Annotated in this window: 47 protein-coding genes; 31 read left to right on the forward strand and 16 right to left on the reverse strand. The window is 68.4% G+C overall.

The annotated features are described in order from the left end of the window. The coding region (locus tag Amac_RS56900) for a carbohydrate-binding protein (RefSeq protein ID WP_373869945.1) at positions 1–209 on the forward strand (209 nt) is incomplete at its 5' end. A 57-nt stretch (positions 210–266) separates the two neighbouring features. Continuing rightward, positions 267–803 (forward strand): DUF305 domain-containing protein, encoded by a 537-nt coding sequence (locus tag Amac_RS46635; protein WP_155360881.1) that lies wholly within the window; start codon positions 267–269, stop codon positions 801–803. 8 nt (positions 804–811) lie between these two features. Here Amac_RS46635 and Amac_RS46640 read toward each other — a convergent pair whose 3' ends face one another. Then, positions 812–1,315 carry a VOC family protein gene (locus Amac_RS46640; RefSeq protein ID WP_155360882.1) on the reverse strand — a complete coding sequence of 168 codons (504 nt, stop codon included), beginning with the start codon at positions 1,313–1,315 and terminating at the stop codon, positions 812–814. Positions 1,316–1,450: 135 nt separating this feature from the next. On the opposite strand from Amac_RS46640, the gene Amac_RS46645 reads away from it, so the two are divergent. Further along, on the forward strand, positions 1,451–1,675 hold the full coding sequence (locus Amac_RS46645; RefSeq protein ID WP_155360883.1) for a hypothetical protein: 225 nt from the start codon (positions 1,451–1,453) through the stop codon (positions 1,673–1,675). On the opposite strand, the gene Amac_RS46650 is transcribed toward Amac_RS46645, so the two are convergent. Further along, positions 1,662–2,840, reverse strand: a complete 1,179-nt coding sequence (locus tag Amac_RS46650; RefSeq protein ID WP_155360884.1) for an ROK family transcriptional regulator — start codon at positions 2,838–2,840, stop codon at positions 1,662–1,664. The genes Amac_RS46645 and Amac_RS46650 overlap by 14 nt on opposite strands. Before the next feature lie 119 nt (positions 2,841–2,959). On the opposite strand from Amac_RS46650, the gene xylA reads away from it, so the two are divergent. The 5 genes from xylA (at position 2,960) to Amac_RS46675 (ending at position 8,564) form a co-directional block, all read left to right on the forward strand. Beyond that, positions 2,960–4,102 carry a xylose isomerase gene (xylA, locus tag Amac_RS46655; RefSeq protein ID WP_155360885.1) on the forward strand — a complete coding sequence of 381 codons (1,143 nt, stop codon included), beginning with the start codon at positions 2,960–2,962 and terminating at the stop codon, positions 4,100–4,102. Beyond that, a complete protein-coding gene (xylB, locus tag Amac_RS46660) occupies positions 4,099–5,463 on the forward strand; it encodes a xylulokinase (protein ID WP_155360886.1) in 1,365 nt (454 codons plus the stop codon). The genes xylA and xylB overlap by 4 nt, the downstream gene beginning before the upstream one ends. A 141-nt stretch (positions 5,464–5,604) precedes the next feature. Continuing rightward, the gene (locus tag Amac_RS46665) at positions 5,605–6,207 is read left to right on the forward strand and encodes a DUF998 domain-containing protein (RefSeq protein ID WP_246269144.1); all 603 of its coding nucleotides are present in this window, start codon (positions 5,605–5,607) and stop codon (positions 6,205–6,207) included. Between the two features lie 186 nt (positions 6,208–6,393). Beyond that, the gene (locus Amac_RS46670) at positions 6,394–8,172 is read left to right on the forward strand and encodes a sensor histidine kinase (RefSeq protein WP_170323003.1); all 1,779 of its coding nucleotides are present in this window, start codon (positions 6,394–6,396) and stop codon (positions 8,170–8,172) included. Continuing rightward, positions 8,169–8,564 carry a DUF742 domain-containing protein gene (locus Amac_RS46675; protein ID WP_155360889.1) on the forward strand — a complete coding sequence of 132 codons (396 nt, stop codon included), beginning with the start codon at positions 8,169–8,171 and terminating at the stop codon, positions 8,562–8,564. Before Amac_RS46670 ends, Amac_RS46675 begins: the two co-directional genes overlap by 4 nt. Here Amac_RS46675 and Amac_RS46680 read toward each other — a convergent pair. Continuing rightward, the gene (locus tag Amac_RS46680) at positions 8,561–9,829 is read right to left on the reverse strand and encodes a sulfotransferase family protein (RefSeq protein ID WP_155360890.1); all 1,269 of its coding nucleotides are present in this window, start codon (positions 9,827–9,829) and stop codon (positions 8,561–8,563) included. The genes Amac_RS46675 and Amac_RS46680 overlap by 4 nt on opposite strands. Before the next feature lie 98 nt (positions 9,830–9,927). Then, on the reverse strand, positions 9,928–11,334 hold the full coding sequence (locus Amac_RS46685; RefSeq protein ID WP_155360891.1) for a multicopper oxidase family protein: 1,407 nt from the start codon (positions 11,332–11,334) through the stop codon (positions 9,928–9,930). A 319-nt stretch (positions 11,335–11,653) separates the two neighbouring features. On the opposite strand from Amac_RS46685, the gene Amac_RS46690 reads away from it, so the two are divergent. Further along, on the forward strand, positions 11,654–12,106 hold the full coding sequence (locus Amac_RS46690; RefSeq protein ID WP_155360892.1) for a hypothetical protein: 453 nt from the start codon (positions 11,654–11,656) through the stop codon (positions 12,104–12,106). Between the two features lie 93 nt (positions 12,107–12,199). On the opposite strand, the gene Amac_RS46695 is transcribed toward Amac_RS46690, so the two are convergent. Beyond that, on the reverse strand, positions 12,200–12,991 hold the full coding sequence (locus tag Amac_RS46695; protein WP_155360893.1) for an SDR family NAD(P)-dependent oxidoreductase: 792 nt from the start codon (positions 12,989–12,991) through the stop codon (positions 12,200–12,202). 153 nt (positions 12,992–13,144) lie between these two features. Between Amac_RS46695 and Amac_RS46700 the strand changes: the two genes are divergently transcribed. The 4 genes from Amac_RS46700 to Amac_RS46715 are packed head-to-tail and all read left to right on the forward strand — an operon-like array spanning position 13,145 to position 16,881. Next, positions 13,145–15,553 carry a sensor histidine kinase gene (locus Amac_RS46700; protein WP_170323004.1) on the forward strand — a complete coding sequence of 803 codons (2,409 nt, stop codon included), beginning with the start codon at positions 13,145–13,147 and terminating at the stop codon, positions 15,551–15,553. Further along, positions 15,550–15,957, forward strand: a complete 408-nt coding sequence (locus Amac_RS46705) for a roadblock/LC7 domain-containing protein (RefSeq protein ID WP_155348089.1) — start codon at positions 15,550–15,552, stop codon at positions 15,955–15,957. Before Amac_RS46700 ends, Amac_RS46705 begins: the two co-directional genes overlap by 4 nt. Beyond that, positions 15,954–16,325: a DUF742 domain-containing protein gene (locus Amac_RS46710; RefSeq protein ID WP_155360895.1), complete on the forward strand. Its 372-nt coding sequence runs from the start codon at positions 15,954–15,956 to the stop codon at positions 16,323–16,325. The genes Amac_RS46705 and Amac_RS46710 overlap by 4 nt, the downstream gene beginning before the upstream one ends. After that, positions 16,306–16,881: a GTP-binding protein gene (locus Amac_RS46715; RefSeq protein ID WP_155348087.1), complete on the forward strand. Its 576-nt coding sequence runs from the start codon at positions 16,306–16,308 to the stop codon at positions 16,879–16,881. Before Amac_RS46710 ends, Amac_RS46715 begins: the two co-directional genes overlap by 20 nt. 37 nt (positions 16,882–16,918) lie before the next feature. On the opposite strand, the gene Amac_RS46720 is transcribed toward Amac_RS46715, so the two are convergent. Continuing rightward, positions 16,919–17,422: a GNAT family N-acetyltransferase gene (locus Amac_RS46720; protein ID WP_307729849.1), complete on the reverse strand. Its 504-nt coding sequence runs from the start codon at positions 17,420–17,422 to the stop codon at positions 16,919–16,921. A 160-nt stretch (positions 17,423–17,582) separates the two neighbouring features. Between Amac_RS46720 and Amac_RS46725 the strand changes: the two genes are divergently transcribed. The 5 genes from Amac_RS46725 (at position 17,583) to Amac_RS46745 (ending at position 21,580) form a co-directional block, all read left to right on the forward strand. Next, positions 17,583–18,647: an acyltransferase family protein gene (locus Amac_RS46725; protein WP_155360896.1), complete on the forward strand. Its 1,065-nt coding sequence runs from the start codon at positions 17,583–17,585 to the stop codon at positions 18,645–18,647. A gap of 385 nt (positions 18,648–19,032) precedes the next feature. Continuing rightward, positions 19,033–19,302 carry a hypothetical protein gene (locus Amac_RS56905; RefSeq protein WP_170323005.1) on the forward strand — a complete coding sequence of 90 codons (270 nt, stop codon included), beginning with the start codon at positions 19,033–19,035 and terminating at the stop codon, positions 19,300–19,302. Next, complete coding sequence (locus Amac_RS46730) at positions 19,295–19,915, forward strand: DUF6879 family protein (RefSeq protein ID WP_155360897.1); 621 nt, start codon at positions 19,295–19,297, stop codon at positions 19,913–19,915. The genes Amac_RS56905 and Amac_RS46730 overlap by 8 nt, the downstream gene beginning before the upstream one ends. Position 19,916: 1 nt before the next feature. After that, positions 19,917–20,726: a DUF6082 family protein gene (locus Amac_RS46735; RefSeq protein WP_155360898.1), complete on the forward strand. Its 810-nt coding sequence runs from the start codon at positions 19,917–19,919 to the stop codon at positions 20,724–20,726. A 416-nt stretch (positions 20,727–21,142) separates the two neighbouring features. Further along, a complete protein-coding gene (locus tag Amac_RS46745; protein ID WP_218041698.1) occupies positions 21,143–21,580 on the forward strand; it encodes a hypothetical protein in 438 nt (145 codons plus the stop codon). A 28-nt stretch (positions 21,581–21,608) separates the two neighbouring features. On the opposite strand, the gene Amac_RS46750 is transcribed toward Amac_RS46745, so the two are convergent. After that, on the reverse strand, positions 21,609–22,406 hold the full coding sequence (locus Amac_RS46750) for an IclR family transcriptional regulator (protein ID WP_155360901.1): 798 nt from the start codon (positions 22,404–22,406) through the stop codon (positions 21,609–21,611). Between the two features lie 95 nt (positions 22,407–22,501). On the opposite strand from Amac_RS46750, the gene Amac_RS46755 reads away from it, so the two are divergent. Both Amac_RS46755 and Amac_RS46760 read left to right on the forward strand, forming a co-directional pair. Next, positions 22,502–23,773: a glucarate dehydratase family protein gene (locus tag Amac_RS46755; RefSeq protein WP_155360902.1), complete on the forward strand. Its 1,272-nt coding sequence runs from the start codon at positions 22,502–22,504 to the stop codon at positions 23,771–23,773. Further along, on the forward strand, positions 23,767–24,744 hold the full coding sequence (locus Amac_RS46760) for a 2-hydroxyacid dehydrogenase (protein WP_155360903.1): 978 nt from the start codon (positions 23,767–23,769) through the stop codon (positions 24,742–24,744). The genes Amac_RS46755 and Amac_RS46760 overlap by 7 nt, the downstream gene beginning before the upstream one ends. Here the strand turns inward: Amac_RS46760 and Amac_RS46765 are convergent. The 6 genes from Amac_RS46765 to Amac_RS46790 form a co-directional block, all read right to left on the reverse strand. Then, complete coding sequence (locus tag Amac_RS46765) at positions 24,738–25,745, reverse strand: ABC transporter ATP-binding protein (protein ID WP_155360904.1); 1,008 nt, start codon at positions 25,743–25,745, stop codon at positions 24,738–24,740. The two genes, Amac_RS46760 and Amac_RS46765, sit on opposite strands and share 7 nt — an antisense overlap. Continuing rightward, positions 25,742–26,716 (reverse strand): ABC transporter ATP-binding protein, encoded by a 975-nt coding sequence (locus Amac_RS46770; RefSeq protein WP_155360905.1) that lies wholly within the window; start codon positions 26,714–26,716, stop codon positions 25,742–25,744. The genes Amac_RS46765 and Amac_RS46770 overlap by 4 nt, the downstream gene beginning before the upstream one ends. Continuing rightward, complete coding sequence (locus Amac_RS46775; RefSeq protein WP_155360906.1) at positions 26,713–27,669, reverse strand: ABC transporter permease; 957 nt, start codon at positions 27,667–27,669, stop codon at positions 26,713–26,715. Before Amac_RS46775 ends, Amac_RS46770 begins: the two co-directional genes overlap by 4 nt. Then, positions 27,666–28,601, reverse strand: a complete 936-nt coding sequence (locus Amac_RS46780; RefSeq protein WP_155360907.1) for an ABC transporter permease — start codon at positions 28,599–28,601, stop codon at positions 27,666–27,668. Before Amac_RS46780 ends, Amac_RS46775 begins: the two co-directional genes overlap by 4 nt. Positions 28,602–28,622: 21 nt before the next feature. After that, positions 28,623–30,197: an ABC transporter substrate-binding protein gene (locus Amac_RS46785; RefSeq protein ID WP_155360908.1), complete on the reverse strand. Its 1,575-nt coding sequence runs from the start codon at positions 30,195–30,197 to the stop codon at positions 28,623–28,625. An 86-nt stretch (positions 30,198–30,283) separates the two neighbouring features. After that, positions 30,284–31,201 (reverse strand): LysR family transcriptional regulator, encoded by a 918-nt coding sequence (locus tag Amac_RS46790; RefSeq protein ID WP_155360909.1) that lies wholly within the window; start codon positions 31,199–31,201, stop codon positions 30,284–30,286. Positions 31,202–31,315: 114 nt separating this feature from the next. On the opposite strand from Amac_RS46790, the gene kdgD reads away from it, so the two are divergent. The 4 genes from kdgD to Amac_RS46810 are packed head-to-tail and all read left to right on the forward strand — an operon-like array spanning position 31,316 to position 36,095. Continuing rightward, a complete protein-coding gene (gene kdgD, locus Amac_RS46795) occupies positions 31,316–32,248 on the forward strand; it encodes a 5-dehydro-4-deoxyglucarate dehydratase (RefSeq protein WP_155360910.1) in 933 nt (310 codons plus the stop codon). Between the two features lie 2 nt (positions 32,249–32,250). Continuing rightward, a complete protein-coding gene (locus Amac_RS46800; RefSeq protein WP_155360911.1) occupies positions 32,251–33,837 on the forward strand; it encodes an aldehyde dehydrogenase (NADP(+)) in 1,587 nt (528 codons plus the stop codon). Next, positions 33,830–35,155 (forward strand): enolase C-terminal domain-like protein, encoded by a 1,326-nt coding sequence (locus Amac_RS46805; protein WP_155360912.1) that lies wholly within the window; start codon positions 33,830–33,832, stop codon positions 35,153–35,155. Before Amac_RS46800 ends, Amac_RS46805 begins: the two co-directional genes overlap by 8 nt. Before the next feature lie 13 nt (positions 35,156–35,168). After that, positions 35,169–36,095: a 2-hydroxyacid dehydrogenase gene (locus Amac_RS46810; protein WP_155360913.1), complete on the forward strand. Its 927-nt coding sequence runs from the start codon at positions 35,169–35,171 to the stop codon at positions 36,093–36,095. Here Amac_RS46810 and Amac_RS46815 read toward each other — a convergent pair. Together Amac_RS46815 and wecB are read right to left on the reverse strand one after the other, a co-directional pair. Then, positions 36,092–38,158, reverse strand: coding sequence for a glycosyltransferase family protein (locus Amac_RS46815; RefSeq protein ID WP_155360914.1), 2,067 nt, complete (start codon positions 38,156–38,158; stop codon positions 36,092–36,094). The genes Amac_RS46810 and Amac_RS46815 overlap by 4 nt on opposite strands. Before the next feature lie 77 nt (positions 38,159–38,235). After that, entirely contained in the window at positions 38,236–39,375 is a 1,140-nt protein-coding gene (gene wecB, locus Amac_RS46820; protein ID WP_170323006.1) for a non-hydrolyzing UDP-N-acetylglucosamine 2-epimerase, read from the reverse strand. 56 nt (positions 39,376–39,431) lie between these two features. On the opposite strand from wecB, the gene Amac_RS46825 reads away from it, so the two are divergent. From Amac_RS46825 to Amac_RS46850, 6 genes are all read left to right on the forward strand, one after another. Further along, the gene (locus Amac_RS46825) at positions 39,432–41,096 is read left to right on the forward strand and encodes a glycosyltransferase family 4 protein (protein ID WP_246269145.1); all 1,665 of its coding nucleotides are present in this window, start codon (positions 39,432–39,434) and stop codon (positions 41,094–41,096) included. Positions 41,097–41,198: 102 nt separating this feature from the next. Beyond that, entirely contained in the window at positions 41,199–42,461 is a 1,263-nt protein-coding gene (locus Amac_RS46830; RefSeq protein WP_155360916.1) for a nucleotide sugar dehydrogenase, read from the forward strand. Between the two features lie 13 nt (positions 42,462–42,474). Next, on the forward strand, positions 42,475–43,563 hold the full coding sequence (locus Amac_RS46835) for a glycosyltransferase (protein WP_174900310.1): 1,089 nt from the start codon (positions 42,475–42,477) through the stop codon (positions 43,561–43,563). Between the two features lie 34 nt (positions 43,564–43,597). After that, complete coding sequence (locus tag Amac_RS46840; RefSeq protein WP_155360917.1) at positions 43,598–45,415, forward strand: DUF4434 domain-containing protein; 1,818 nt, start codon at positions 43,598–43,600, stop codon at positions 45,413–45,415. Positions 45,416–45,441: 26 nt separating this feature from the next. Beyond that, positions 45,442–46,098: an NUDIX hydrolase gene (locus Amac_RS46845; protein WP_155348067.1), complete on the forward strand. Its 657-nt coding sequence runs from the start codon at positions 45,442–45,444 to the stop codon at positions 46,096–46,098. A gap of 445 nt (positions 46,099–46,543) precedes the next feature. After that, entirely contained in the window at positions 46,544–47,560 is a 1,017-nt protein-coding gene (locus Amac_RS46850; protein WP_281356411.1) for an acyltransferase family protein, read from the forward strand. Positions 47,561–47,768: 208 nt separating this feature from the next. Here the strand turns inward: Amac_RS46850 and Amac_RS46855 are convergent, their stop codons facing one another. After that, positions 47,769–48,413 (reverse strand): polysaccharide deacetylase family protein, encoded by a 645-nt coding sequence (locus Amac_RS46855; RefSeq protein ID WP_218041699.1) that lies wholly within the window; start codon positions 48,411–48,413, stop codon positions 47,769–47,771. Positions 48,414–48,883: 470 nt separating this feature from the next. On the opposite strand from Amac_RS46855, the gene Amac_RS46860 reads away from it, so the two are divergent. Further along, positions 48,884–49,917: AfsR/SARP family transcriptional regulator (locus tag Amac_RS46860; protein ID WP_218041700.1), on the forward strand; the 1,034-nt coding region annotated here is incomplete at its 3' end.

The following is a 49,917-nucleotide window of genomic DNA, read 5'->3' on the forward strand; positions in this document are numbered from 1 at the left end:
CCCCCAGCCCGACCCCCACCCCGCCGCCGTCCTCGCCGAGCCCGACGCCCTCCCAGCCCCCCGCGGGCGGAACCTGGGCAACCGGCGTGTTCTACGCCGTCGGCGCGCAGGTCACCTACGCCGGCGTCCGCTACCAGTGCCTCCAGCAGCACACCTCGCTGGCCGGCTGGGAGCCGCCGAACGTGCCCGCCCTCTGGCGCAGGCTCTGACATAAGCGACCCGCGCCCGGGCTCCCCCCGGGCGCGGCCCTCGCTCCAGGAGAAATCATGAGGCGGTACGTCCTACTCGCGGCCCTGCTCCTCACGGGCTGCGGCACCCTCGAACCCGCATCGCCCGTCAACGCGTCCGACGTGATGTTCCTGCAGATGATGGTCGCCCACAACCAGCAGGGCGTCGGCCTCACCAAACTCGCCGAAGGCCGTCAGGTACGCCCCGAGGTCCGAACCCTGGCAGCCGCGATCGGCTCCACCCAGAGCACCGAAGTCCAGACGATGTCCCGCTGGCTCCTCGAATGGGACCAGCCCCTGACCGCGGAACCCGACGAGCACTCCCACCACGGCGGCATGCCGCAAACCACCAAGGCCGAACTCACCCGCCTCCGCAAGACCCCCGACTCGGACTTCGAACGCCGCCTCCTCAACACGATGATCGCCCACCAGGACGACGCCATCCAGCTGGCCCGCTACGAAACCGGCGGCGGCGCCAACCCGGCCGCACTGGACCTGGCCCGCCAGATCGACGTCTCCCGGACAGCCCAGATCAAGTACATGCTCGACCTCCTGGACGCGCCGTCCAGCACCTAGCCCGATCGTCAGACGGAGACGCCGACGCCGCCGCGGGTTTCCGCGCCGAAGCGTTCCTTTTCGCGGGCGATGTTCAGGGGTTTGATGGCGGCTTTGGCGTTGATGATGTCCTCGCTGAGCAGGCTGAGGGGGACCAGCCAGGAGACCTCGAATTCGAGGCCGTCGGGGTCCTTGGCGTAGAGGGCCTTGGTGGTCGAGTGGTCGGAGGCGCCGACCAGGGCGTTCAGTTCGGTGAGTTTGGTGGAGATGCGTTCCAGTTCGGCGAGGGTGTCGACTTCCCAGGCCAGGTGATAGAGGCCGACGGAGGTGCGGCCGGCGCCGGAGGCCGCGGCTTGGGGGCCGATCTGGAAGAGGCCGAGGTCGTGGTCGTTGCTGGAGCCTTCGGCTTGGAGGAAGGCGGCGCCGGGAAACTCCATGACCACGCGGAAGCCGAGGGCCTCCCGGTAGAAGGCGACGCTGCGGGCGACATCGCGGACGTAGAGCACGGCGTGATTGAGGCGCTGGACTGGCATGTTCCCTCCCAGGAATCTTCTCGCTCTCTTCAGCGATATCCCCGGGCGAGGTTGTTCCCGCCCCGGCGGGGGCGGCGATCCCCGAAACTGTCGGTGGCTCGTCGTACGGTGTCCAGCGGACCAGAGGGGGACTTGATGATCATCGACCGGGTGTCACGAGAGCGCGAGGCCAACCGGCTGCTCTTCCGGATCGTCCATCACGTGGCCATCCACCACGCGGGGCGGCCCTTCGACGAGATCGTCGGCGTGCTGCGCCGGGAGCTTCCTGGCTCGCCGCCGTTGGCGGAGGAGGAGATCCGCCGCATCGCCGAGCAGATCAGCGTGGGGCGCGACCCGTCCGGCCTTCCTAGTCCGGAATAGGAGGTTGGAGTAGGGCGGCGGGGTCGGCGATGACGCGTTCGATCACCTGGCCCGCGGCGCCCAGGGCGGCGGCTTCGAAGCCGAGGTGGGAGACCATGATCGGGGGGACGGAGACGCGCATCTGGCCGAGGCGGGATTGCAGGGTCTGGGTGACGATGTCGCCGATCCAGGGGAACAGGGGGACGAAGACGCCGCCGAGGACGATCGTGTCGGGATCGACCAGGTTCACCGTCGAGGAGAGGGCGACGCCCAGCGCCCAGCCCGCTTGATGGCAGGCTGCCGTCGCGGCGGGGTCCTGGGCCTTCAACCGGCCCACCATGGTCATCACGCCCCCGGCGGGGGCTCCGTTCTGGGCGCCGAGCAGGGCGTCCTGTCCCGCGTACTGTTCGAGGCAGCCTCGGCCGCCGCAGCGGCAGGGCGGGCCGTCGGGGGAGACGACGACATGGCCGAGCTCGCCCGCGAAGCCCCGCGCGCCGCGGAACAGCGAACCCGCGACCACCAAACCCGCCCCGATGCCGATTTCTCCCGACACATAGAGAAAGTCGGTCGGACCAGAGCCGAACCAGAGCTCGCCCAGCGCCGCCAGGTTCGCCTCGTTCTCGACGTGCAGCGGGATGCCCAGATCCAGCAGCGACAGCACCGGCACATCCCGCCAGCCCAGGTTCGGCGCGTTGTGGACGACGCCGCTGCCGAGATCCACAGGCCCGGGCACGGCCAGCGCGCCGCCCACGATCCGCAGCCCGTTACCCACAGCTTCATCCACAGCCGAAAGGGCCAAATCCCTGAGCCTGGCGATGACATCCACAGGCTGTGCGGAACGGTTATCCACAGCCTGTGTACGACGGAGTCGTACCGACCGGGAAAGATCGACCACCCGGACCGCCAGATAGTCGACGTTGATCTCCAGCCCGAGCGCGGCCACCCGATCCCCCCGGATGCGCACCTCGACCCCGGGCCGCCCCCGCTCGCCCCCGCGCACGGCCCCGGTCTCCACCACCAGGCCGGTCTCGATCAGGTCCGCCACCAGCTTGGACACCGTGGTCTTGGTCAGCCCGGTCACCTCGGCCAGCGCCGCCCTGGTGAGCGAGCCGCGCGCGCTGACGGACCCGAGCACCAGCGCCAGGTTGCGGGCCCGCATCGCATCGTGCCGTACGGCCTGGGTCATCCACGCCTCCGCGCACCTGAGAGAAAAGAGATCAGTGAAATCCTAGTAATGACTACTTGACCCACGCCGACCTACCACCGATATTTAGTCCACAACGTAGACTAATTGGAGGCGGCCCCATGTACACCCCCACTCCCGAGGATCGTTTCACGTTTGGGCTGTGGACGGTCGGATGGCAGGCACGGGATCCGTTCGGCGACGCGACCCGCGCCCCGCTCGACCCGGTGGAGAGCGTGCACCGGCTCGCTGAGCTGGGCGCTTACGGCGTGACCTTCCACGACGACGACCTGCTCGCGGTGGAGTCCGACCGGGCCACCGCGATCGAGAGCTTCAAGAAGGCGCTCGCCGAGACCGGTCTGAAGGTGCCGATGGCCACCACCAACCTGTTCACTCACCCGGTGTTCAAGGACGGCGGCTTCACCAGCAACGACCGCGAAGTCCGCCGCTACGCGATCCGGAAGGTCATCCGCAACATCGACCTGGCGGCCGAGCTTGGCGCCAAGACCTACGTGTGCTGGGGCGGCCGGGAGGGCGCGGAGTCCGAGGCCGCCAAGGACATCAAGGCCGCGCTGTCCCGCTACAAGGAGGCCATGGACATCCTCGGCCAATACGTGATCGACAAGGGCTACGACATCAGGTTCGCCGTGGAGCCCAAGCCGAACGAGCCGCGCGGCGACATCCTGCTGCCCACCGTCGGCCACGCGCTGGCGTTCATCAACGAGCTGGAGCACCCCGAGCTGGTCGGCCTCAACCCGGAGGTCGGGCACGAGCAGATGGCCGGGATGAACTTCGCGCACGGCATCGCCCAGGCGCTCTGGCACGGCAAGCTCTTCCACATCGATCTCAACGGCCAGAACGGCATCAAGTACGACCAGGATCTGATCTTCGGCCACGGCGACGTGAAGAACGCCTTCTTCCTGGTGGACCTGCTGGAGAACGGCGGCTACGACGGCCCGCGCCACTTCGACTACAAGCCGCTGCGCACCGAGGACGCCGAGGACGTCTGGGCGTCGGCCGCGGCCAACATGCGGACCTACCTGATCCTCAAGGACAAGGTGGCCAAGTTCAACGCCGACCCCGAGGTCCAGGAGGCGCGGGCCGCCAGCCTGGTCCCGGACCTGTCGCTGCCCACCCTCGGCGAGGGCGAGACCCTCGACGAGCTGCTCGCCGACGAGCGGGACCCGGAGGAGCTGGCCACCCGCGGCTTCCACTTCACCCGCCTCAACCAGCTCGCGCTCGAACACATTCTGGGCGTTCGATGACGCTGGTCGCGGGGGTCGACTCCTCGACCCAGAGCTGCAAGGTAGTGATCAGGGAGGCGGCCACCGGCGCACTCGTGCGCGAGGGCCGCGCGTCCCATCCGGACGGCACCGAGGTGCACCCCGATCACTGGTGGCACGCTCTCCAGCAGGCGATCGACCAGGCGGGCGGCCTGGCCGACGTGGCCGCCGTGGCGGTCGCCGGCCAGCAGCACGGCATGGTCTGCCTGGATTCTTCCGGCGAAGTCGTCCGGCCCGCCCTGTTATGGAACGACACCCGTTCCGCGCAGGCGGCGCGAGATCTGATCGACGAGCTGGGCGGCCCGGAGAAGTGGTCGGAGGCGGTGGGCAGCGTGCCGGTCGCCTCGTTCACGGTCACCAAGCTCCGCTGGCTGGCCGAACACGAGCCGGAGCACGCGAAACGGGTGGCCAAGGTCTGCCTCCCGCATGACTGGCTGACCTGGAAGCTGGCCGGCCGCCCGGAGACGATCACCACCGATCGTGGGGACGCTTCGGGCACCGGATACTGGTCGCCGTCCACGGGGACGTACCGGACTGATCTGCTCGCGCTCGCGCTGGGCGCGAGCCCGGGACTGCCGCGCGTGCTGGGCCCGGCGGAGCGGGCCGGGCAGATCCCCGGCGGCGCGCTGCTCGCGCCCGGCACCGGCGACAACATGGCCGCCGCGCTCGGCGTGGGCGCGCGGCCTGGCGACGTGGTGGTCTCGATCGGCACGTCCGGTACGGCTTTCGCCGTCACGGACCGCGCCGCGAACGACCCGTCCGGAGCGGTCGCCGGATTCGCGGACGCCACCGGGCGGTTCCTGCCGCTGGTGGCCACGCTCAACGCGGCCCGGGTCCTGGACGCCGCCGGCAGGATCCTCGGCGTCGGCCCGGAGGAGCTGAGCGCGCTGGCCCTGTCGGCTCCGCCGGGTGCGGACGGTCTGGTGCTGGTGCCGTACCTCGAAGGGGAGCGCACGCCGAACCGGCCGGACGCGACCGGGTCTGTGCACGGGCTGCGGCTGGCCAACTCGACGCCCGCGCATCTGGCGCGGGCGGCTGTGGAGGGCATGCTGTGCGGGCTCGCCGACGCGCTGGACGCGCTCGGGCTGGCCCCGAATCGGGTGCTGCTGATCGGCGGCGGCGCCCGGTCCGAGGCGGTGCGGCGGATCGCGCCGGGCGTGTTCGGGTGCTCGGTGCAGGTGCCGCCGCCCGGGGAGTACGTGGCCGATGGCGCGGCCCGGCAGGCGGCCTGGCTGGTGGCGGGCACGCCGGAACCGCCGGAGTGGGCGACCGGGGAAACGGTCGCGTACGAGGCGGAACCGACCCCGGGATTGCGGGATCGCTATCATGAGGCAACCGGCTGACCTGGGACGACCGCGGTGGGGTGGGGTTTGCCCCACCGCGGACCCTGACGGAACCCTGATGCCGCCTCGGGGGTGGGCATCAGGGGTATATCGGTACTTAGCCGGATGGTGGGGCAAAGCCGCAAACACCAGACTTTAAACATGGTCAAGAGGCTTGCTCCCCTGGTCGCCTGCGCGGGCGTGGTCGTCGCGCTGGCCGCGCTCGTCCCGGATCAGATCGATCCGGTGAACATGACGATCAGCACCGCGCTTGATCACAGCTGGAGCACCCGGCTGGCGCTGGCCGCGCTCGGGGTGGCCGCGTTGGCGTTATGGGCGGGAATGCGGGCACAGCGGGCCCCGGTGGGCGGCTGGCCGGAGCGGTTGATCGTGGTCTGGGGCGTAGGGATGATCGCGTCTCCGGTGCTGCCGGAGATGGTCTGGCAGGTGCTGGCCTGCACCACGCTGCCCGTCGCGACCGCCCAATTGGTCGGCAGGTTCACCGACGACAAGCGGTGGCGGGTGGTGGCCCGCCCGGTCGAGTGGCTGGCGCTGGCGGCGGGGCTCGGGGTGGCCGCGCTCACCTATGTCGCGCTGCCGGGCGACGGCGTCATGATCGGCTTGGTGGAACGCGTCCTGCTGGGCGTCGAGGTGGCCACGCTGGCCTTGCTCGCGGCTCGCCTGGTCCACCTCACCTGGGCCCACTCACTCCCAAATCTGACGGGTCCGGCATTTCGTAACATGTCCTTAACTAGATCCAAATAGCACGCAGCAAACTGCTACTCTCATCGGCTACGTACGGCCTTTGAGGGTGCCATGACAGCGAGCAGATCCGTCCGTTTCAAGATTTCTACGTTGCTGGTCATCCCGCTGGTATCGCTTGTGGCGCTCTGGGGATTCGCCACGACGATCACAACGAGCGAGTCCCTGAACTTGTTGACCATTTCCACCTTGTACGAATCGATCGGGGTTCCCGGCGACAAGCTGGCCCGATCGCTCCAGCGCGAGCACCTGCTCTCCGCCGAGTATCTGGCCACCGGTTCCACCGAGGCCAGAAGCCTGCTGGACGATCAGCGCCGGCTCACCGACGACGATCGGCAGGAGTTCCGGCGCAGCTCCAGCACCAGCCAGGCGCAGAACGCCATGAGCCCGCCGATGAAGGCCAGATACAACGACGCGGTGGCCGCAGCGGATGAACTGGACGATCTCCGGCAGGACGTGAACGGGCGCCGCATCGACCTGGTCACGCTGGGGCAGCGGTATGCCTGGCTGCCCACCGCCATGATCGCGCTGATCAACAGCATGACGCTCAGCAACAACGTCGAGCTCTACCAGCAGTCCCGCAGCCTCACTTCGATCGGCCTGGCCGAGGACCACATGACCAGGGAGTTCGCGCTCGCCTCCGGGCTGCTGCTGGTGCACAGCCGGTGGGAGGAGCCGGAACGGCGGGCGTTCACGCAGCTCGCCGCCAAGCGGGAGTTCCTGTTCGAGCAGGGCATGACGGAGCTGGAGCCGGACCTGCGCGCGCCGTTCGAGAAGTTGATCGTCTCGGACGCGTACCGGCAGTTCCAGCGGATGGAGGCCCGCATCGTCAGCGGCACCATCGGCCCCGACCTCACCCACGCCGCCTGGCGGCAGGTGTCCCTGGATGTGGACAAAGTCTTCCGGGCGGCCATCGACAACGGCGGGGTGGCCCTCGCATCCCGGGGCGAACCCGTCGCGATCGCCACGTTCGTGCGCGCCGGAGTGGCCGGGATCCTGGGCCTCGCCGCAGTGGTGCTGTCGCTGTTCGTCTCGTTGCGCGCCGCCGGAGCGCTCTCCCGCGAGCTCGGCGGCCTGCGTTCGGCCGCCCAGCAGCTGGCCGAGGTACGGCTGCCGCGCGTCGTCGAGCGGCTCCGCCGCGGCGAGAAGGTCGACGTGGCCCTCGAGGCCCCCGAGCTGGAACCCCCCGGCACCACCGCCGAGGTGCGCGACGTGGCGCACGCGTTCAGCGCGGTCCAGCACACGGCCGTGGACGCCGCCGTCGACCAGGCCAGGCTGCGGGAGAGCGTCGGCCAGGCGCTGCGCAACCTGGCCCGTCGCAGCCAGGGCCTGCTGCAGCGGCAGCTCAAACTGCTGGACGCGATGCAGCGGCAGACCGAGGATTCCACCGCGCTGGAGGATCTGTTCCGGTTGGACCATCTCACCACCCGAATGCGGCGCCACGCCGAAGGCTTGATCGTGCTGTCGGGCGGCTCGCCGGGCCGTACGCACCGGAATCCGGTTGCGGTGGCCGAGACGTTGCAGGGCGCGGTCGCCGAGGTCGAGGATTACCCCCGGGTGCGGGTGTATCCGATGCCGGAGGTCTCGGTGAAGGGCTCCACCGTCACCGACCTGATCCACCTGTTCGCCGAGTTGATCGAGAACGCGACCGCGTACTCGCCGCCGCACACCGAGGTCTCGGTTCGCGGTGAGGCCGTGGCCAAGGGCTTCGCCGTCGAGATCGAGGACCGCGGCCTGGGCATGTCCGCCGAGGACATCGACGCGATCAACCGGCGGCTCGCCAGCCCGCCCGAGTTCAGCCTGGCCGACACCGAGCGGCTCGGCCTGATCGTGGTCGGCCGCCTGGCCACTCGCCACGGCGTCCGCGTGCAACTGCGCCCCTCGCCCTTCGGAGGAACCACCGCCATCGTGCTCATCCCCGCAGCCGTGCTGGCGCCGGAGGCCGTCCTGGAAGGGGCAGGCGCATGACCGGCCACTACGAGGAGTGGGTGGACGACGGCCCGGTAGTCCGCTCCTACGCGCTGACCCGCGGCCGCGCCAGGACCAAAGCCCCGCTGGACCTGATGTCCGTGGTGGCCGCGACCGGCGCCCTGGTCCCGAACAACGCCGACCTGGGCCGCGAACACCGCCGCCTGCTCGAACTGATCCCGCGCTCCCGCCAGGTCGCCGACGTCGCCTCCGAAGCCGACCTCCCGCTCGGCGTGGTCCGCGTCCTGCTCGGCGACCTGCTCGACCACGGCCTCATCCTGGTACGGCCTCCGGCCGGCGGCGGCTACGTCCCCGGCGCCACCCAGTCCGCGCCCCCACCCCCGTCGGAGAGCATCCTCAAGGAAGTGATCACCGGCCTGCGCGCGCTTTAGTGGCCTTCGCGGGGCACCCCGAAGTGGTCGTAGTAGAAGGCGAAACGTTCGCGCAGGGCGGGGACGCTGAGGCCGAAGTCGGCGGCGTCGTAGGAGTGCACGCCGTGGCGGCCGCGCCTGTGGCGCGGGTACCAGACGGTCATCAGGCGTTCGGTCTCCTCGGTGAGCTCGGTGCCGGTGGCGGCGTAGATCCGGCGGACCGTGGCCATGGGGTCGGCGTTGAGCTGGGCGAAGTGCACGTCGACGAAACGGCGGTCGGCGCGGGCCCGGTCCCGTACGGAGGCGCGGAGCAGGCGTTCGGTCAGGTCGGTGACGTGCCTGCCGATCAGGTGCGGGTCGGGGTGGTGGTAGTTCTGGCGGGAGGCGTACGACATCGTCGCCGACAGGGACAGAACGCTGCGGATGGGGTCGCGGTGGGTCTGCACGAACGTGCCGTCGGGGAAGGCCGCGGTGAGCGGGCCGAACTGTTCCAGGTGCTGGGGGGACTTGAGCAGCCAGCGTTCGCCCGCCGGGCGGATCCACTGCATCGCCTGCAGGGCGCGGCGGAGGTAGACGTATCCGGCGGTGTGGTCAGTCGTGACGTACCAGGGCAGGTAGCCGGGAAGGGGAGAGATCGTCTCGAAGAACATCGAGGAGAAACCCATCGCGAGGGGCATCACCTCCTCCTCGGGGGCTTCGTTCTGCCTGTCCTGCGCCTCGGGCGCATTCCAGCGGATGAACTTGAGCACCCGCGCGCCCGCTTTGATCCGCGGATCCGGAGCCTGGATCGGCTCCGCGAACGGCATCGGGTTCAGCGCCTCCCAGAACGGAATCGACCGTAGCCCCGGATCCCGCGCGAGCAGGCGGTGCAGGAAGGTCGTCCCGCTCCGCGGCAAGCCCGCGATCACGATCGGCCCGGTCACCGGCCGCTCGAATACCTGCGGCCGCCGCCGGGCCAGATCCTCCAGCCGCAGCCGGTTGCTCAACGCCACCAGCAGCGCGTAATGCGTGCTCAACCGGCCCAGCGCGTGCAGTTCGGCGTCCTCGTCGAGGGTCCGGCACAACAGCTCCAGCGGCACGTCCAGCGGCGCCAGCTCGCCGAAATCCGTCAGCCGGGTCCGCCGGCGCGCCTTCGCTTTCAGCGCGGACGCGTCCAGCGGCCACCACATCCGGGCGAACGGCAGCCGCGCCGCCACCCGCAACGGAATCGGCAGGCGTGGATTCTGAAATGCCAGCGCACGCTCGGTCAGGTCAGCGCGCCGGGGCCGAGGGATGCCCTTCAGCATGCGAACTCCGAATCCGGAAACCACCGCCCCCCGGGGTCTCCAGCGAACCTCGGGAACCGTGAATCTCACTCATGCCGAGTGTCGCAGCGCCGGGCCTGCTACGGAACCACTTCGATGTTCGCCATCATGCCCTTGTCCTCGTGGCTGAGGATGTGGCAGTGGAACGGATACTTCCCGAGGAAATCCCGGAACCGCATCCTGATGACCACTTCGCCGCGCACCGGCAGTTGCACGGTGTCCTGCCGGCTTCTCGCGTCGTACGGCGTGCCGTTGACGCTCATGACCTGGAAATCATTGACGTGGATGTGAAAGGTGTGCTCCTCGTCGGAGGTGTTGCGGACCGTCCACTCCTCGGTGGTGTTCAGCCGGGCGCGTACGTCGATCCGGTTGAGGTCGAACAGCTTGTTGTCGATGAAGAACTGGGTGGCGTTCTCGGAGAACGTGATGACACGACGCCGATCGACCCTGCGCTTACGCAGATCGTCGAACGGTGCGAATGTCGTGGGCAGCGTCGCCGGTTTCAGGGGTGAGCCCGCGGACACCAGGGTGGCCAGGGCCGCCTCCGGATAGGTGTCCCCCGCGGGTCCGGTGCTGTACGCCAAGGTCCGCAACACGCTCTGACCCGCCGGGGGCCCCTGCACCAGCACGTCGAAGCGGCTGCCCGGGGGCAGCACGAGCGTGTCGGCGCTCCACACCGCGCTGACGGGGTTGGCGTCCTGCGCGATGACGTGGAAGCGCGACCCCGGCAACTGGACCTTGTAGGCGATGTTGGCCCCGATGTTGGCTAGTCGCCAGTGCTGGGTCTCGCCGGGGCGGATGCCGATGATCGGGTCGACCAGCCCGTTGACGGTCCTCGTGGTCGGCGCGTTGCTGTCGATGCCGGCGGTGGGAATGGCGCCGTCGCGGATCTGGAAATCCTTCAACGCGATAAGGCGCCGGGTGATGTGCTTCAGGTTTTCCGGCAGGTATTTCTCCAGACCGTCGATCACGATGGCCCCCGACAGGCCGGCGAACACCTGCGGTTCGCTGAGCGGGTGCGCATGCGAGTGGTACCAGTACGTTCCCGGGGGCAGGTCTTTCGGCAACCGGTAGCTGTAGTGGAAGATCTCGCCCGGGTGAATGTGGACGTAGGCGTTGTCGGAATGCCCCTGCGGTGAGATATGCCAGCCGTGCGTGTGCAGGTTGGTGTGTTCCGGCAGCTTGTTCACCAGGGTCAGATCGAGGCGGTCGCCGGGGCGTAGCCGAATCGTCGGGGGCATGTACTCGCCGTTGTAGGTCAGCGCTCGCAGTCGCTGGCCCGCCAGATCGACGGTGCGTATCTCGGCAACCAGTCGTACTTTCAGGGTCTTGTTCCTGCTGACCAGCTCGTATGGCTGGCGGAAAGCTTTCCGCGCCTTGCTTGCCGTCGGTTGCGGGTCTGATTGGACGGGGGGAACGGCGCCGCAACCGCTGATCACGACGATGCCGGCGATCAAGCTGACCAGCGTGGCCCGGCTTGCGGACATGGAGCCCCTCACGTGCGACGAGTGGGGGCGAGGAAATCGTATGACCGATTGGCGGGAGCTCCGAGCCGACACTCAGCCCCGGCTCACCCGGGAATCCGGTGAATCGCTTCACCAGGAGCACGCAGAGAAACGTGTCTAGTAAAGCCTAAAACGCAACTTGACCGTAAATTGCAGATGTTCCCCGACAATTCCCAAGAGCTTAAGCCGGAAATCTTGCCTTTCTTGGCATGCTGTTCATCCAAAGCAGGCGACGTCATACCGCACGATAAGGAAAGGGAGTTTTCTTGCTCCAGCGCAATCCCGCGTGAGGGGGAGAACGATGTCTTGGCAGGATCGCGCGGCCCGCGCGCTACGGGTGCTCGACGGCGACCCCAGCGGCAACGGGGACCACAGCCGGCAGATCTTCAACCACGTCCTGAACGAGTCGAACCGCGACGACTACATCAGCCGCGACTTCTTCAACGTCCAGCAGACCGCGGGCGGCCTGCCCGAGGGTGTCTCCTTCGACCAGTTCGTCGGGCTCGTGGCCGGGCATGTGCGCAACGAGTTGGAGGGGAGCGGCTTCGGCGACGAGCTGAGCGACGACGACTTCCGCACGGCCGCGCTCAGCTTCGACGAAACCATCCGCCAGCACATCCGCTTCCTCAACGGCGTCGTGCACCAGGCGGCGCCCGGCGAGGTGCATCTCAACCTGTGGGACCTGATCCTGCGCTCCCGCGACGACAGCACGAGCATCTACTCCTGCTACCGGGACTTCCTCGTGAATGCCTAGCCCGGAACCTTCCCGAAGGGACGCAAATCCTTGCGGGGGCGTGCAAGTCCTTACGAGGCGCCGCAAACCCGCGAGCCATCGCCTAGGACGCGGTCACAGACCGGTCACCTCGGCGCTGGCCGCCCACAGGGCCTCGGCTCGCGCCAGATCGCCCATGGTGGCGGGAACGTTCCGCGGCCGGTCCTTCTTGAAGTAGCGGCCGGAGTTCGTGACACCGTCCGCCGCGGTCGCCAGATGGACCAACCGGGCGGCCCCGGACTCGGGTGGCTCGGCGAGCCCGGGAAGGGTGAGCGCGCGCATGATGAAAGTTCCAGCGGCGAATCCCGTTCTGATCACGCCGGGATGAAAGCAGGTCGCCGCGGTCCCCCGCGCCGCGAGGGCGACCGTAAACAGAACATTGGCCTGTTTGGAGTCCCCGTACTGCTGCCACCCATTCCACCGCCGCCCATTTCGGGACAAATCCGAAATATCGAGCTTTGCCCAATAGGCGGCGCGGGAGGTCGTCGTGACCACCCGCCCCACCCGGTCCAGGAGCAGGTTGGTCAGCAGGAACGGCGACAGGTGGTTGACCTGGATCATCAACTCGTGACCGTCTGAGGTGAGCTCCCTGCGCGGGGTCATCACTCCGGCGTTGTTGGCCAGAACGTCTACGCGCGCGCAGTGTTCCTTGATCTCGTCGGCTGCCTGCCGTACCGAATCGAAGGACGCGTAGTCGGCCACGACGATCTTCGGATCACTGTCCGAAACCGATCTCGCACGCTCGGCCACCGCCGTGAGGCGCGCCCGGCTGCGCCCGACGAGGACAAGTTGGTGCCCCTTTTTGGCGAGATCAAGGGCGGAAGCTGCGCCGATTCCCGCGCTCGCCCCCGTAATCACAGTAATCATCAGTTCCTCCACTGCGCACGAACTGTATCGGTGCTAGTCTCCTGTGCGATCTTCCGGAGGTGCATTTCCCCCCAAATGCGGCGCGAGCCTCCACGCACTGCAGGAGTGGCCATGGGTTCAAGAAACCGGTCGATTCGGTTCAAGATCTTTCTCTTGCTGCTCTTACCTCTGCTGACCTTGAGTGCTTTGTGGGGATTCGTCCTCAATCTGACCGTCGGCGACGGCCTCGCGCTCCTGCGGGCCGCCACGCTGTACGAGACGATCGGAGTGACCTCCACCGACCTCGGCCTGCGGATCCAGGAAGAGCGATCACTCTCCGCCGACGTGCTCAGCAGCGGCCAGACCAGCTCGGCCGAGCTCAGCACCATGCAGGCCAAGACGACCGCGGCCGTGGACGCGTTCACCAAGGCCGCCAAGGATCCAGAAGCGCGCGGCTCGATGAGCGAGGAGCTGCTCGCGCCGCTCGACAGCCTCATCGTCGGCCTCGGGAACCTGCCGCGAATCCGGGACTCGGTCGCGCTGGGCAACGCCACCCGGCTGGAGGCGATCAAGTCCTATAACGCGATCATGGACGATCTGTTCCGGGTCTACGATCGGCTCGTCTCCGTGCCGGATCTGAGCATCTTCCAGCAGGCCAACGCCATGCAGGCGATGGGCAACGCGCACGAGATGATCGCCCGCGAGGACGCGCTCATCCGCGGCGCGCTGTCCAGGGGCAAGCTGACCGCCGAGGAGCACAACGCCTTCAGCGAGTGGGTGGCCACCCGCCAGTTCCTCTACGCGAAGAACCTCCCGGTGCTCGAAGGCGGCATGCGCACGCCGTACGAGACGGTGCTCAACTCGGATCTGTTCACCCAGTTCCAGCTGCTGGAGAACCAGATCGTCAACCAGGTGCGCTCCGGCGGGCCGCTGCCGGCCGAGGCCGGCAAGTGGAAGTCCACGGTGGACAGCCTGATCGTCCGGCTGGACGACGCCCGGATCCGCTCCTCGGACGCGCTCAACAGCAACGCCACCTCGGTGGCCACCGGGATCATGGCCAGGATCGCCATCGCCGGCGGCCTCGGCCTGGTGGCCGTGGTGGCCACGATCATCTTCTCGGTCCGCTTCGGCCGCCGCCTCGTCCGCGACCTCGCCGGGCTGCGCCTCGCCGCCATCGAGCTCGCGGACGTACGCCTCCCGCGGGTCGTCGAACGCCTCAAGAAGGGCGAGGAGATCGACGTCGAGACGGAGGCCCCGCCGATCGTCGCGGGCGGCTCCACCGAGGTCGAGGACGTGGCCCACGCGTTCAGCTCGGTCCAGCGCACCGCCGTCGAGGCCGCCGTCGGCCAGGCCAACCTGCGCCGCGGCGTCAACCACGTCTTCCTCAACCTGGCCCGCCGCAAGCAGAGCCTGCTGCACCGCCAGCTCACCCTGCTCGACTCCATGCAGCGCCGGGCCAACGACCCGGAGACCCTGGAGGACCTGTTCCGGCTCGACCACCTCACCACCCGGATGCGCCGCCACGCCGAAGGCCTGATCATCCTGTCCGGCGCCACGCCCGGCCGGTCCTGGCGCAAGCCGGTCCCGATCATCGACGTGGTCCGCGCCGCCGTCGCCGAGGTGGAGGACTTCACCCGGGTGACCGTGCTGCCGATGCCGGAGTCCGCGGTGGCCGGCGCGTCGGTGGCCGACCTCATCCACCTGGTCGCCGAGCTGATCGAGAACGCCACCGTCTTCTCCCCGCCGCAGACCAAGGTCCAGGTGCGCGCCGAGATGGTCGCCAACGGCCTGGTGCTGGAGGTGGAGGACCGCGGTCTCGGCCTCGCCCCCGAGGAGTACGAGGCGATCAACGCGAAGCTGGCGACGCCGCCCGAGTTCGACCTGGCCGACAGCGACCGCCTCGGCCTGTTCGTGGTCGGCCAGCTCGCCGCCCGGTACGGCATCGGCGTGGTGCTGCGCTCCTCCCCGTACGGCGGCACGACGGCCATCGTGCTCGTGCCCAGGGCCCTGGTGGCCGAGGAGGGATCACCCGCCTCCATCCCCCCCGCCAAGATCCAGGCGGAGGTCGTGCCCGCCCAGCCCGCGCTCACGGCCGCCGAGCCCCCGATCGACGTCGACGACCCCGAACGGGCCGGCCCGGAAACCTCGCCGTTCTTCACCCCCGCCGCGCTGCGGACCGAGCCCGTCCCGTCGGCGCCCCGCAACGACACCGGTCTCGCGGTGGTGCCCCAGGCCGCCCCGTCGAACGGCGGGCTGCCCGTGCTGCCGTCCCGGCGGCGGGCCGGCCGGACGGAGGAACCGGCTGCGCCGGTCTCGCCCCCGCCGCCGAAGCCCAGCTCCTCGGTGGCCAGCGGAACCCACGCGGGCCTGCCCCGCCGCGTTCGCCAGTCGCACATCGCCCCCCAGCTCAAGGAATCCGAGCCGGAGCGGGCACTGCCACTGTCCGCGCCCACGCCCACGCCCACCGAACGTACGCCTGAGGAGGCTCGGGCCATGTTCTCCGCCTTCCAGCAGGGGGCGCGGCGGGGCCGTGAGGATGCAGACTACGCAGATACCACTAACGGCGAGAAGGGTGAGGAATGACCGGGAAAGTGACTGCGTCTGGCGAGCTGAACTGGTTGCTGGACGACCTGATCAGCAGGGTCGGGGCCGTCCGCCAAGCGGTGATCCTGTCCACCGACGGCCTGGTCGTCGGGGCCTCCCAGGGACTCACCCGCGAGGACGCCGAGCACCTGTCCGCCGTGGCCGCCGGATTCCAGAGCCTCGCCCGAGGCGCGGGACGACATTTCGCCGGCGGCGAGGTGCGCCAGACCATTGTGGAAATGGAAGCTGCGTTCCTATTTGTCACCGCCGCCGGGCAAGGCACCTGCCTGGCCGTCTTGGCCGCTTCTGACGCTGACGTGGGCCACATCGCGTACGAGATGGCGATGCTCGTCAAACGCGTCGGGCAGCACATATCCACCAATCCCCGGCGGAACTCCCCATGACGCCGCCGCCGGAGTGGCTCGACGAGGAGGCGGGGCCGATCGTCCGGCCCTACGCCCTCACCCGTGGGCGCGCCCATTCCTCGGCCGACGACATGGACCTGATCGCCATGGTGACGGCCGTCGGAAAGATCCCGCGCGACCCCGCGGACATCGGTCCTGAACAATGGCGAATCCTGGACATCACCGCCAGAGCCACCTCCGTGGTAGACATTGCTTCCGAACTGGATCTCGCCCTCGGAGTCGTCCGCGTCCTCCTCGGAGATCTGCAGGACCAAGGTCTGATCCGGGTACGGCCACCGGCCCAGGTCGCGCCGCTCCCCAGCGAGCGCATTCTCAAGGAAGTGATCAATGGCCTTCGCGCCCTCTGACGAGCCGGTCGCCCTCAAGATCCTCGTCGCCGGCGGCTTCGGCGTCGGCAAGACCACGCTGGTCGGAGCGATCAGTGAGATCCGCCCGCTGCGCACCGAAGAAGTCCTCTCCGACCGGGGAGTCGGCGTCGACGACGTCGGCGGCGTCGAAACCAAGACGACGACCACCGTCGCGATGGACTTCGGCCGCATCACGATCCGCGAAGGCCTGGTCGTCTACCTGTTCGGCACCCCCGGACAGGAACGTTTCTGGTTCATGTGGGACGAACTCTCGTACGGCGCCCTGGGCGCGGTCGTCATCGCCGACACCCGCCGACTAACCGACTGCTTCCCGTCGATCGACTACTTCGAACAGCGGGGCACCCCGTTCATCGTGGCCGTCAACTGCTTCGACGGCGCGGAACGCTACGAGCCAGACGACGTCCGCATAGCCCTGGACCTGGACCCCGAAGTCCCGGTCCTGCTCTGCGACGTCCGCCGCCGCGCCTCCGCGAAAGTCGTCCTGGTCACCCTGGTCGAACACGCCCTGAAAACCCTCACCGCCGCCCAGAGGTAAGTGACGACCGCGCTTCCCGGCGCGGTCGGATACCCGCTCAATCGGGCTGCTGGCGAGTCCTGGGATCGCAGATCATCCGGTTGCAATAGAGCTTCGGGTTGCTCTCCAGCACCTCCCGCTCACCATTGGCGCTGAATCCGATCCTTTCGAACAGGCGCCTGGCCGGCTCGTTGCCCTCGGTGACGAACAACCCGACAGTCGGACGGCCAAGCTCGCGAGCCCACCGGAGAACGTCGTCGACCAAGAGTTCGGCGATTCTGCGGCCTCGGGCCGACGGCATGACCCACATGCTGATCAGCTCGACCAGATCGGCATCGTCCTCGGGAAGGTAACCACCGACGATGCCGACCGGCTGATCATTGAACGCGACCACCTGTACGCCCTTGCCGGGCTGCATCCTGCTCCGCCAGGTCGCCTCGTCATAGCCTCGCTCAACGTCCAGGGACGCCCCAAACGAGTCAGGCGAATCCCCAAGCGCCACCAACCGCATATCCCGCCACAGCGCCCAATCCTCGGCCCCGATCCGCCGTATCTCCACCATCCGCGACCTCCGTCCCTCCGGCGATCGCGCCACTGTACGGACTCCGCTCTGGCGGCGGCCACCCGATTACGGCCGGGTCTGCGAGGGTGTCGTGGTGAGTTCGGCTGATGTTCGGGCGATGTTGGCCGGGGGCTAGAAAGGGCTCGTTACACTCCGGCGCGTGACAGCGCCGTCTCCTGCCCACCCCGAAGCGTCGCCCCGTTCGACCGCTGCGACCACCGCGGCCAGCCCGGCTGGACCGGAGGCTGACAAGCGTCGTGACCCGTTCCTGGACAACGCGAAGTTCCTGGCGATCGTCCTCGTGGTGGCGGGGCACCTGATCGAGGACTTACGCGATGTCCAGGCGGCCCACGCCCTCTACTTCTTCGTGTACCTGTTCCACATGCCGCTCTTCATCGTCATCAGCGGCTACTTATCACGAAATTTCACCGCTCTCCGGGCCCGAAAGCTGATCACCAGCCTGGCCGTCCCGTACATCATCTTCGAAGTGGCCTACTCACTCCCGCGCTACTTCTTGTACGGCAAGCTGGAGATCACCCTCCTCGATCCCTACTTCCTGACCTGGTTCCTCATGTCACTGTTCCTCTGGCGACTGTCGACCCCGCTCTGGTTCCAGGTGAAATGGCCCCTGGCGGTCGCGGTGGGGATATCGGTGCTGTCAGGAATGAATCCCCTTCCCGACGAACTGTCGATGAACCGGACGATGGGCCTACTGCCCTTCTACGTTCTCGGCCTGATGCTCAAGCCAGAACATTTCCAGTTGCTCAAGCGCAAATGGATCAGAATCACCGGGGCCGTGGTCCTCGTCGCCGGACTCGGGATCGCGTTCGCCGTACACACCGCTGTCAAGACCGAGTGGATCCGCTGGCGCCACGCCAACGGCCAGATCGGCGTCGACGACCTGACCGGAAGCGCGATCCGGCTGGCCCTGCTCCTCGTCGGAGCACTCCTCGTGGCCTCATTCCTGGCCGTGACCACCTCCCGCCGAACCTGGTTCACAGCCCTCGGAGCAGCCACGATCTACGCGTACCTGCTGCACGGATTCGTGGTGAAGGTCATTGAACGGTTCCACGATTATCTGGTCAATCCGGCGGGCGTTGCCGCCATGTTCGTTGTCGCCGTGGCACTCACCGCTGTGCTGTGCACGCCAATCGTGCGAAAGTTCACCCGCTGGGCGGTGGAGCCGAACATGTCGTGGGCGTTCAGCCGCAGAACACGACGCTGACGCTCACCAGCCCTGACATCGGCTTGGCGGAATCAGGCCCAGACCGTCTGCTGCTGCACTTCCAGGGCGGGCGTCCATGGCCCGGAGCCCGGCCGACGTTGATCGCATGCCCGTCATGATGAATCTCCCGAACGTTATGTCACGGCGGGGCGCGCTGGGCCGGACCTTCGTCCTGGCGGTCGTGTTGCTCGCCGCGGCGGGCCTGGCGCAGTTGACGGACACCTGAATCCGCGGCAGGGCTCCTATTTCCCGATCAACTGCTGAACGCCGACAGCGTGCCGAGCACCGCACCCAGAGCCGCCGCGCGAATCCCGAAGGGCTGTTGCTCGGCATCGCCCGTCGTGCGAGGATCGGATTCCGTCCAACCGATGGAAAGAGATGTAACATGTCTCGTCCCTGGGAGGCCGATCCTACAGCGGATCTGAGCAAACGCCTCGGAAAGTCCGCACTGGAGCTAGGGGAAACGACCGGAAGCCCGTCATGCCCTGACATTTGGGAACTATCGAACGGGGATATCGCCATAATCGGTCGAGACTTAACCCGAGCGTATGGAGCCCGATTGCCGCAAGGTGTCAGCATCGGCGAGGATGAACGGCTGGTAGTCATCCCGCGCAGCATGATCGTTACCGCCAAACCGGACATGCCTGATGCTTAGCCACATCGCTCATGCTGAGTCGCAGACCTTGAGTTCTAAGGGCTACCTGGAGGACTTCTGGCCTTATTTCCGAGAGCTGAAACATGCTTTCTGGAAGCTGGAGACTTACCAAAACTTCAGAGAGCCGGAAGACGCGAGCTGGCGGGCGCTCGATGACGGCGACTGGGCTGAGGCTGTTCGCCTTATCGACGAACGTCGCGCAGAGATCCAACAGCCGCTATCCGACGCTCAAGGATTCACAATGCGGCGCCTTCGTATTGTGGATAAACCATACACGTCGTATGTGCAGTGGGAACTCTATTACATCCGGTTGCGTGCGCTGGCCGGCGAGGATATTCGTGTTCTAGAGTCGGACTCGCTCCCGGCGCTTGGAATTGCGTATCGGCTGCCTGAACTCGTCATCCTGGACTCGGTGGTCATGTACGAGGTGCTCTACACCGACGACGGGACACTATCGGGTGCGCGGAAGATCGTGGATTCAGCCCTGATCGATGCTTGTCGGCATGAGGTTGAGAAACTGTTCGAGGCGGGCCGCGAGCTCCTCCCGTATATGAACAGTGAACGATCGGTATTACCGCCGCCCTTGCAGCACACCAGCGGTCTCATCGTTTAGCGTGCCCAGACGACGCCTCTTCCGACCCATTGCGGGCGGTAGCGGGCGTCGTTTTGTTGTGATCTCGCTATTGCTTCTATCGATTGTTTCTATTTCCGGCCTGGTGCTGTCTTCTCCATTCTTCTTGGCTGCTCTGGGGGGTCGGCGTACCGACTGGATGATACTCAGTAACATTGGACAGACGTATGGGGCCGCATCCGCACTGGTGTCAGTCTTGGCCTTGGTCGGGGTGGCCTTTTCGCTCATCGTGCAGTCACGGGAGGCAAAGGCCACGCGTGAGCAGGCCATGCGAGCCCTTCATGCCGACCTGATAAAGATGGCGATGGATGACCCTCTTTACCGGGCCTGTTGGGGCGCCTTTTTCACTTCCGAAGATGAAGATAATCAGCGGGCCCATATGTATGTCAATATGATCGTCAATCACTGGTTGCTGATGTGGGAATTGCGCTCGATCACAGAACCACATCTTCGAGCTGTGGCTCGCACCGTTATCGAGGGGCCGATTGGTAGGAAATTCTGGGAGGATGTGCGTGACCTCCGTATCGCGAGTGCGGGAACACGCCGGGAGCGTGAATTCAATCGAATTATAGACAGCGAATATGTGGGGATGGCTGAAATTACCCCCGCAGTCCAACGGCCCGCTCGTCAGGATGGTCGATCGTTCGCCCCCGACGGTGTTCACGCGCGAAACATCGTTGACCGGACCTTTGTATGGAGAATCTTAGTCGCCTTGGGTGCGGGTCTGGCCTTTGGCGTAATTCGCCGGATACTGCGAGCCAGGCCCAAGAAGGGAAATGGGAAGTATGCGTGAGATTCGGTTCCGCTGGCGATCGCGCGCCTGTGTTGATGTCTTGGCACGGATGAAGGTGACGAAAGGAACTAACCATCTGAGTATTGGTCATTGTGTATGCCAGTGAAGGGATTTCCCGATTCTTTGTTTTGTCTTTGCCGGGCGGATAGTCTGGCGGGGGCGAGGATTTCGGGGAGCTGGTAATGCGAAAAATGCACCATGTCGTGCTAGCGGCGTTGCTCGTGTCTGGCTTGGGATGTGCGGCAGAGCGTGTTATTCCGCCTTCGAGGGGCGTCGCGAGCAATGGGGCGGGGGATCTCACCGAGCTGTTGTTGACGCATGTTGACGGGATGCGGCGGGTGTACGGGCCTGAGACCGGTGCCTTCGGGGGGTTGCGAGCTACCAGGGCAGGGCTTCACGCGCTTGGGGCGGCCAGGGTGGACAAGCCGCAGTGTCGTTCCTCGGGGCAGTTGGACGCACGCGCGCTCGCTGAGGCGCCCGGTGCTGTCGTCTCGTTCGCGACGCCCTCGGTCGGCTCCTCGGGGCCGACGCGTACGGTCACCCAGGCGGTCATGGTGGCGGACTGGTTTCCTGGGACGCCGCCCGCTGATTGCGCGCGCTACACGGCGACCATAGGCACCGAGACGATCGCCTATGTCACGACTCCGGTGACGGCTCCTGGCTGGGGTGAGGACGCTCAGGGGTTCTTTACCACGGCGGAAACCGGGAGGCTGCGGACGAACATTGGTTCCGTTGTCGTGAAATATCGGGGCGTGCTGATGAGCCTGCTCGTGGTCGGAGCCAACGTGACTCGGGCGGATGTGATCCGGCAGGCCGATCTCGCATCAGAGAACCTTCGGCGGGTGGTCGTCTAGGTCGCGAGACCGTCGGCGGGCGGAGCTCTTACCCGGAGAGTCCGCCGAGTGGGTTGACGACGCGGGTGATGCGGTCGCGGAGTTGGAGCATGATGGCGACGACCTCGAGTTCGCCTTCCGTGGAGAGTCGGGCGAGTGGGATGGACACGCTTATCGCGTCGACCGGGGGGTCGGCGTAGTGCAGGGCGACCGCGTAGCAGCGTAGGCCGAGGCTGTTCTCCTGCTCGTCGATCGCGTAGCCGCGCTTGCGGGTGCGATCCAGTTCGGCCTCCAGCGCGGCGCGTGAGGTGATGGTGTGGCGGGTGAGCGCTTCCATCGTCTTCGGCAGGTGTGCGTCGAGCTGTGCCGGGCTGCGCTCGGCCAGCAGGGACTTGCCCAGCGCCGTGCTGTACGCGGGCAGCCGCCGCCCGACCCGGCTGTACGGCCGCAGATACTGGCTCGACTCGCGGGTGGCCAGGTAGACCACGTCCGGCCCGTCGAGCCGGCCGAAGTGGAACGTCTCGTCGACCTTCTCGCGCAGCTCCTCCAGGAACGGCACGATCAGCGCCAGGTAGGGGTCGGTGTCCAGGTAACTGGTGCCGGCCAGCAGGGCCCGGATGCCGATGCCGTAGAGCGAGCCGGACGAGTCGGCGCGCACCCAGCCGTGCTTGACCAGGGTCCGGAGCAGGGCGTGCAGGCTGCTGCGCGGCACGCCGAGCGCGTCGGAGAGCTCCCGCAGCCGGGCCGGGCGGTTGCGCCTGGCCGCCAGGTATTCCAGCAACTCGACCGTACGCGCCGCAGATTTGACCTCGCGGACTCCTCCGGTCTCCTCGAGATCATCCGTCATGCTGCTCAGCGTAGCCGGAGCGGCAAGTACTGTCCACATATGCGGACACTTTCCAGCATTGTTCGAGCATGTAGACATATGCCAGAATATCGAACATGGTTCAGGACCGTGTCACACGTATCACAACCACCCCGGTGGCCTTCCATGACCTGCCGCTGCTGAACACCGTAGGCGTGCACGAACCGTACGCCCTGCGCGCGATCGTCGAGGTGGAGACCGCGGACGGGCTGACCGGGCTCGGCGAGACGTACGGCGACGAGGCTCACCTGGCCCGGCTGCGCGCCGCCGCCGACGCCCTGATCGGCACCGAGATCTTCGATCTCAACGACGCCGCGGCCCGGGTGACCCAGGTGCTGGCCGCGGACACCACCACCGGGGGGCACGGCATGAGCGGCATGGTGACCGGCTCCAGCACCGCCGACCGGGTGCTGTCGCCGTTCGAGGTCGCGCTGCTCGACATCCAGGGCAAGGCCGTCGGCCGGCCGGTGTCCGATCTGCTCGGCGGACGACTCCGCGACCGGGTGGCGTACAGCGGCTATCTCTTCTACAAGTGGGCGGGCCATCCCGGCGCTCCGGCGGACGAGTGGGGCGCCGCGCTCGATCCGGAGGGCATCGTGGCGCAGGCCCGTACCATGATCGACAGGTACGGCTTCGGCGCGCTGAAGCTCAAGGGCGGCGTGCTCCCGCCCGAGGAGGAGATCGCCGCGATCCTCGCGTTGCGTGCGGAGTTCCCGGACCTGCCGCTGCGGCTGGACCCGAACGCCGCCTGGACGGTGGAGACCTCGGTGATGGTGGGCAAGGCGCTCGCGGGCGTACTCGAGTACCTGGAGGACCCGACCCCCGGCATCGAGGGGATGGCCGAGGTGGCCCGGCAGGTGCCGATGCCGCTGGCCACGAACATGTGCGTGGTCGCCTTCGACGACGTGCCGCCGGCCGTCCGCGCGGACGCGGTCGGCGTGGTGCTCTCCGACCACCACTTCTGGGGCGGGCTGCGCCGCTCGCAACTGCTCGGCGGGCTGTGCCGGACCTTCGGTCTCGGGCTGTCCATGCATTCCAACTCGCACCTGGGGATCAGCCTGGCCGCGATGACCCACCTGGCCGCGGCCACGCCGAACCTGGACTACGCCTGCGACACGCACTGGCCGTGGAAGCGCGCGGACGAGGACGTGATCAAGCCCGGCGCCATCGGCTTCGCGGACGGCGCGGTCGCGGTGCCGGACGGTCCCGGGCTCGGCGTCGAGCTGGATCGCGAAGCCCTGGGCCGGCTGCACGAGCAGTACCTGTCCTGCGGGCTGCGTAACCGCGACGACACCGGCTACATGCGGACAATCGATCCGTCGTACCGGGCGGTGTCGCCGCGATGGTGACGCCGCTGCGGGTGCTCCAGACCGACCGGATCATGGACCGTTACGCCGACGTGCTGACCGCCGGCGGCGCCCACCACTGGACCTTCGCGTCGGGCTGGGACCAGGAGCGGCAGATCGAGGCCCTGCGCACGGCCGACGTGCTGGTCGCCGCGAGCATGACCACCGAGATGGCCCGCGCCGCCGGGCGGCTGCGCCTGGTGCACGTCACCGGCGCCGGCTACGACAAGATCCCGCTCGCCGACCTGCCGGCCGGCGTCCGGGTGGTGAACACCTTCCACCATGGCCGGTCCATCGCCGAGTACGTGCTGGCGAGCGCCGTCCTGCTCGCCCGGCGAGTGCCGCGGTCGGACGCCGAGTTCCGCCGCGGTGTGTGGCGGTCGGTGCTCACCGACCCGGCGGTCCCGCTCGGGCCGACACTGCACGGCCGGATGGTCGGGCTCATCGGGCTCGGCGAGATCGGGACGGAGGTGGCCCGGCTGGCCGGGGCGTTCGGCGCCCGCGTGCAGGCGGTGCGGGCGCGTCCGTCGGCGACGGGACCTGCCGGGGTGGAGCTGGCCTGGGTGGGCGGCATCGACGAGCTGGACCGTCTCCTGGCCACGTCAGACGTCGTGGTGGTGACCGTGCCGCTGACCGACGCGACGCGCGGCCTGCTCGGCGAGAAGCAGTACCGGTTGATGCGCCCGGACGCCCTGCTGATCAATGTCGCCCGCGGGCCGGTCCTGGACGAGGCCGCGACCTACGCCGCGCTGGCCGACCGCACTATCGCGGGGGCGGCGCTGGACGTGTGGTGGGGCCACCCGCGCGAGGGCAAGCCCCCGGCGAGCCACGACTTCGCCGCGCTGCCCAACGTGCTGCTGACCCCCCACCAGGCGGGCCACACCGATGACACGTTCCGCGGCCGGGCCCAGGACATCGCCGCGGCGATCGACGCACTCGCCGCCGGCCGTCCGCTACGCAACGTGGTTCACTGACGAGCGGCGGAGACCCGCGCGTCGAGCGGGTAGTGGCACTCAGCGGTGTGCCCGGGCGACACCCGATCGGCGGTCGTCGGCGGGGTGGTCGCGCACAGGTCGGTGGCCTGCCAGCAGCGGGTCCGGAAGCGACAGCCGCTGGGCGGGTCAAGCGGGGACGGCAGCTCGCCCTTGAGCAGGATCTTCTGCTTCTTCTCCCGGTCCGCTCGGCGCAGCGAGGGCGCGGCCGACAGCAAGGCCTTCGTGTACGGATGCCGCGGGTTCTCGAAGATCTCCTCAGTGGTGCCGGTCTCCACGATCCGGCCGAGGTACATCACCGCGACCCGGTCCGCGACGTGCCGTACCACCGAGAGGTCGTGCGAGATGAACAGGTACGACACCGACAGCGCCCGTTGCAGCTCGTTCAACAGGTTGAGCACCTGGGCCTGCACGGACAGGTCCAGGGCGGACACCGGCTCGTCGCAGATCACCACCTCCGCGCCGAGCGCCAGGGCGCGGGCGATGCCGATGCGCTGCCGCTGCCCGCCGGAGAACTCCTGGGGGTAGCGGTCGGCGTCGCCGGGCCGCAGCCCGACCAGGTCCAGCAGCTCGCGGACCCGGGCGGCGCGCTCACGCGAGGTGCGGAACAGATCGCGGTGGGTGTGCCACGGCTCGGCGATGATCTGGGCGGCGGTCAGCCGCGGGTTCAGCGACGCGTACGGGTCCTGGAAGACCATCTGCACCCGGCGCCGCCAGCGCAGCAGCTCGCTCTTGCGCAGGGCGAACGGGTCCACCCCGCTGAACCGGACCGTGCCCTGGTCGGGCCGTTCCAGCAGCATCAGCGTGCGGGCCAGGGTGGACTTCCCGCAGCCGGACTCGCCGACCAGGCCGAGCGTCTCGCCCTTGCGGAGGGTCAGGTCGACGCCGTCGAGGGCGCGCAGCCGGTCGTTGCCGTTCGGCCCTTTGGGCACGTGGAAGGACTTGCTGAGTCCCTGGACGTCGAGCAGCGGCGAGTCGGTCATCGGGCGGTCCCCTCGGCGACGTGGCAGGCGACCGTGCGGCCGGCCCGGGTCTCGAGCGGCGGGCGCTCGGTCTGGCAGACGTCCCGCACCAGCGGGCAGCGCGCCTGGTACGGGCAGCCCGGCGGGATGGAGAACAGGTCAGGCGGGGCGCCCGGGATCGAGCTCAGGTCGCTGCCGCGCTCGGCGTCCACCGGTACCGAGTCGAGCAGCCCTCGGGTGTACGGGTGCCGTGGATCCTCGAACACCTCGTCCACCGGCCCGGTCTCGACGATCCGGCCGGAGTACATGACGGCGACCGTGTCCGCCTCCTCGGCGACCACGGCCAGGTCATGGGTGATCAGCACGACCGCCATGTCGTGCTCCGCGCGCAGCCGGGCGAGGAGCGCCAGGATCTGCGCCTGCACGGTGACGTCCAGGGCGGTGGTCGGCTCGTCGGCGATGAGCACCTTGGGGGAGAGCGCCACCGCCATCGCGATCAGCAGCCGCTGCCGCATGCCGCCGGAGAACTGGTGCGGGTAGGCGTCCACCCGCGACTCCGGCTCGGGGATGCCGACGTGCCGCATCAGCTCGATCGCCTTCGCCCGGGCCTGCCTGGCCGGCATCCGCTGGTGGATCCGGTACGGCTCGGCCAGCTGGGTGCCGACCTTGAGCACCGGGTTCAGGGCGGTGAGCGCGTCCTGGAAGACGATCGACAGCGCCGGCCCGGCGAGCTGCCGGCGCCGTTTGCGGCTCACCTTGAGCAGGTCCTCGCCGTCCACCTGGACCGAGCCGGCCGTCACCGAGGCGATCGGCTCGAGCAGCCCGGCGACCGCCTGCGCGGTCATGCTCTTGCCGCAGCCGGACTCGCCGAGCAGCGCCAGCGTGCGGCCGCGGTACGCGGTGAAGCTCACGCCGTCCACCGCGCGGACCGTGCCACGCGGGGTGGCGAGCTCCACGGTCAGCCCGCTGACCTCCATGCCGATCGCGGTCATGTCGTCTCCAGCACGGTCGGCCGGGCGGCGCGGCGCCGCCGGCGGGGTGTGGTCAGGCGCCATCGCTGTCCCGGGTCGGTGGCGATCCTGACCCAGGACGCGAGCAGGTTCGCCGACACGGTGGTGATCACGATGGCCAGGCCGGGCAGCACCGAGAGCCACCACTGGGTGCGCAGCTGGTCGCGGCCCTGGGCGACCATCAGGCCCCAGCTCACGTCCGGCGGCTGCACGCCGATGCCGAGGAAGCTGAGCGAGGACTCGGCCAGCATCACGTAGCAGAAGTCCACCGTGGCCACGGTGAGCAGGGTGGGCAGCACGATCGGGAAGATATGGCGGCGGATGATCGCGCCGCTCGGGGTGCCGAACGTGCGGGCCGCGTCCACGAAGAGCCGGGTCTGCAGTTCGGCCGACTCGGCGCGGGCGGTGCGCAGGTAGACGGGGATGCGGGTGATCGCGAGGATCGCGATGATGCTGGCGATGCTGGGCGAGAAGATGTAGAGCACCACGACCGCCATCAGCAGCGACGGGAAGCTGTACACGACGTCGGCGATCCGCATCGCCACGGTCTCCCGCCACCCGCGGTGATAGCCCGCCCACATCCCGACCGAGGCGCCGATCACCAGCGAGATCAGCACCACCGGCACGACCACGCTCATCGTGGTCTGGGTGGCCACCATGAGCCGGCCGAGCAGGCTGCGGCCGAGCAGGTCGCCGCCGAGCACGTACTGCCAGCCGTGGTCCAGGCTGAACGGCGCCAGCCGGGACAGCGACAGGTCGCCCGTGACGGCGCTGTCGCCGGCCAGCCGCTTGCCGAACACCGCGACGAACGCGACCAGCAGCAGGATCAGCGCGGAGACGAAGGCGGCCGGGTCGGCCAAGAGCAGCCGGAACCAGTTCGCCTTGACCGGCCTGTCCGGGGCGGACGCCTCCGGTGGGTTCTCCAACAGGGTCATGCCGCCGCACCTACCTTCTGTCGAACGCGGGAGTCCAGCAGCGCGTACCCGAGGTCGATTCCGATGTTGAGCACGAAGATGCTGATCGCGGTGATCGCCACGGCCGCCTGGAGCACCGCGAAGTCGCGCTGCAGGATGGAGTCGATCATCAGCTTCCCGATGCCCGGCCAGCCGAAGATGCTCTCCACCACGACCGCGCCGTTGATCAGCCCGACCGCGAGGTCACCCGCGACGGTCAGGGCCGGCGGGGCGGCGTTCTTCAGCGCGTGCCGGACGACCACGCGGCGCTCGCCGGCGCCCTTGCTGCGGGCCACCTTCACGTACGGGGACCCGAGCGCCGCGATCATCGCGCCGCGGACCACCTGGGTGAGCACGCCGGCCGGCCGGAGCATGAGCACCGCGATCGGCAGCACCCAGCTCAGCCCGCCGGCGTCCACGCCGGAGGTGGGCAGCACGCCGAGCATGATGCTGAACACCCAGATGCCGAGGATGGCCAGCCAGAAGTCCGGCACGCTGGCCGCGGTCATGGACATCAGGCTGGAGATCCGGTCGCCCAGGCCGTTCGGCCGCAGCGCCGCCCAGCACCCCACCGCCGTCGCCACCGCGCAGGCCAGGAGCATGGTGACGACGGCCAGCTGGAGCGTGGCCGGGAAGGCCCTTAACGCCATCACCGCGGCGGGCTCGCCGGTGCGCAGTGACGTCCCGAAGTCCAGCCGCGTCACCTGGGCGAGGTAGTCGATCAGCTGTGACCAGATCGGCTGGTCGAACCCGTGGGCCGCGCTGAACTGCTCCCGCGCCTGGGCTGTCGCGTTCTCCGGCAGGTACAGCGCGGCCGGGTCGCCGGTGAGCCGGGCGAGCACGAACACGCCCAGCACGACGGCCAGCAGGGGCGGCAGGCTGGTCAGTGTTCGTCGTCGCAGGAAGGTCAGCATTCCGGGGGTCCGATCTGCGGGTCAGCTCTTCGGCTTCACGTCGGCCAGCCGCAGCTCGTCGCCGGTGGCCGCGTCGGGCGTGTAGGAGACGTTCTTGGCCAGGCCGAGCACCGCCCCCATGTTGGCGAGGAAGGTGAAGCCGCGGATGTCCTGGTTCTCACTGGCGAAGACGTCGGCGAACGCCTGCTGCCGGGCGTCGCCGGTCAGCGCGCCGGCCGCCTTGATCTGCTGGTCCAGTTGCGGACTGCCGCTGCTGCTCTGCGCGCCGTCGGTGGCGAAGTACTGCCCCACGGTGAACGCGGCGTCGCCGGCCTGGTTGCCGTGCATGATCATCAGTGCCACCGGCCCGGCGCCCTCGGGGAACGGCCGCAGCTGGTACTTGATCTGGGCGGAGGTGTCCAGCATCTCGATCTTGGCGGTCAGGCCGATCTGGGTCAGGGCGCTCTGGATCAGCTCGATGCTCTCGGCGATCTTCGGGAACTGTGCGGTCCGCCCGATGATCCGGAACGGGGTGTCCACCTTGACGCCGTCCGCGCGGGCCTGGTCGACCAGCGCCTTGGCGGCGGTCAGGTCGTACGGGGTCGGGGTGAGCGACTCGTTGTAGCCGACCACGCCGGGGCCGATCAGCTGGCTGGCCGGTTGCCCGATACCGCCGAACAGCGAGGTGATGATGCCCTGGCGGTCGACCGACATGTCGATGGCCTGGCGCACCCGGATGTCGTCGAGCGGCGCCTGGTCGGTGCTGAAGCGCAGCGCGGTGGTCTCGTTGTTCGGGTACTGCACCCCGGTGTCGCCGGCGCCGTCGTCCGCGCCCAGGTTGGTGGCCAGGTCGGCTTCGCCGTTGACCACCATGGCGGCCCGGACGGTGCCCTCCTCACGCCACTGATACTCGGCCTTGGCGTACCTCGGCTTGCTGCCCCAATACCCGTCCCAGCTGGTGAGGGTCAGCTTCTGCCCGGCGGCCCAGCTCTCGATCTTGTACGGGCCGGTGCCGACCGGCTCGCGCACCTTCTCGGTGGTGCTGATGTCGGACTTGGTCATCTCCACGAACGAGACGCGCAGCGGCAGCAACGGGTCGGGCTGCTCGGTCTGGACGGTGACCGTGGCCGCGTCCGGCGCGGCGAGCGTGAGCTTGCCGCTGTCGCCGAACACGTAGCCCTGAACGTTGCAGGCCAGGGCCGTGTTGTTCGCGCTCCGCTCGATCGCGGCGACCGCGTCCTCGCTGGTGAAGTCGCTGCCGTCGGAGAACTTCACCCCCGGGCGCAGCTTGAAGGTCCAGAGGGTCGGCTGGGTCTGGGTCCACTCGGTGGCGAGCTTGGGCTCCAGCGCGCCGCTCGTCGGGTTCCGCTCCAGCAGCGGCTCGGTGATGTTGGACCGGACCACGACGCCGGTAGCCGTCAGCGACGCCTCGCAGGGCTCCAGGGTGGGCGGTTCCTGCGGCAGGACGACGCGCAGCGTGTTGCCGGCACCGGCGGAGTCGCCGGAGGTGGTGTTGGCGACCGAGCAGCCGGTGGCGGCCAGCGACACCGTGGCCGCGGCGAGCAGCGCGGCGGCACGGGAATTCCGGGCCCGTAGTCCGTGGGGGGTATGGGTCATGTTCCGCTGACCTCTCAGACGTTGTCTGTATATGTAGACGGAATCTGCGTTCGTGAACGACACCGTAATTTCGGCACAAGCCGCCGTCAAGGTCCCAGGAAACTCTGGTGAAACATCCGGGCGGTGGACCGGACATGCTCGAGCAGCACCGCGAGAGCCGGGCTGTCGTCGTCGGGGCGCCAGGCCGCGTACACCTCGACGCAGTCGTCCGGGATCTCCGCCACCGGCAGGAACCGCAGGTTGCGAAGGGTGATCACGGACGCGCAGGCGGGCACGAGAGCGACCCCGAGACCCGCGTCCACCAGGGCGAGCACGCTGTTCACCTGGGTCACGTGCTGGGCGTACGTGGGCTGCACGCCGGCCGACCTGAAGGTGGAGACGACCAGGTCGTGGAAGTAGCGGGCCTCCACCGGCGAGTAGGTCACCACGCTCGACCCGCCGATGTCGGCCAGCTCAGGGGCCCGGCCCAGCCGGGTCAGCGGGTGCCCGCGGGGCACCGCGAGCAGCAGCGACTCGGTGTGCACGAGCATCTGCTCCAGCGCCGCCCCGGGCGGCACGCCGCGGGTCAGGCCGATGTCGATCTCCTCGGCCAGCAGCGCCTCGATCTGCCTGCCGGTGACCATCTCGCGGAGCACCCGGTGCACCTCGGGCAGCTGGTCGTCCAGGAACGTCACCCACGCGCCGAGCACGCTGAGCGCGGCGGTCGCGGTGAAGCCGACGCGCAGCGTGCCGCGCGAGCCGTGCGCCGCGCGCTGGGCCAGCAGCGGCGCCGCCGCGGCCAGTCTGAGCAGGCGCCGGGCCTCGTCCAGGAAGACCCGGCCGGCCGGGGTCAGTTCGACCGAGCGCGAGGTGCGGATGAGCAGATCGACCCCGACCGCCCGCTCCAGCTTCTGCATCTGGCGGCTTAACGGCGGCTGGGTCATCCGCAGCCGCTCGGCGGCCCGGCCGAAGTTGCGCTCCTCGGCAACCGCGACGAACCCCCGGAGCTGATCCAGACTGAACATCGTTCCTCCCGCGCTATGCAGTCTGGGTATCAAACCATGCTCTAAGCGTCTTGGACAGGTATCGCGGCATCCGCCTACCTTCGTCGTACCAATTGCCTCGGATCTGGAGCCTTCATGACGACGTTCTCGCCCACTCAGCTGCGCGACACGCTGGGTTCCGGGCTGCTCTGCTTCCCGGTCACGCACATGACCGCGGAGCTCACTTTCGACGAGCCCGCGTTCCGTTCGCACCTGCGGTGGCTGGCGGCCTACGACGCCCGCGGGGTGTTCCCGGCCGGCGGCACCGGCGAGTTCTTCTGTCACACCCCGACCGAGGTCGGGCAGGTCGTGCGCGCGGCGGTGGCCGAGGCCAAGCCGGGCGTGCCGGTGGTCGCCCCGGCCGGGTACGGCACCTCGCTCGCGGTGGAGATGGCCCGCGACGGCGAGCGGGCGGGCGCGGACGGCATCTTCCTGCTGCCGCCGTACCTCACCGAGCTGGACCAGGAAGGCCTCAAGGAGCACGTGCGCGCGGTCTGCCGCGCCACCTCGCTGGGCGTGGTCGTCTACCACCGGGCGAACGCCCGGTTCACCCCGCGGACCTTCATCGAGCTGACCGAGGAACTGCCGAACCTGATCGGCTTCAAGGACGGCATCGGCGACGTCGACGTGATCGCCCACCTCTACGCGGTGCTCGGCCCCCGGCTGGTCTACGTCGGCGGCCTGCCCACCGCGGAGACCTACGCGCTGCCCTATCTCGAGCTCGGCGCCACCACCTACTCCTCGGCGATCTTCAACTTCGCGCCGCAGTGGGCCAGCGACTTCTACACCTCGGTGGTCAAGCGTGACCGTGACGACGTGTACGCCCGGATCCGCGACTTCGTCCTGCCGTACCTGGACATCCGCAACCGGCGCAGCGGATACGCGGTGTCGATCGTCAAGGCCGGCATGACCGCGGTCGGGCGCAGCGCCGGTCCGGTCCGCCCGCCGCTGTCCGACCTGACGCCGGCGGAACTGGCCGAGCTGACCGATCTGATCGCGGCCACGGACTCGATCGAACGGGCGGGCTGAGCATGTCCCCGACCGCCACCATCGGCCTCACCGGCGACCTGCTCGTCGGCGGCGGCGCCTACCGCGGCACGCACGGCGAGATCGCCGCGGTCGACCCGCGCACCGGGCAGGAACTCCAGCCGTCGTACGGCCTGGGCGGCCCCGCGGACGTGCGGCGGGCCGCCGAGCTGGCCGAGGCCGCCTTCGACACCTACCGGGAGACCACGCCCGCGGTCCGCGCCGGTTTCCTCACCGCCATCGCGGCCGGCCTCGACGCGCTCGGCGACGAGCTGATCGCCCGGGTCACCGCCGAGACCGGCATCCCGGCCGCCCGGGTCACCGGCGAGCTGGCCCGCACCACCAATCAGCTGCGGCTGTTCGCGGACGTGGTGCGCGACGGCGATTGGCTGGGTGCGCGGATCGACCCGGCGCTGCCGGAGCGTACGCCGCTGCCTCGCCCCGACATCCGCCGCAGGCTGGTTCCCCTCGGCCCGGTCGCGGTCTTCGCGGCCAGTAACTTCCCGCTCGCGTTCTCGGTGGCCGGTGGCGACACCGCGTCGGCGCTGGCGGCCGGCACCCCAGTGATTGTGAAGGCGCACAGCTCGCACCCGGGCACCTCCGAGCTGGTCGGCCGGGTGATCCAGCGCGCGGTCGCCGACCACGGCCTGCCCGAGGGGGTCTTCTCCCTTCTCTTCGGCACCGGCCGCGAGGTGGGCATCGCGCTGGTCACCGACCCGCGGATCAAGGCGGTCGGCTTCACCGGCTCGCGCAGCGGCGGACTCGCCCTGGTCGCCGCCGCCCAGGCCCGGCCCGAGCCGATCCCGGTGTATGCGGAAATGTCCAGCGTCAACCCGGTGATAGTGCTGCCCGCCGCGCTGCGCAGCCGGGGCGCCGAGATCGGCCGGGCGCTGGTCGCCTCGATGACCGTCGGCCAGGGACAGCTGTGCACCAGCCCGGGCCTGGTCTTCGCGGTCGACGGGCCTGGTGTGGCGGAGTTCGTGGCCGCGGCCGCCGAGGCGCTGCGCGCGGTCCCGGCCGCGCCCATGCTCTCGGCCGGCATCCAGCAGGCGTTCGCCGAGGGGGTGGAGCGGCTGCGGACCGCGGCCGGCGTGGAGATCGCCGCCGCCGGGGAGGCAGGCGACGGGATCGCCGCGCCAGGGCAGGCCCACCTCTTCCGGACCGCGAACGCCGAACTCCGCGACAACCCGGCCCTGCGGGAGGAGGTGTTCGGGGCCAGCTCGCTGATCGTCACGGTGAACTCGGCGGCCGAGTTGCGGGACACCGTGGCGGGCCTGGAGGGCCAGCTCACCCTGACGCTGCACGCGGACGACGCGGATCTGGACACGGCTCGCGCGCTGCTGCCGCTGCTGGAGCGCAAGGCCGGGCGGATCATCGTGAACGGCTGGCCGACCGGCGTCGAGGTCGGGCCCGCGATGGTGCACGGCGGGCCGTTCCCGGCGACCTCGGACCCGCGTTCCACCTCGGTCGGCACCGCCGCGATCGAGCGGTTCCTGCGGCCGGTGGCGTACCAGAACCTGCCCGCTGGACTGCTACCGGCCGGGCTCGACGACGCGAACACGCTCGGCCTGCCGAGGCGGGTCGATGGCTGAGACGCCACGGGTCACCGGGATGCGGGTGGTGCCGGTCGCCGGGCACGACAGCATGCTGCTGAACCTGAGCGGCGCGCACGGGCCGTTCTTCACCCGGACGGTCGTGGTGCTCTCCGCCTCCGACGGCAGCACCGGCGTCGGCGAGGTGCCCGGCGGCGAGGAGATCGCGCGCACCCTCGAGGAGTCGCGGGACCTGGTGGTGGGCCAGCCGATCGGAGCGTACCTAAGCGTGCTCGGCGCGGTGCGTACCCGGTTCGCGGGCCGGGACGCGAGCGGCCGCGGGCCGCAGACGTTCGACCTGCGCACCGCGGTGCACGTGGCGACCGCCCTGGAGGCCGCGCTGCTCGACCTGCTCGGCAAGCACCTCGGGGTGCCCGTCTGCGACCTGCTCGGCGACGGGCGGCAGCGGGACCGCGTGCGCACTCTCGGCTATCTGTTCTTCGTCGGCGACCGCACGGCCACCGACCTGCCCTATCGCGCCGAGGGCGGACCGGACGCGTGGACCCGGCTGCGCGACGAGCCGGCGCTCACCCCGGAGGCCGTGGTCGCGCTGGCCGAGGCCGCGCGGCAGCGGTACGGCTTCGCGGACTTCAAGCTCAAGGGCGGGGTGCTGCCGGGCGAGGACGAGGTCGCCGCGGTCACGGCGCTGAAGGCGCGGTTCCCGGACGCCCGGATCACGCTTGATCCGAACGGTGGCTGGCCGCTGGCCGACGCGATCGGGTACGGGCTGGCGATGCGCGGCGTGGTGGCCTACGCCGAGGACCCGTGCGGCGCCGAGCGGGGCTTCTCCGGCCGGGAGGTGATGGCCGAGTTCCGCCGCGCCACCGGCTTGCCGACGGCGACCAACATGATTGCCACGGACTGGCGCGAGCTGGGCCACGCGATCCGCGCCGGCGCGGTCGACATCCCGCTGGCCGACCCGCACTTCTGGGGCATGCAGGCCTCGGTCCGGGTCGCCCAGCTGTGCGCTGCCTGGGGGCTGACCTGGGGCTCGCACTCGAACAACCACTTCGACATCTCGCTGGCGATGTTCACCCACGTGGCGGCGGCCGCGCCCGGCGAGATCACCGCGATCGACACGCACTGGATCTGGCAGGACGGCCAGCGCCTCACCCGCGCGCCGCTGGAGATCAGGGGCGGCTACCTGGACGTGCCCACCGTCCCCGGTCTCGGCGTCGACCTCGACGAGGACCGGCTGGCTGAGGCGCACGAGCTGTACCGCGCCCAGGGGCTGGGCGGTCGTGATGATGCGGTGGCGATGCAATACCTTGTGCCCGGCTGGTCCTTCCACCCCAAACAACCCGCCCTGGTCCGATGATCCGGAGGTACGCATGACTGTGCTGCAGGTCGGCCCGCTGATGCCGTTCCTGGAGGCCGACCTGCGCGAGCTCTACGCCGCGCGGCGGCTGCCGGACCCGCCGGACTCCTTTCTCGACGGCCCCGGCGCTCAGGTCGAGGTCGTGGTCACCTCCGGCCGGACCGGCGTGGACGCCGGCCTGATGCGGCGGCTGCCCGCGCTGCGCGCGATCGTCAACTTCGGCGCCGGATACGACACCACCGACGTGGCCGAGGCCGCCCGCCGCGGCATCGCGGTGTCGAACACCCCGGACGTGCTGGACGACTGCGTGGCGGACACCGCGCTCGGGCTGATCATCGACGTGATGCGCGGGCTGAGCGCCTCCGACCGGTACGTGCGCCGGGGTGACTGGGCGGCGGGTGGCAACTACCCGCTGGCGCGGAAGGTGAGCGGGGCCCGGGTGGGGATCCTCGGCCTGGGCCGGATCGGGCTGGCGATCGCCCGGCGGCTGGAGGGCTTCGACTGCGTGATCTCCTACCACAACCGGCGGCGCCGGGACGTGCCCTACCGCTACGTGAGCACGCCGGTCGAGCTGGCCGCCGAAGCGGACGTGCTGGTGGTGGCGGTGTCCGGCGGCCCGCAGACGCGGCACCTGGTGTCCGCCGAGGTGATCGCCGCACTGGGCGCGGACGGCTTTCTGGTGAACATTGCCCGCGGCTCGGTGGTGGACGAGCCGGCGCTGGTCGCCGCGCTGGTGGCGGGCCGGCTCGGCGGCGCCGGTCTGGACGCGTTCGCGGACGAGCCGCATGTCCCGGCCGACCTGCTCGCGCTGGACCGGGTGGTGCTGACCCCGCACCTGGCCAGCGGCACCACCGAGACCCGGCGCGCGATGGCCGACCTGGTGCTGGCGAACGTGGCGCAGTTCCGCAAGAACGGCACGCTGGTGACGCCGATCGTTTAGATCATGACGTGCTGTTCGGGGTGGCCGACGAAGCTGAACTGGGCGTTGCGGGTGAGTTTGTAGTCGGCGGCCTGCCAGGTGTGGGCGGAGGCGTCTGAGCCGCGCATGTAGACGAAGTTGAAGCGGTCCGCGGAGTAGATGCGGATGCCGTCCTCTTTGAGGCGGCGGACCAGGCGGGTGTCCTCGCCCGCGTTGACCGGTTCGAAGGGGATCGAGCGGAGCAGGTCGGCCTTGGCGAGGATGGTGGCGCCCTGGACCAGGTGGGCGTAGCGGTGTTCCAGGCCGGGGAGGCGGTAGACCGTCTCGTTGCGGTCGGGGAAGTAGGTGTAGTGCGCGCCCTTGCCCACCATTTCGGCTTCGGAGTAGTCGAAGGAGCGGACCAGGTCGGAGAGGTAGTGCTCGCCGTAGAGGTTGTCGTCGTCCATTTTGGCGATGAGCTCGCCGTCGGCGTGGGCGATGCCGTGGTTGAGGACCTCGCCGAGGGTGAAGCTGGGGGGCGCGGTCAGGACCTTCACCGCGGGGACTCCGGCGGCGAGGGCCTTGTCGCGGATGACGCTGGGGTCTTCGGAGAGGCCGTGCAGGACCAGGACGAGCTCCAGGTCGCGGTGGCGCTGGCGGGCGACCTGGCTGATCGCGTGTTCGAGCTGGCCGGCCCGGTTGGTGGGCAGCACGACGGAGATCGAGTGCGAGCGGGCGACCACCGGGCGGCCGACGGCGCCCAGGATCTGGTCGACGCGGTGGGAGAAGAGGTGCTTGTCGAAGACTTCGCGCATGGCGAGGTGGCCCTGGCGGGCGCGCAGCTCAGGGCTGTTGATCAGGTAGAGGGCCCGGTTGTACGCCTCCTCCTGCGAGTGCGCGACCGGGATGAGATCCCCGAAAGTCTCCTCGATCGCCCGGGACCAGCCGGAGAGCACGGTCGTCCCCGAAGCGGACAGTTCGAAGACGCGGCGCGCGCACATGGTCGGTGAGTCGATCACCGAGTTCACGTTCAGGAAGACCTTGTACATCTTGTACGCGGCGAGCATCTGCTCGTAAGGAAGCTCGCCCACGATGTGCGGCCGATACTCCTCCGGCCAGGCGTACTTGTCGGCGACCGTCCCGTTACGAGCGAAGATGTGCAGCCCGAGCTCCCGTGCCGGGGCCAGAATGGTCTCCATCTGCTCGCGACGTTCCGGGTGCTTGTCCCGGAAATACATCCCGCCGAACACGATGTCGTACATCCGGCCCTGCTTGGTCTGGATCGGATTGTGAATCCGCGGCTGCGCTGCGAACTGCAACACATCCACCCGATCATGTCCCAATATTTCCCGATATTTCGGGATCATGTCGCCGTCGCACGTGTACACGTGGTCGAACAACTTCGCCGTATCGATGAAGAAGTCGAAGTTCGGCGGGTCCTCCTTGTTCCAGAAGACCGACGGAATCCCTTCCGAACGACACCACGCCAGCAGGTCGCGGAGTTCCTGCTTCGGGGCGTTCGTCCCCGTCATCTGGTAGCGCCAGCGCCCCTGGTTCCCATGCCACGCCGACTCGCAGAACAACAGATCAGGACGCTTCTCGGCGAAGATCTCCGGCCAGTCCGCCAGCCCGAACTCGATCTGATCCCACTCGTACTGGAAGGCCATTCGCGAGAAGTCGTCCAGGATGACCGCCACCTTGAGATCCGGACGTGTCATCACCCCTTGCGGCCACTGCAATGTCGGGATCTTGACCTCGGGCCCCTTCAGCTCCGCCTGCGCCGCCGCCTCGACCACGGAAATGGGCGCCTTCGGGCTCTTCCGCCCCTTCATCGCCTTCGACAGATCCCGCGGCAGCCGTACGAACTTGGCCGGCTTCGCCGCGCCCGTCAGCGCCTGAGCGACCCGGAACGGCCGCTGCGTCTGGGTGGCCTTGAGCTTCCAGATCGCATATTCCGCCCGCGCCTCCTGGGTGGCGAGCTTCTTCTCCAGCTCCCGGATCCGCTGCTCGTAGCGCTCGACGACCTTACGTTCCTCGGGCAGCCAGTTCACCGGCCCGAGCCGCTGGAACCGCGGCTCGTCGAAGGTCTCGTCGCTCTCAGCCATGCTTCAGCCCTTGCTAGGTTCGTCGTGATCAGCCATGGTACGGCGGAAGCCGTGGGCATTTGTGAGTTTTGTACGGCTTAGCCGACTGTTCCCCGCGCCGCAGGCGAGAGGTTCTCTCCCCGCAACCAGGCCGCGATCACCCGCGCGATCCGCAGTCCCGACTTCCCATCCCACAACACCGGCAACTCCTCGCTCGGCGTCGAAGCCCCGTCGACCAGGGCCTGAGCGGCGGCGGCCGGCAGCTGCGCCGGAGTCACCAGGCGGTTCGTGCCGTGCGTCACCGTGATCGGCCGCTCGGTGTTGGGCCGGATGGTCAGGCAGGGCACGCCCAGCATGGTCGTCTCCTCCTGAACCCCGCCGGAGTCGGTCAGCACCAGCGCCGCGCCGCGGACCAGCGAGAGGAAGTCCACATACCCGAGCGGTTCGACGATCTTCAAGGCGGGCCCGTCCACCAGGCCGGCCTCCGCCAGCCGCTGCCGTCCGCGCGGGTGCAGCGGCACGACCACCGGCACCTGCTCGGCCACCCCGAGCACCGCGTCCACGAGCTCCTTGGCGGAGGCGGGATCGTCCACGTTCGCGGGCCGGTGCAACGTTCCCACCGCATAGCGGCCGGACAGCCCGAGCCGTTCCTGCACGGGCGCGGGGTCCAGCTTCGGCAGCGCCGAGAAGAGGCTGTCGATCATCGGATTGCCGACGAGATGCACCTTCGACGGGGAAATGCCCTCATGCGCTAGATGCGACAGAGCGTCCGGCGAGGTGCAGAACAGGATGTCGGCCAGCGCGTCGGTGACGATCCGGTTGACCTCCTCTGGCATGCTCCGGTCGAAGGAGCGCAGCCCGGCCTCCACGTGCGCGGTCGGGATGCCGAGCTTGGCGCAGACCAGGATCGCGGCCAGCGTGGAGTTCACGTCGCCGTAGACGACCACCAGGCCGGGCTGCTCGCGGAGCATGACCTCTTCGAGACCGGTCAGCAGGGTCGCGGTCTGCTGGGCGTGCGTCCCGGAGCCGACGGCCAGGTTGGCGAGCGGCTCGGGCAGGTTCAGGTCGACGAAGAACACATCCGACATCAGCGCGTCGTAGTGCTGGCCGGTGTGGATGAGGCCCTGCCGTACCCCCAGCTCGGCCAGACCGGATATGACCGGTGCCGCCTTGACGAAGTTGGGCCGAGCGCCCAGAACATGCAGGACGAGGGTGTCATTCAGCCGTGAATCCCTCAATGACCTTGCCTTTCTTCTGGGACTGGGGCAAACGTTGCCTATGGTACGGTCACGCCGTGGTAAGCGAGGCCAACAAGCCAACGAAGGTGTCCGCCAAGAAGGCGAAGGCCGGTGTCGGTGGACTTCTGCGGGGATTCGTGAAGAATCCCGTGATCGTGTCGCGAATCGTGGTGGGCAAGGTCAAGTCGGATCCCATGCGGGTCGCCCAGGCCGCCGCGGACGCCATGCCGGCCCGGATGCGGCCCCTGGTGGGCCGGATCGCCTGGCCGGTCGCCCGGTATGCCCGGGTCACGATCCGGAAGATCGTTCGCCGGATGGCCGACGGACCGCTCGAAGCGGCCAAGGTCCACTGGGAGGGCGGGCGGATCACCAAGGCCATCGAGGTGCTGCAACCGCACACCCGGTGGCCGTTCATCCGCCGCAGGATCGCCTACTACGAGGGCGAGCTGGCCGCGATCGGCAGCGATCCCATTCCGCCCAAGGCCAAGGTGATCATGGGCGATCGGGTGCCGGGGCGGGTGCTGCATATCGTGACCAACGCCTTGCCGTACACGCAGGCGGGGTACACGGTGCGAACCCACCGGATCGTCACCGCGCAGCAGGCGGCGGGGCTCGATCCGCATGTGGTGACCAGCTGGGGCTGGCCGATGTTGCAAGGCCACACCGACGCGACGCCGTACGACGAGATCGACGGGATCCCCTACCGGCGGCTGCTGCCCAGCGGCGAGGTGCCGAACGAGAGCCGGGGCCGCATGATCCGCGGCGCGGCGGACGTGACCGAGCTGGTCCGGCAGTTGCGCCCGCAGGTGCTGCACGCGGCCACCGACCACCGCAACGGTTCGGTCGCGCTCGCCGTGCGCGAGCGCACGAACACCCCGTTCGTCTACGAAGTGCGCGGCTTCCTCGAAGAGACCTGGACCTCCAGGGACCCCAGGCGCATCGGCAGCGAGCGGCACCTGCTCCAGAAGGAGCGCGAGGCGCACATCATGCGCTCCGCCGACGCCGTGGTCACGCTGGCCGAGACCATGGTCACCGAGATCCTCGAACGCGGCGTGCCCCGCGAGCGGATCTACCTGGCCCCGAACGCGGTAGACGACAGCCTGCTCACCGCCTCCTACGACGGCCACGCCCTGCGCCACGAGTACGGCATTCGCGACGACGAGATCGTGGTCGGCTCGGTGTCCAGCATCGTCGGGTACGAGGGATTCGCCACCCTGCTGAGCGCTGCCGCGCTGCTGAAGGCCCAAGGCACGCCGGTCCGCGTGCTGATCGTCGGCGACGGCGCGGAACGGCCCGCGCTGCTCCAGCAGGTCGACAAGCTCGGTATCGGCGACATTTCCCTGCTGCCCGGGCGAGTCGGGCCGGAGGAGGCACTACAGGCTCAGGCGGCCATCGACATCTTCGTCTGCCCGCGCGACGATCTCCGCGTCACCCGGCTGGTCACCCCGCTCAAGCCGGTCGAAGCGATGGCACTGGGCAAACCGGTCGTGCTCAGCGACCTTCCCGCGCTGTCCGAATTGGTGGGCTCCGACGGCGCCGGCCTGCTGGTGAAGCCGGAGAGCCCGGAAGAGCTGGCCAAGGCCCTCGCCGAGCTGCGGGACGACCCGGAGCGGCGGCGCGCAATGGGCGAAGCCGGTCGCGCAGAAGTTGCCGCAAAACGGACATGGAGCAGCCTCGCAAAGACCTATCGTGACATTTACGAATCGATCGTCAGCACGTGAGTTCCACCGAAGAAGCCGGATCTGGTGCATCAGGCATCCTTGGTGCCGAGTTGAGATAGCCTTTGCGACCATGAAGTGTTGTTCCCGTTCCCAGGTCTCATCGTGACCCGCTTCGATCTCACGATCATCGGATTGGGCTACGTAGGCATGCCGCTGGCCAAGGAGGCCACCGCGGCAGGCTTGACCGTGGCCGGGCTCGACGTGGACCCCCGCAAGGTGGACGCGCTCAACGCGGGCAGGTCGTATATCGACGACCTGACGGACGCCGACCTCGACGGCATGATCGGCAACGGCTTCACGCCGACGCTGGATCCTTCGGTGCTGTCCGAGTCGTCCACGATCGTGATCTGCGTGCCGACGCCGCTGGATGAGGACCACCGTCCGGACCTCTCCGCCGTCGAAGGAGCCACCGCCGCCGTCGCCGCCCACCTGCGGGCCGGCACGCTGGTGGTGCTCGAATCGACCACCTGGCCGGGCACGACCGACGAGGTGGCGCGGCCGATCCTCGAGAAGTCGGGTCTGGTCGCCGGGACCGACTTCCACCTGGCGTTCTCGCCGGAGCGGATCGACCCGGGCAACACCAAATACGGGCTGCGGAACACCCCCAAGGTGGTCGGCGGGTTCACGCCCGCCTGCCGGGAGCGGGCCGAGGCCTTCTACTCGCAGTTCATCGAGCGGGTCGTGCCGGTCAGCGGCACCCGCGAGGCCGAGATGGCCAAGCTGCTGGAGAACACCTACCGGCACGTCAACATCGCGCTCGTGAACGAGATGGCGATCTTCTGCGACGAGCTCGGGGTGGACCTCTGGGAGTCCATCGAGGCGGCGGCTACCAAGCCGTTCGGGTTCCAGAAGTTCCTGCCGGGGCCGGGCGTCGGCGGGCACTGCATTCCGGTGGATCCGTCGTATCTGTCCTACACGGTGCGCAAGCTCGGGTACCCGTTCCGGTTCGTGGAGCTGGCGCAGGAGATCAACGAGCGCATGCCGTCGTATGTGGTGGCGCGGGTGCAGCGGCTGCTGAACCGGCATCGTAAGCCGGTTAACGGGTCGAAGGTGCTGCTGCTCGGCGTGACGTACAAGCCGGATATCGCCGATGAGCGGGAGACGCCCGCGATCCCGGTCGCGGAGGCGCTGCTCGAACTCGGCGCGGATCTCTCGTTCTGCGACCCGCATGTGCGCGAATGGTCGGTGGAGGGCACCCCGGTGGCGCGGAAGGACGATCTCGCCACCGCTATCGCGGAGGCGGACGTGACCGTGCTGCTGCAGCAGCACTCCGCGTTCGACCTGGAACTGATCGAGCGGCAGGGTGTCCTGGTGCTCGACACTCGTGGCGTGCTCGCCACGAGCGAACGCGTCGAGCGGCTGTAGGGAGGCCTGGCGCGTGCACGTGCTCGTCATGACGGTGGTGCATCACCCCGAGGACGCCCGGATCCTGCACCGGCAGATCCGGGCCCTCGTCGACGCCGGTCATGAGGTCACGTACGCGGCGCCGTACACGGCGCGCGGAGTCGTTCCCCGGTCCTGGGTGACCGGCGTGGACCTGCCGCGAGCCGCGGAGCGGCGGCGGGTGACCGCGGTGCGGGCGGCCAGGCGGCTGTTCAAGAGCATGCGCGGCAAGGTCGACCTGGCCCTGGTGCACGACCCGGAGCTGCTGTTCGCGGTGGCCGGCGTGCGCAACCGGCCGCCGGTCGTCTGGGACGTGCACGAGGACACCCCGGCGACCCTGTCGCTGAAACCGTGGCTGCCCGCGTTCCTGCGCCCCCCGACCCGCTTCCTGGCCCGCCTGCTCGAAGGTACGGCCGAGCGCCACCTGCACCTGCTGCTGGCCGAGACCGCCTACGCGGGCCGGTTCCGGGAGGCGCACCTGGTGGTGCCGAACGAGACCTGGGTGCCGGACAACGTCAGCGCGCCCGGCGACGACCGGGTGGTCTACCTGGGCTGGCTGTCGGAGGCGCGCGGCGTCCGGGAGGCGGTCGAGGTCGCGCGGCTGCTGCGGCCGCATCGGGTGGCGGTCGAGCTGATCGGATACGCCGATCCGCAGACCCGTCCGGTGCTGGCCGGCGCCGTCGAGGAGGGCCTGCTGGAATGGCGGGACTTCATGCCGAACGACGAGGCGTTAAAGCGGCTGGACGGGGCGCTGGCCGGGCTTTCGCTGCTGCATGACGAGCCGAACTACCGGCACTCCATGCCCACGAAGATCGTGGAGTACATGGCACACGGCATACCCGTGATAACGACACCCTCGCCCCGGGCCGTCGAGCTCGTGGAGCGTTACCAGAGCGGCATGGTCGTGCCCTGGCAGGATCCGCAGGCGGTCGCCAAGGCGGTGCTGTCCCTGCGGGACAACACCGAGGAACGACGGGGAGCCGGCGCGCGCGGATACGCCGCCGCCCGGGCCAACCATCACTGGCCGAACTCGGCCCGCCGGTTCGTCGCCCAGCTCGAAACATGGGCAGGCGTCAGGCGTTAGTGTCCCAAATGCCGAATATGTCAGGGGTGACGGTTTGCGTTGGCTGGCTCTGATCCTGGGCGTCGCGATTCTCGGCGGTGTCGCGTCCGTCGTGGTCGCGCTCAACGAGCCGGAACCTCGCGCCGCGAACGTGGGCAATAGCGCGCCCTCCTCGCCGAAGCCGAGCGAGTCGGTGAAAGAGAACGAATTCACCGATCCGTGTGGAACGTTCGACACGAATGTGACGACGCCGTACTCGATCACGGGCTACTGGGTCCTGCCCACGACGGATCGGTGTAACTGGCGGCGGCAGCTGGAGGCCATCCACCATCTGGGCGGCGACACCGTGGTCCGGATCGGGTTCGGGCTCTCGCCGCGGCAGGTCAGCCCCGAGGGGTGGATTCTCGACCAGGTCACCGCTGAGGGTAAGGATCCGCTGGCGGACAAGCGGTATGCGTTCTGCGTGGAGAACGGGGTGCCCTGCGTGAAGGCGGCCGAGAACGATTTGAAGGCGGCCAATCCGGGAAATCGCATCAGCTGGAACTTCACCTATCGCACGGATGAGCAGTATGGGGACGGGGTGTTCCGGTGCCCGGCGATGGAACGCAAGATCGTGATCGGGGACAAGGTCTTCTACCGCCTGCTCGCGTCCGAGGATGGGTCTGACGACGCGACCTGCGATTTCACGTCCAAGGGCAAGGCTTACCATCTGATCCTGGTGTCCGCCGGGACGACTGACAGCCTGACCGAGTTGCTCGATCTGGGGGACCGGTTCGGGATCAAGGTCTTTCCCGCGCTGCCGCTGGCTCCGCGCGATCCGACCGGGACGACGAGGGCGAATCCCCGGCATGTCGGTACGCTCACGACTTTGACCCGGCGAATTCTCCAGGATTATGGCGACCGGCACGCCGGGCGGGAGTCGCTTGGGGGGGTTTATCAGCCGTTTGAGTTACAAATCCGGGATTGGGCTGAGCCGGAGAACGTGCCGACGCTCCAGGTGTACGCGGAGCAGCATCGGATCGTGGAGCAGGAATTGCCGGGGAAGCCGATCCTGGTGAGTCCGTATCTGGACGCGCGGCGGCGGGTGGGGTACACCTCGACGCCGAAGCAGGTGAAGAGTGGGTTCAAGGCGCTGGCCAGGACCGGGGTGGGGATCATCGCCCCGCAGGACGGCCGGGGGACGGGCAAGGGCGGATTATTCTGGCCCAACTGGAAGAACCAGCCGGTCGATGAGCGGTTGAAGCCGGTGGTGGGGGAGAGCACGTACAACACCGCTTACTACGGTGGCACGCGCGAGTACTACCGGGAGATGGCGCAGGCTCGTAAGGAGCTGCTGGACGAGGGTGTTGAGGTCCAGTTGTGGGCCAACGTCGAGTCCTTCGAGCCGTCGGCCACGGAACGGTGTGGGACGCAGGGGTCCCGGGGGCGTACGGACAAGCCTCGGATGGACACGGCGGTGACGCTCGTGGGGCCGTACGTGTCGAAGATCATTTCGTATATGTGGACGGATTTCTATACCTGTGGGTCGCCGTCGCTTTCTGAGGAGATTGCCCGGGACTGGGATAGGCCGGTGGCGATCCAGGCGGTGCGGGAAGAGCGGCAGATCCAGGATGGGCTGGAAATTCGGGGCTACCACATGCAGGACGCCAAGGTCACGTTGAGCTGGCCCGGTTTGGAGACTCCGCGCGTAGTCGACTCGGCCACCGTCGGGTGGTTCGACGGCAGCCCGATGGCGGATCTGCCCAGCACGGTCGGGCGGGTCTGGATCCCCGTGGACTGGGAGTCCGTGCCCAAGGACACGTGGGTTCGCGTCGAGGTCACCTCCGCCGACGGACGCAAGGCGGCCGAGCCTGTTTACTACCGCCACGAGTGATCCATTCAGCGTGTAACGTGCCTGACATGGTCCCGCGTATTCCCGTCAGCGTGGATCTCGTTGTGCTCACCGTGCGATTTCAGCAGCTCAGCGCGCTGGTGTGGCGACGGGATCGCGCGCCCTACAACGACTTGTGGGCGTTGTCGGGCGGGTTCATTCAACTGGAGGAGGACCTGCCCGCGGCGGCCGCCCGGGTCCTGGCCGAGCGGGCCGGGCTGCCCGGAGCTCCGGTGCATCTGGAGCAGCTCAAGACGTATGGGTATCCGGATCGGGATCCTCGGCAGCGTGTGGTGAGCGTGGCGTATCTGGGGTTGGCTCCGGATTTGCCGGCCTCGACTGAGGCGCATATGAGCTGGCAGGCGGTGTCGTCGTTGACGGCGATGGCGTTCGATCACCGGCGGATCGTGCTGGATGGGATCGAGCGGGCTCGGGCCAAGCTGGAGTACACCTCGCTGGGGGCGGCGTTCTGCCCGGAAGAGTTCACGGTGGCGGAACTGCGGCGGGTGTATGAGATCGTGTGGGGGCGGCAGCTCGATCCTCGCAACTTCCACCGGAAGGTGACGAAGACCGAGGGGTTCCTGATCCCGACCGGGCGGACGACGACGCGGGATGGGGGGCGCCCGGCGATGCTCTACCGGCGCGGACCTGCGGTGTTGCTGCATCCTCCGATGTTGCGGGTGTGACGTGGGGTGGGGCGTCCGGCGTTGCTCGACCGGTGTGGACCTGCGGTGTTGTCGCGTCCGCTGATGGTGCGGGTGTGGGGTCGGGTGGGGGTTCTGCGCTGCCCTACTGGCCTGGATCTGCGGTGTTGCTGCATCCTCCGATGTTGCGGGTGTGAGGGGGGGATGGGGGCGCCCGGCGCTGCTCGACCGGTGTGGATCTGCGGTGTTGTCGCGGCCACTGATGGTGCGGATGGGGGTTTCGGCCCTGCTCTACCGGCGTGGACCTGCGGTGTTGTTGCATCCGCTGATGGTGCGGGTGTGACGTCCGTACCCGAATGGGACAGAATGCGATCTCCCAGGGTTTTCTCAGGATATATTCGCCCATGTGCTGATCTCGGCGCCTCCGTCTTCGGCGGCTATCGCGGAAACCCTGGCCGTTGAACCTCCGGTTCGCCAGCGGCTGCGTGTGCTTGATCTGCTGCGGTTTGTCGCGGCGCTTGGGGTGGTTCTGTTTCACTTCGTGGAGACGCGGGCGTGGGGGACTCCCAATGCGTTTCCGGGGTTGAGCGCGGTCAGCGTCTTCGGGGCGTACGGCGTGCGGTTGTTCTTCATGATCAGCGGGTTTGTGATCCTGATGAGTGCGTGGGGGCGGACCACGGGGGAGTTCGCGGCTTCGCGGATTGCGCGGTTGTATCCGGCGTACTGGGCGAGTGTGATCGTGCTGGGGGCGCTCGCGCTGGCGGGGTGGGTCACTGATCATCGGCCGACGTTGTCGGAGCTGCTGGCTAATCTGACCATGCTTCAGCATGGGATGAAGATTCGTGATCTTGAGATCGTGTACTGGACGCTCTGGCAGGAGCTTGTCTTCTACGTGATGATCGGGTGTTTCGCGGCGGTGGGGATCACCTATAGGCGTTGCCTGGGGTTCATGGCCGGGTGGGTGTTTCTGCTGCTGGTGGGGGAGCGGCTGGATATCAGCGTGCTCAAGGTGGTGTTGGTGCAGTTCAGCGCGCCGTACTTCATCGCGGGGATGGCGCTGTTCCTGATCTACCGGTTCGGCGGGTCGCTGCTGCCGTGGCTGTTCGTGGGGGTGGCGTGGACCATCGGGCTGATTCAGGCGCTGGGAGAGCGTCCGCCGGCGGTGGTCAGGTTCGGGGAGGCGCTGGGGTCGGCGCTGGTGGTCGGGGTGATCTCACTGATCTTCCTGGTGATGATCCTGGTGGCCCTCGGAAAACTGGAGGGGCTGGACTGGAAGTGGTTCACGGTGCTGGGCGCACTGACGTATCCGCTGTACCTGTTCCACCACCATGTCGGGTTTCTGTTGATCCAGTGGCTGCATCCGGTTCTGGGGAATCGGGTGACGTTACCGCTGGTGCTCGGAGTTGTGCTGGGGGTGGCGTGGCTGGTCTATCGGCTGATCGAGGTGCCACTGCAGCCACGATTGAAGTCAGCCCTGGCCCGCTCACTACGGGCCGACACCTGAGTCACTTCGTCTGAGCGCATTTTTCGCGCTTATTCTGGTCGCTCCCTTGCCCGGGGTTCAGCTTCGTCCGGGTCACGTCTTCGGCCGTCGTTCCATCCAGTACGCGGGGTTCCCCCACCCAGCGGGAATGGGGCGGAGCCCCGAGAGGGCGTACCGGCGGGGGCGGGCGGAGCCCGAGGGTAATCAAAGGGCTGGGTGGGGGGGAAAATCACTTCTTTTTGGGCCAGACCTCGCCGGGGGCAAGTTTGCGGTTGCCGAGCAGGGTTGAGATGGTGACGAACTTGTAGCCGCGCTTCTTGAGGGTTTTCAGGACGGCGGGCATCGACTTGACGGTCTCGGGGACGATGTCGTGCAGAAGGATCACGCCGTTGCGCTTGGCCAGTTTGAGGGTGCGGGCGGTGATGATCTTCTGGTTTCTGGCCTGCCAGTCGAGGGTGGAGCCGGTCCACATGATCTGCGGCAGGCCGAGTTCGGCCATCCGCGCGCCGACTCGGGCGTTGGTGGCTCCGGACGGCGGGCGCATCATGGTCGGCCACAGGCCGATGGTCTCGTGGATCACTTCCTGGGTGCTGGTGATCTCAGCGACGATCTCCTCGTCCGAGAGCGTGGTCAGGCTGGGATGATCCCACGTGTGGTTCCCGACCTCGTGCCCTTCCTTGACCATGCGCTGCATCATCTCGGGACGGTTGGCGACCTTCCGGCCGAGCACAAAAAATGTCGCCTTGGCTTGATACTTCTTGAGGGTGTCCAGCAGCTCGGGGGTGTACGGCCAAGGGCCGTCGTCAAACGTCAGCGCGATGCACTTGTATCGCTCGCAGTACGGCTTGGCCGCCTGGGCGGTCGCCGGCGGCATGAGCAGGCTCGCAACACATAAGGTGCAGATCGCGGCAACCGCAACCCGGGAAAATCGTGCAATCTTCGCATTTCGGACGCGGCTGGTCCACCTGCCCCGAGCGCTGCTCATTATCCTCGCGACCCTCGCGATCCTTGCAACCTTCATGAACCCGGCAACTCGGGCAACATCGGCAACTTTGACATTTCTGGCGATCAACCGCATGGTGCCGCATCTTAACGTTCGTCACCGCATGCGGTTTAACACCTGTCACGGTTGGCGGTTCCGCGTCAGTCACGGTTCGGGGCTTCACGCCAGTCACGGTTCGGGGTTGCGCCTTCGTCACGGTGGAGGGTTTCGTGTTCGTCACCGTATGCGGTCACATTGGCGATCTTTCAGGATTTCCTTGCGTCTGATGACGTGGTGCGATTTGATCCATACCGCTCTTGTTCGTGTCCGCGCGTCCCCACTGCTGATGGCTGGGAGAGACGGTGGAGTTTCGAGTACTGGGGCCCGTCGAGGTGTGGGACGGGGTGCGCAGCCTGCAGCTGGGGGGCCCGAAACCGCGCACGTTACTGGCCGCTCTCCTGCTGGAATCCGGGCGAGTCGTCTCGGTGGACCGGCTCATCGACATCCTGTGGCCGCTGTCGCCTCCAGGCAGCGCGCCCTCGCTCATCCAGACGTACGTTTCAGCGTTGCGCAAGGAGTTGCTCGCCGCCGGACGAGGCGAGGTGATCGAGACGCGGGCGCCGGGTTATGTCGTCCGTACGCGGCCTGGAGAGCTGGATTCCGAGCAGTTTGAGGCACTTGTCGCGGAAGGGCGGCGCCGGGCGGCTGCGGGGGATCTGGAGGGCGCCAGCGGCTCGTTCGTGGCGGCGCTCGGATTGTGGCGCGGAGAGGCTCTTGGGGGCCTCGGGGAAGCGTTGCGAGCCGAAGCCACCCGCCTGGAGGAGATGCGCCTTTCAGCCATCGAGGAACGAATCACCACCGATCTGGCCAGGAACGCCGAATCCGAGATCGTGGCCGAACTCCGCTCGCTGGTCGGTGAACACCCCACCCGCGAACGGCTCCGCGGCCAGCTGATGATCGCCCTCTACCGCCTCGGCATGCAGGCAGAAGCCCTGACAATCTTCCAACGCGGCCGCGACCTCCTCGTCGAAGAACTCGGCATCGAACCCGGCCCAGAACTCCGCGCCATCCACGAGGCCGTCCTCCGCGCCGACGACACCACCCTCGGCTGGACCAGCCCCGACCAACGCCTCCGACTGCAAGACCCCCACCTCAGGCTGCCCGACCCACGCCATGGATTCCAGGACCCCGGAGCCGGTGGACCGGACTCCCGGCATGGAGCTCAAGACCCTCGGTTGGGTGGGGCAGGCTCTAGGCGTGGGGGTCAGGATCCCGGGTTCGGTGGGTCGGATTCCCCGCATGGGGCTCGGGACCTCAGGCATGGAGCTCAAGACCCTCGGTCCGGTGGGACGGAATCCCAGCAAGACCCTCGGTTCGGTGGGGCAGGCTCTAGGCG

The organism is Acrocarpospora macrocephala (assembly GCF_009687865.1).
Lineage (GTDB): Bacteria > Actinomycetota > Actinomycetes > Streptosporangiales > Streptosporangiaceae > Acrocarpospora > Acrocarpospora macrocephala.

Excerpts from the sequence above, each read along its gene's own strand:
- Amac_RS46635 (WP_155360881.1), top strand. The coding sequence starts at position 267 with ATGAGGCGGTACGTCCTACTCGCGGCCCTGCTCCTCACGGGCTGCGGC.
- Amac_RS46640 (WP_155360882.1), bottom strand. The coding sequence starts at position 1,315 with ATGCCAGTCCAGCGCCTCAATCACGCCGTGCTCTACGTCCGCGATGTC.
- Amac_RS46645 (WP_155360883.1), top strand. The coding sequence starts at position 1,451 with ATGATCATCGACCGGGTGTCACGAGAGCGCGAGGCCAACCGGCTGCTC.
- Amac_RS46650 (WP_155360884.1), bottom strand. The coding sequence starts at position 2,840 with ATGACCCAGGCCGTACGGCACGATGCGATGCGGGCCCGCAACCTGGCG.
- xylA (WP_155360885.1), top strand. The coding sequence starts at position 2,960 with ATGTACACCCCCACTCCCGAGGATCGTTTCACGTTTGGGCTGTGGACG.
- xylB (WP_155360886.1), top strand. The coding sequence starts at position 4,099 with ATGACGCTGGTCGCGGGGGTCGACTCCTCGACCCAGAGCTGCAAGGTA.
- Amac_RS46665 (WP_246269144.1), top strand. The coding sequence starts at position 5,605 with ATGGTCAAGAGGCTTGCTCCCCTGGTCGCCTGCGCGGGCGTGGTCGTC.
- Amac_RS46675 (WP_155360889.1), top strand. The coding sequence starts at position 8,169 with ATGACCGGCCACTACGAGGAGTGGGTGGACGACGGCCCGGTAGTCCGC.
- Amac_RS46680 (WP_155360890.1), bottom strand. The coding sequence starts at position 9,829 with ATGCTGAAGGGCATCCCTCGGCCCCGGCGCGCTGACCTGACCGAGCGT.
- Amac_RS46685 (WP_155360891.1), bottom strand. The coding sequence starts at position 11,334 with ATGTCCGCAAGCCGGGCCACGCTGGTCAGCTTGATCGCCGGCATCGTC.
- Amac_RS46690 (WP_155360892.1), top strand. The coding sequence starts at position 11,654 with ATGTCTTGGCAGGATCGCGCGGCCCGCGCGCTACGGGTGCTCGACGGC.
- Amac_RS46695 (WP_155360893.1), bottom strand. The coding sequence starts at position 12,991 with ATGATTACTGTGATTACGGGGGCGAGCGCGGGAATCGGCGCAGCTTCC.
- Amac_RS46705 (WP_155348089.1), top strand. The coding sequence starts at position 15,550 with ATGACCGGGAAAGTGACTGCGTCTGGCGAGCTGAACTGGTTGCTGGAC.
- Amac_RS46710 (WP_155360895.1), top strand. The coding sequence starts at position 15,954 with ATGACGCCGCCGCCGGAGTGGCTCGACGAGGAGGCGGGGCCGATCGTC.
- Amac_RS46715 (WP_155348087.1), top strand. The coding sequence starts at position 16,306 with ATGGCCTTCGCGCCCTCTGACGAGCCGGTCGCCCTCAAGATCCTCGTC.
- Amac_RS46720 (WP_307729849.1), bottom strand. The coding sequence starts at position 17,422 with ATGGTGGAGATACGGCGGATCGGGGCCGAGGATTGGGCGCTGTGGCGG.
- Amac_RS56905 (WP_170323005.1), top strand. The coding sequence starts at position 19,033 with ATGTCTCGTCCCTGGGAGGCCGATCCTACAGCGGATCTGAGCAAACGC.
- Amac_RS46730 (WP_155360897.1), top strand. The coding sequence starts at position 19,295 with ATGCTTAGCCACATCGCTCATGCTGAGTCGCAGACCTTGAGTTCTAAG.
- Amac_RS46750 (WP_155360901.1), bottom strand. The coding sequence starts at position 22,406 with ATGACGGATGATCTCGAGGAGACCGGAGGAGTCCGCGAGGTCAAATCT.
- Amac_RS46755 (WP_155360902.1), top strand. The coding sequence starts at position 22,502 with ATGGTTCAGGACCGTGTCACACGTATCACAACCACCCCGGTGGCCTTC.
- Amac_RS46760 (WP_155360903.1), top strand. The coding sequence starts at position 23,767 with ATGGTGACGCCGCTGCGGGTGCTCCAGACCGACCGGATCATGGACCGT.
- Amac_RS46765 (WP_155360904.1), bottom strand. The coding sequence starts at position 25,745 with ATGACCGACTCGCCGCTGCTCGACGTCCAGGGACTCAGCAAGTCCTTC.
- Amac_RS46770 (WP_155360905.1), bottom strand. The coding sequence starts at position 26,716 with ATGACCGCGATCGGCATGGAGGTCAGCGGGCTGACCGTGGAGCTCGCC.
- Amac_RS46775 (WP_155360906.1), bottom strand. The coding sequence starts at position 27,669 with ATGACCCTGTTGGAGAACCCACCGGAGGCGTCCGCCCCGGACAGGCCG.
- Amac_RS46780 (WP_155360907.1), bottom strand. The coding sequence starts at position 28,601 with ATGCTGACCTTCCTGCGACGACGAACACTGACCAGCCTGCCGCCCCTG.
- Amac_RS46785 (WP_155360908.1), bottom strand. The coding sequence starts at position 30,197 with ATGACCCATACCCCCCACGGACTACGGGCCCGGAATTCCCGTGCCGCC.
- Amac_RS46790 (WP_155360909.1), bottom strand. The coding sequence starts at position 31,201 with ATGTTCAGTCTGGATCAGCTCCGGGGGTTCGTCGCGGTTGCCGAGGAG.
- kdgD (WP_155360910.1), top strand. The coding sequence starts at position 31,316 with ATGACGACGTTCTCGCCCACTCAGCTGCGCGACACGCTGGGTTCCGGG.
- Amac_RS46800 (WP_155360911.1), top strand. The coding sequence starts at position 32,251 with ATGTCCCCGACCGCCACCATCGGCCTCACCGGCGACCTGCTCGTCGGC.
- Amac_RS46805 (WP_155360912.1), top strand. The coding sequence starts at position 33,830 with ATGGCTGAGACGCCACGGGTCACCGGGATGCGGGTGGTGCCGGTCGCC.
- Amac_RS46810 (WP_155360913.1), top strand. The coding sequence starts at position 35,169 with ATGACTGTGCTGCAGGTCGGCCCGCTGATGCCGTTCCTGGAGGCCGAC.
- Amac_RS46815 (WP_155360914.1), bottom strand. The coding sequence starts at position 38,158 with ATGGCTGAGAGCGACGAGACCTTCGACGAGCCGCGGTTCCAGCGGCTC.
- Amac_RS46845 (WP_155348067.1), top strand. The coding sequence starts at position 45,442 with ATGGTCCCGCGTATTCCCGTCAGCGTGGATCTCGTTGTGCTCACCGTG.
- Amac_RS46855 (WP_218041699.1), bottom strand. The coding sequence starts at position 48,413 with ATGCCGCCGGCGACCGCCCAGGCGGCCAAGCCGTACTGCGAGCGATAC.